Origin of the sequence: Cyanobium sp. Cruz CV13-4-11 (assembly GCF_024346055.1) — a bacterium.
Lineage (GTDB): Bacteria > Cyanobacteriota > Cyanobacteriia > PCC-6307 > Cyanobiaceae > Cyanobium.
In genome coordinates, this window is record NZ_JAGQCH010000021.1 from 1 (window position 1) to 52653 (window position 52653).

The following is a 52653-nucleotide window of genomic DNA, read 5'->3' on the forward strand; positions in this document are numbered from 1 at the left end:
TCCTTGATCCGCAACGACAGAGGGGCGGGCATCGCAGGGCTCCAGACCGGAATCGGAACCCTGTTGTCGCGTCTTGAGACCCGCCTATGTAGTTGCGCGGACCCGCCTACCTAATCGTCGCCGAACAGGCTGGCGTGAAAAGCGTGGGAAACGCTCGAACTGGCGCTGTAATGCCCCGGCTTCCAGGAATCAGCGCGTCTCGTGATTCCGCGCCATGACCCGATCAACGCCATCACCATGGGCGCGATCGCCCGTGATGCAGGTCTGACGCCAGAGCAGTTCCGGCAACTGCTCTGATGGCAGCCCGCGCCCACCTCCGCCTACAGCCGCTGCCCTGGCCCCTGGCGATCTGCACGCGGGCACCGCAGACAGGGCAGGCGCTCCTACATTTGATGCCTGATGCGTGAACATCAGATGCGCACCACCCTGCAGCTCGACGACGACATGCTGGCGGCGGCGCGGGTGCTGGCCCGGCAACAGCGCACCAGCCTGGATGCCGTGATCAGCGAGCTGGCACGCCAGGCCCTTGTGGCGCCAGCGCCAGGCTCCAGTTCGGGAGACCCGGGGGGCGACCACCGCAACGGCCTGCCCCTACTGCCCTGGAAGGAGAAGGGAGCACCGGTGGATCTGGAGCTCGTGAATCACCTGCGCGACGAGCTGGCGGCGCACCGCGGCGGCCGGCTGGTGAGCTTCGATCGCCGCCTCAGCGGCGAGGGCATTGCTGGCGGCCGCGAGGCCCTCTGGTTGATCGAGGCCTGAGACCGCTCAGGACGAACAGCTGTAGTGCGACACCCCTCCGGCGTTGAAGAATTCCCTGGGCTTCAGGCGGTCGTAGGTCGCCGCCAGCTCCGCAGGCAGCGCCTCGTAGGGATGGCGGAACACCTCCTGCAGCTCCCTGACCAGGCTGTAGTCCCCCTGCGCCGCCTGTTCATAGGCCGGGGCGATCAGCCATTCGCGCCAGGTGACCGCGGGATTCACGCGCTTCATCGCAGCGGCTGTCTCGCGGGGGTCGCCACTGCTGGTGATCTGCCCCCGCCAGCGTTGCAGCCAGCTCTTCCATTGGGCATCGAGCTCCTCTGAACAGGTCACATAGAAGCTCTCCTGCAGGGCCGAAACCTGCTCGGGGATATCAGACAGCCTGCGGAAGAAGATCGTGACGTCCACCTTGGAGCTCACCATCAGCTGCAGCAGCTCCTGCACCAGCTCGGCGTCGTAGCGGTTCAGGCCGAGCTTGCTGGCCCACATCGCCTCGAGCTCCTGACCCATCACTTCCGCGAAGCCCTCACGGATCTCATCCAGCCTTGCCAGCGCCTCGGTGTTGCCCTCGAGCAGGGGCCGCAGCGAGGCCCAGAACATCTGGAAGTTGGCTCTAGCGGCCACCGGTTGGTTGAAGAAGGAGAAATGCTGGCCGCCGCCGGTCCAGGGCTGGAAGCGGGGATCGAACAGTTCGCAGAAGCCGAAGGGGCCGTAGTCGAGGGTGTAGCCCCCCGCCGCGCAGTTGTCGCTGTTGAAATTGCCCTGGCAGTAGCCCACCCGCATCCAGTTCGCCACCAGAGACGTGAGCCGGCCGCGGAACAACCCCGCCAACTCCACCACCTGGTCGCTGAACGCCAGGGCCGGATCAATCTCCTGGCGGTAGTTGCGCTCGATCAGGTGCTGAACGATCATCCGCAGTTCGTTGCGCGCCTCTGGATGGGCACCGCTGCGGACGCGGCGGGCGAACAGCTCCAACTGGCCCACCCTCAGAAACGACGGCGCCACCCGGGTGGTGATCGCCGCCGGGTTGTCCACCAGGATGTCGGGATCGAACGAACGGGAGTTCGCCGAATACCAGGGCCGGCGCACAGTTTCCGATCGCGACACATAGAGCGTCAGCGAGCGGGAGGTGGGCACCCCAAGGGCATGCATCAACTCCTGCGCCAGAAACTCGCGCACGCTGGAGCGCAGCACGGCGCGGCCATCGGCGCCGCGGCAGTAGGGCGTGGGGCCACCGCCCTTGAGTTGCATCTCCCAGCGCCGGCCGCTAAAGACGCCTTCGAACACGGAAATGGCCCGGCCATCGCCATAGCCGTTGCCGGTGCCGAACGGGCACTGCTGGATGTATTCGCTGCCGTAGATCGAGAGGGCATAACCGGTGGCCCAGCCGTACGGGCGCATCGGCGCCTGCGACGCCGTGATGTCACCGGAGAACAGCCGGCGGAACGGGTCGTCGTGGGCGAGCCCATCGCCCAGGCCCAGCTCATGGAAGAGGGTGCTGCTGTGCGCCACGAGCTCCGGCTCCAGCAGCGGGGTGGGTGTCACCGGCACGTAATGGCCGGAGAACACCTGACGGGGCCGGTGATCCTGGCCGCCGGCGGTGGCCTGGGGATCCGCCCGCAGGGAATCCAGCAGCGAATAGTCGGCCCGCTGGGCGAACGCCGCGAACGTGGTTGTCGGTACGGCGGTGGGCGCTGCTGTCTGCACTGTGGTGGACGCGGCTGTCGGCACGGGTCTCTCGGGTGTGGCGCGGCCTGGGCAGGGCCCTGACGCTGAGATCACCATCCTGGCGACGTTGCGGCCATCACTGGCGACATTGCGGCCATCACGCCGGTTGTGCGGTTACAGGTGCGTTCAAGCCTGAACGCGGCGTGGGCGGTTTAGCGTTGAACCATGGACTTCCAAGGGCAGATCACCATCAACCCTGCCGTGCGCTTCGGCAAGCCCTGCGTTCGCGGTACCAGGATCACGGTGGGGGATGTGCTCGGCTTTCTTGCCAGCGGCATGGGGGAAGCGGAACTGCTGGAGGACTTCCCGCAGCTCAGCCATGACGACGTGCTGGCTTGCCTGGCCTGTGCAGCAGATCGGGAACGCCTACTCCTCAGCCTGACCACGGCGGCGTGAGCGTCCAGTGCCCCTGCAAGCGATCTTTTCCTAGGCAGGATTGGATTTGAACAGTCTTCAGAAGTTGTTCTGTTGGCGATCGTCTTTCTCCTGTCTGTCCTGGCGAAGCTTGAAGGCCGCTCAATCTGGCTTCTGAGCCATCTCGCCTCGATCAGTTTTGCCATCTGTTTGCGACACCCTTCGGCGCTGCGGGCAGCAGCGGGGTGGGGTCCACCGCCACCAGGCCCTGCGGTTGCCGTTGGCGCAGTTCCAGATGCAGATGGGGGGTGCTGGCGTTACCGCTCTGGCCCACCTGGCCCAGGGGTTGTCCGGCGCGCACGCTCTCGCCCTGCTCCACGGACGCCCTCAGCAGGTGGCCGTAGAGGCTCGACCAGCCCCCACCGTGATCGATCAGCACCGTGAGGCCGTAGCCATCGATCACGGCCACCCGCTGCACCCGGCCCGCCAGCACCGCCAGCACCGCGGTGCCCTCGTCGGCGATCAGATCCAGCCCGGTGTGCATCCGCCAGGCGCCCCGCGCCGTCGAATACCGCCAGCCCCAGGGATCCTGCTCAAAGGCCCCAACGGCCATGGGGTAATGGAGTGGCCCTGGAAGGCTCAGCCCGACATCGCCGGGCCCGGGCGGTGGCGTCTGGAGGGCAAGATCCCCCACGGCCACGACCCCAGGAACCAGCGTGGGCCGCTCGGGCCTGGCGGGCGCCATCAAGGGCGTGGGCGTTCTGGCGGGGGAGGGGATGGCCGGGGCCGGCGGCAGCAGGGCGGCGGGCCCGGGCTCCCGCTCAGCCCCCGCCCCACTGGCCGAATCGGGGATCAGCGGCTCGGGCAGCGGCAGCGCGGCGCTCGGTGCCGCACCCGCCGGCACGCCCAGCAGTGCGAGCAGCAGAACCGGTACCCAGCGGCGGCGTGCAGGGGCCATCGAACAGGCCAGTGGCAGCTGCGTTGTACCGCCTCCCGGGGGCCCATGCCCGCAACCGCCACCCAGGGTGCGATAGCGGGACTGCTCCTGCACCAGCTTTGGCGAGCTCTGGGGCTCCCTGCTGGCGGGGACCGGGCGCCTGAGGCGGCGGGGCAAACTGCGGCGGTTCTAGCCTCGCCCCCATCGCAAGCCGACGTCATGAAGCTGCCGGAAGGCTGGCGGATCTACGCCCTGGTTCTGGGACTGAACGTGCTGGCGCTCTCGCTCTGGTGGGTGGATCGCGACGTGGTGCCCCACCCCTCCGCCGGCGGCATGGGCGCCTGGATCGCCGCCCGCCTGGGATCCTGAGTTGCCCGTGATCACGATGAACCGCCAACACCTAAGGCCACTGGTCGCCCTGCTGGCCCTGCTGCCGGCGGCGCACGCCGTGGCTGCGCTGGCGGCCACACCCTCCCCTACCCCGCTCGAGGGCACCGCCTGGGTGCTGGAGCGGCTGGGGCAGCGCCAGCCCCAGAACGGCACCACCATCACCCTGCGCTTTGAGGCTGGCCGGGTGGCGGGCAGCGACGGTTGCAACCGCTTCGGCGCCCCCGTCACGGTCCGGGGGACGGGCCTGCAGGTGTCGTCCCGGGGCCTGAGCACCAAAATGGCCTGCCCGCCGGCGGTGATGCAGCAGGCCGAAGCCTTCCAGACGGCGCTCGCCAGCAGCCGGGGTTTCCGCCTCGACGGCGAGCGCCTGCGGCTGCTCTCGGCCGACGGCCGGCCCCTGCTGGTGCTGGTGGCCCAGTCGCAGCGGCTGGTGGGCAGCACCTGGCGGGTGGCGGGCTTCAACAACGGCCGCCAGGCGCTGGTGAGTCCGATCCTGGGCACCAGCCTCTCGTTGCGGGTCGTCAAGGACGGCCAGCTGGCCGGTTCGGCGGGCTGCAACCGCTTCACCGCGCCGATGCAACTGGAGGGCACCCGCGTCCGCATCGGCACCCCGGTGACGACCAGAAAGCGCTGCGCCGGCGCCGGGGTGATGGAGCAGGAGCAGCAGTTCCTGGCCGCCCTGCCGACGGCCGCCAGCCTGCGGCTCGAAGGGGAGTCCCTGGAACTGCGCCGGTCCGACGGCGCCATCGCCCTCAGCCTGCGGCGCGTTCCGGGGCCCTGAGAACCGCGTATGGATCTGCCAAGGGTGGTGTTCTTCGGTCGCACCGGGGCTGACGCGCTGGCGTTCTTCAACCTCGATCTGGCGGCCTGGCGGGGACGCAGGGTGCTCGATTGCCCCGGCGGACCCGGTTCCTTCACCGCCCTGGCCCGCGCCGCCGGGGTGGAGAGCGTGGCGGCCGATCCCCTGTACACCCTGTCGTTGCCGGAGCTGGAGCGCCGCTGCCGCGACGACGTCGCCTTCACCATGGAGCGCCTGGCCCAGAGCCCGACGCTGCGGCCGGACTTTGATCAGGCCCGGTTCCGCCAGGGGAAGATGGAGGCCCTCGAAACCTTTCTGGCCGACCGGCGGGAGTATCCGCAGGCCTACCGCGCCGCGGCGCTGCCCTCCCTGCCCTTCGCGGCGGCCAGCTTCGATCTGGTGCTCTGCGGCCATCTGCTGTTCTGTTATGCCCCGATCGCCGACGGCGGCCTCAGCGAACAGCCCGACTTCAACCTCGACTGGCACCGGCGCGCCCTGGCCGAACTGCTGCGGGTCAGCCGGCAGGAGGTGCGGATCTATCCCGCCCACACGATCGAACGCCACCCCCGGGTGCATCCCTGGGTGCAGCCCCTGCTCGCCTCCCTGCCGCCGGGGTGGCAGGGGCACCTGGAGCCCACCACCTACGACGAAGGCTTCGAGGGCGAGACGCCGATGCTGCGGCTGCGGCGCTAGATCGCGCCTTCCCCCTGCGGGCCAGGGGCCCATTGATCACGAATCCCACACTAAATTTCGTAAAATTCGATACAAAAAGCGGGGAATGTAACGGGTCGTGGCTGGTTTTCGCCCCTGGAGACACACTGACAAAAAACTGCACCAGGAGTGAATTCCCATGACGTATCTGACCTGGAGGCGGGAGCTGGTGCGCTCCGCCATCGATCAGATGCTCGCTGCCACCGATCCCGACCGCGGCCCCTTCGGTGATGGGGGTGTGCTGTTCAACGCGATGATGCAGGACCTGAGCGAGAGCCTGCCGGCGCTGGAGATCGTGGCGGCCGCCAACGACATCCTCACCGCCCACCGGGGCTTCTGCGAGGGGCGCAGCTGCGAGGTGGCCCAGGCCCTCAAGGTGTGCCTGTCGATGCCCGCCGAGAAACAGGGCCTGGAACGAAGGCTCGTGCTCGACCGCGAGCGGGTGGAGCAGAACGCCCTCAGCCATGACGCCAGCCTGCTGCTGGTCTGGGATGGCCGGCGCACCAGCGCCATCGAGGAGCTCGGCGTCGCCGCCCTCAGCGAGCGCTTCCCCTGCCAGGGCAGCGAGGCCCGCTGGACCACCGGCGAGTTCGTGGCCCTGCTGGAGTCCCGTGCCCTGCAGTGCCGCCGCACCCGGGTGGCCCAGGAAATCGTGGCGGAGGATCCCGCCACTGCCCCCTCCGGCGGCACCGTGGTGCTGGTGTTCCCCACCGATCCCGGCACGCGTCCCTGGGTCGCCACCGTGGCCGTGGCCCTGCCCACGGAGGAGCTTCCCGAGAGCGAACCCCCCACCCTCGACGGCTACCAGGCCATGCGGGTGCTGGTGGGTCCCACCAGCACGTCGGCATAACGGCCGAAAGCCTCCCCCTCGCTGAGGAACAGCCGGGGGATCACCAGTTCACACTCCAGCAGCAGCAGCTCGCCGCCCTCGTCCCGAATCCCGTCGATGCGGGCGTAGGGCAGCACCCCGAAGCGCCGCCGCAGGCGTTCCTCCACCGCAGTGGCCCAGCCCTGTTCCGCCGCACTCGCCTGCCGCAGCCGGTTGCGGCCTCCGAAGCCTTCGTGGGCGATCCAGCCCCCCGCCGCCACGCTCTTGGCCACGGCGTGGGAGAAATGTCCACCGAGGAACACAGCGCTGAACTCCCCCGCCCGGCAGATCTCCGGCAGAAAGCGCTGCAGGCACACCTCCCCGTCCTGCGCCAGCCGCTCCAGCCAGCCATCGGCGTCCGCGGCCTCCGCAGCCGTACTGCCATCAGCCGCGGTGATCGCCAGGCGCGGACCCTCCCGGCGCACCCGGTAGGTGTGCCAGCTCCTGGCGCCGATCGCCGGCTTGAGCACTGCCTCGCTCCAGCCGCACGCCTCCAGAAGCCCCGCCAGCGAACCGCGCCAGCCGGCTGGAAGCCAGCGGCTGGGAATCAGGGCCACCCCCTCCCGCTCCAGCTGGGGCAGGTAATCACGCTTGGTGTGACCCGCCAGAATCACCGGCAGCGGATTGGCCAGTGGCACCCCGAGGCTGGCGAGCTGTTCCGCCAAGGCGCCGATGCGGGGCAGGAAGTCGGGGTGGCGATGGCTGTCACGGCAGTCACGCACGCTGACCCGATCGAAGCGCCTCCAGTCGGTGGTGTCGCCGTTGGTGAGGGATGGCAGGGGCACCAGCTCACTGGCGATGCCGCGGTCGGCGAGGAAGGCCCGCAGGGCCGGCGTCTCGTCGTGGATCCGCCCCAGGTGCAGCAGCGCGATCAGGCCGGCAGGATGCCCCACTCACGTTTCACCTGCACGCTGGTGATCTCCCAGGCCTCCTCGGCCGCCACGACCGGGCCATGGTGGTCGACCGGCCTCAGTCCCCGCCTGGCGAATTCGTTCTGCAGCAACAGCTGGAAGAGAACGCTCTGGGACACCAGCCCGTTGAGACGCTCCTCGCCCCCCACCCGGTCCATCAACACCGGATGGCCCTGGCAATCGCGCAGGGCCCGCAACTGCTGCTGCAGCCAGACCCGCTCGTACTGGAGCATGGCGTCGTTGCAGCGGGACAGGTTCTCCCGATAGCAGCCGGCATGGCACTTGATGGCCCTTTCCGACAGGCCCGTGGCGGTGCCGGCGTCCTTGAGACGTTGCATCGCTTCGCTCAGAAAACTCACGGTTGTTCACTGATGGCTCAACAACGCTAGAAACAGCAACGGCCATTTCCCACGGACACGAGGCAGCGGCAATGATCCTTAGCGCAGGGGAAGAGAAGCCAAAGCCAGTGGCGGTTGCTACATCCTTTTGGCGATCACCGGCCCCGAGCCTGAGAGCCATTCTCATAGCCACTCTTCATAGCCACTCCTCATAGCCACTGCTTTCGGCGGAAATAGAGGAACAGGCTAAGGCTGATCAGGATCATCACCACCCACACCGAGTAGTACCCACCCCGCCACTCCAGCTCGGGCATCTCCTTGAAGTTCATGCCATAGACACCAGCAATGAAAGTGAGAGGGATGAAGATCGTGGAGATGATCGTCAGCACCTTCATCACCTCATTCATCCGATGGCTGAGGGTCGAAAGATAGGTGTCATGCATGCCCCCAAGAATGTCGCGGTGGGTTTCAACCAGATCGATGATCTGAATGCTGTGGTCATACAGATCGCGCCAGAACACCCGGCTCTCTGCTGTCAGCAGGGGAGATTCACTCTTGACGATCATGGCCACCTCCTCGCGGATCGGCCAGACGGCCTTGCGCAGGCTCAGAATGCCCCGCTTCAGACCATGGATCTCCTTAATGTCGCCGGGCTGGGGATCCTCCAGCAACCTGTCATCCACCTCCTCGATGATATCGCCCATCCGCTCGACGGCGAGAAAGTAGTGGTCGACAACGGCATCCATCAGGCAGTAGGCGAGGTAATCGGCCTTCATCCAGCGGATCCGCCCGCTGGCGGCGCGGATGCGGTCACGCACCCCATCAAACACATCGCCATCATCCTCAAGAAAGGAAATCACGAAGTGATCGCCGAGGATCACGCTCACATGTTCGATATCAATGGTCTGGCTATCTTCATCGAAAGCGATCATCTTCAGCGCCATGAAGACATAGCCCGGAAACTCCTCCACCTTTGGGCGCTGGGTGGTGTTGGCGATGTCCTCCAGGGTCATCGGATGAATCCCGAAGAATTCGCCGAGGCGCTCCACAAGGGCCACGTCATGGACGCCGCTGACGTTCATCCAGGTGATGCTGTCCTCGCGGACGACATCAGCGCAGCTCCGCACCGAGACATCCCTCTCTTCCGAGCAGCCATGGCCGTCGTAGTGGATAACATCGATCTGCACCTTCGCCAGCCGCTGCTCACCCACGAACTCGATCGCACCGGGGATGGCTCCGGGCCTGATCCGCCTGGCGCGGATGCCGCCGGTGCCGGCGGAGCTACGGAGACGTGATGGTTTTCTCGACGGCCTGGTCTTCATCGCCCGGCCCGGATGCAACAGGGTGGCAGGGAGCCTATCGGCATCCCAGGCTCAGAGAAAGTCGGGCCGCAGCCGATGGCTGCGCTCCAACGACTGCTGCAGCTCCGACCATTGCTCTCCAGCCACCATGGCTTCGAGGGTCTCCAGGGATCGCCGGTAGTGCCCCAGGGCCTCCAGCAGCGCCGCCCGGTTGCTGCGCGCCATCAACATCCCCAGCTCCGGATTGCCACCACCGACGCGGGTGGTGTCGGCAAAACCGCTGGAGGCCAGGGCCCGCACCAGACCCGCCCCCTCAGCGGCCTCGCCGCCCCCGGCATCGGCCGCCTGCAGCAGGGCCGCCCCCACCAGCACCGGCAGATGGGAGATGAGGGCCACGGCGTGGTCATGGGCCTCGGCGTCGCAGCACAGCCAACGGGCCCCGAGGGCCTCCGCCAGCTGCCGCACCGCCTCCAGCGCCGCCGGATCGGTGCCCGACTCCGGGGTCGCCACCCAGGGCCTGCCGCGGAACAGACCCGGCTCCCCCGCCTCCACCCCGGCCCGGGCGGTGCCCGCCATCGGATGGGAGGCCACGAAGCGGGATGCACCAGAGCCGTCGCCGGCCGCCGCCAGCAGCTCCCGCCAGCGCCGCAGCACCGGCCCCTTCACCGAGCCCACATCGGTGATCACCGCCCCAACCGGCAGCGCCGCCAGAAGGGCGGGATCCGGATCCAGCAGGCGGTCGAGGGGCAGGGCCAGCACCACCAGGCCGCACCCCTCCAGCACGGCCGGATCGGTGCTCACCTCGGTGGCCAGCCCGCGCTCCCTGGCCCGCGCGGCGGTGGCCGGCCGGTGCACCAGGGCCCTCACCTGCGCTCCCGCCGCCGTCAGATCCAGCCCCAGGGAGCCCCCGATCAGCCCCAGGCCCACCACGCCCACCGGTTCGCGCTGCCAGAGGGGTGTCATCGTCGCTGCGGATCGGCTGGAGCCAGCTTCCTACGATCCAGCCATGTTGGAAGCCCGCGCCCACCAGCACCTCAAGGCTCTCCTGCAGCGAGAGGGGGTGGAACGCTGGCCCCATCACCTCACCTTGAGCCGGCTGGTGGCCCGCAGCCTGCGCCGCGCCGACCACACCCTGGTGCGCCTGGCCCCCGGCACCGCTCCGAGCTGGTGGATCAGCCTGCTGGTGCCCCTGGCCCTGAGCGAGACGCCCTTGGCCCTGGTGGTGACGCCGGCCCTGCGCCAGCGGTTGCTGCTGGTGGAATGGCCGCGCCTGCGCAGCGTGGGGCTGGAACTGGCCTGCTGGGAGGGGCCCGGGGCCCCGGCCGGCACCCGGCTGTGGCTGCTCGACCACCGGGAGCTGGTGGCGGCCTGGCGCCACGGCGAGCTGGGGGATCGGCAGCTGGTGATTCCCGAGGCCGAGTTGCTGGAGGTGGCCCTGCGCCAGGCCCTGGAGGTGGAACTGGAGTCCCGGCACTGGGATCAGCTGCGCCGCGCCCAGCCCAGCGCCGAAGCCTGCCTGCTCCAGCTGCATGAACGGCTCAGCCGCCGGGTGCTGGCCCATCCCCGCTCCCCCCACCGGCTGGTGGCCCTGGCCGATGACGACGAAGCCCCCCTGCGCCACCTGCTGCGCCTGCTGGAACCCCTGCCGGACCCGTGGCCCCGCTGGCTGAGCGCCGGCGCCGGCTGGAGCAGCTGGGCCCGGGTGGAGCCGACGTTGCTGCAGTGGAACCTGCTGCGCCAACCGCTCGAACCCCTGGGCGAACTGGCTGGCCTGCTGGTGGGTCGGGGGGCAGTGCTGATCGGTGAGCTGGCCACCGGCCGGGCAGCGGAGGGCCAACCCGCCGCCGCTGCCGCCCTGGGGCTGGAGCCGGCCGTGGTGGTGGATCTGGCCGACCCTCCCCTGTCCGACCCCCTGCCCCTGTTCGCCCCCTTGCGCCAGCCGCTGCCCAACAGCCCCCATTACGCCCAGCACCTGCTGGAGCAGGGCCGGCGGCTGGTGTTGGGCCAGAGCGGCCTGACCGTGGTGCTGATCGACGATTCGGCCCTGTGCCTGGGTCTGGCCAGCGGCCTGGCCGCCGAGTTCGGCAGCCGGGTGTGCCACCAGAACCTGACCCCAGAAAGCAACGGTGTGGTGTGCTGCAGCTGGGACTGGTGGCTGGAGCAGCAGCCGCGGCTGCCCCTGCCCTGCCAGGTGGTGGTGGGGCTGCTGCCGATCGCCAGCCTGGAGGATCCGCTCACGGCCGCCCGGGTCGGGGTGCTGCGCCAGCAGGGCCGCGACTGGTTCCGGGAACTGCTGCTGCCGGAGGCCCTCAACCGGCTGCAGCGGGGTGTGGCCGGGCTGCGCCGCAGCGGCGGACGGCTGGCGGTGCTGGATGGCCGCCTGCGGGGCCGCAGCTGGGGACGACTGGTGTTCACCGCCCTCGAACCCTGGGTGGAACTGTCCCGGCTGCGGCCCGACCCCTAGCCTGCCTCCAGTTGCCGTCTGAACCCTGATGGGGGAAGCCAAACGCCGGGCCGAACAGGGACTGCCGCCCCGGGACAAGCCACGCGTCAGCAAAGCCAAGGACGTCGACACCTCGCCCCGGATCGTCGCCTGGCTGCCCCTGACCCGCAACCAGGCCTCCCGCTTCGTGGCGATCACCACCAAGGGCGCCTGGATCGGCATCGGCGGCCTGGCCCTGTTCTGGGTGACGGTGCGCTTCATCGGCCCCGCGGCCGGCTGGTGGAGCCTGTCGGACGGCTGAGGGCGGGGTGCCGGTCTCCACAGATGAGCATTTGCGCCTAGCACGAATCGGAAGAAATCCTTATGATCTGCGGATTGTGATGGACACCTTCCATGTTTCTCCGGCTGGCCGAGCAATACCGCTCGGCCGTTGAGGATCTGATCCTGAGCCTGCAGGCCCTGGCCGTATCCCTGAAGAAACAGGGCCATGTGGCCACCTGCTACACCTGCGGCGATGGCCGCGACGGCCATGGCGCCTCCTTCGTGGCCGACCTGGGCGACAACCACATGGTGCGGCTGCTGGTCTCCGATTTCGGCATCAGCTGGGTGGAATCCCGCAACGGCCAGGAGCTGGTCAAGCTGGAGGGGGCCGACGCCATCCAGGAACTGCAGCGGGTGGTGCTGGTGCTGCAGCCCTCCACGGAAACGGTCTCGGGCCCTTCGCGAACCAGCCAAGCCTCCCTGCCGGCCCAGCCCTGAGCTGGGCCCTTCACCCCTGGAGCCCGATGTTCAGCCGGCGGCGGGCAGCTCCTCCAGTTCAGCGGCGTCCTCGCCAGCCTGGGGCTTGGCCGCCGCCAGCTTGGCCGCCGCCGCCAGCGGCTTCATGGAGTTGGCGGTGACCTCGGAACCCTCGGTGAGCCTCTTGCGGGTGAGCTGCTCGATCACCTCCTTCGGCCCGGGGTTCTGCTCCAGCCAGGTGATCGTGTTGTCGCGGCCCTGGCCGATGTTGTCGCCCTCGTAGCTGTACCAGGCGCCCTTGCGGGTGACCACACCCGTTTCCTCCGCCAGATCCAGCAGACAGCCCAGGGTGCTGATGCCGCGGCCGAAGAGAATGTCGAACTCGGCGATCCGGAAGGGGGGCGCCACCTTGTTCTTGGCCACCTTCACCTTGGCCCGGATGCCGTACTCCTCGGTGCCGCGCTTGAGGGTCTGGATGCGACGGATGTCGAGCCGCACCGAGGCATAGAACTTGAGGGCGTTACCACCGGTGGTGGTTTCCGGGTTGCCGTAGGTGACGCCGATCTTCTGGCGCAGCTGGTTGAGGAAGATCACCGTGCAGCCGGATTTGCCGATGTTGCCGGTGATCTTGCGCATGGCCTGGCTCATCAGGCGGGCCTGGCTGCCCACCGCCAGATCGCCCATCTCCCCCTCGATCTCCGCCCGGGGCGTCAGGGCCGCCACCGAGTCGACGACGACGATGTCGACGGCGGCCGAGCGCACCAGCTGGTCGACGATCTCCAGGGCCATCTCGCCGGTGTCCGGCTGGGAGACCAGCAGGTTCTCGATGTCGACACCCAGGGCGGCGGCATAGACCGGATCGAGGGCGTGCTCGGCGTCGACGAAGGCCGCCACACCGCCGCGCTTCTGAACCTCGGCGATGGCGTGGAGGGTGAGGGTGGTCTTGCCGGAGCTCTCCGGCCCGTAGACCTCCACCACCCGACCCTTGGGATAGCCGCCCCCCAGGGCCAGATCGAGGGTGAGGGCCCCGGTGGGGACCGTTTCCACCCGCATGCGGGAGGCATCGCCCAGCCGCATGATCGACCCCTTGCCGAAGTTGCGCTCGATCTGGGTCAGCACCAGGCCCAGGGCCTTGTCGCGCTCAGCGGCGGCCTTGGGGTCGCCGCTGGGGGCAGCGGCGGAGACGTACGAGGTGGACGTGGAGGGAGAGCCGGAGGAGGCAGCGGAGGCGGAGGAGGCCCTGGAATCGGCAGGCATGGTGGGGATGGGTGATGGAACGGGCCGCTGCAGGCTGGAGCCGTCGAAGCGGTGGGTGGAGGCGAAGATGGGGGGCCGGAACCGGGCGCCATCCTGCGGCCTCTGGACAACCAGTGCCACCCGGAGACTCCGGCGTATCAATCTGTAGTACGGGCGTACTCTAGCGGCTCATGGCCATTGCGCCAGGGGGGCCTCGAAAGCGGCGGGCTCCAGCCAGCGGATCCCCAGGGGGGCCAGTCCCTCCCCGTCCCCCGGGCCCAGGTACCCCCACGCCACCAGGTAGCAGCGCACCGCCTCCAGCCCCGGCGTCCGCCGCACCAGCTCCAGGGTGGGACGGCGGTCCTCCACGAACCACAGGGGGCGCTCGCCTGGATCCCGCTCCGCCACCAGCCGCCCCAGCACCGACGGCTTGCTGCCCTGTTCGTGGCCGTAGAGGGCCAGGGGCTTCAGACCAGCAGCGGCCAGCAGGCGGGCGGCGAAGGCCCCGCCCTTGGTGGTGAGCACGGCCCAGTCGGCCCCCTCCGCCGCCAGCTGGCCCAGGCGCTCCCGCACACCGGGATAGAAGCGGTGCAGGGCCAGCCAGGCGTCCAGGTCGGTGGCGATCGCCTCCTGGCGCAGGTCCTCGAGCGCCCGCTGCAGCTGCTCGGTGCTCCAGCCCCAGCGCTCCAGGGCCCTGGCCAGGAAGGTGTCGTAGTCGGCCAGGGCGGCGTTGAGATCCATTTCGGGCCGCCCCAGCTCGGCGGCCATCAGCACCATCTCCCAACCCTTGTGGATCAGGGGCCGCAGCTGGGCGAAGCCCGCCGGTGCCTGCTCCGGCAGCTGCCACAGGGCGGTGGCGACGCTGGCGGCGCCCCCGCCAGCCACCAGGGCCAGGGCCGCCCGGCGGGCCGACCACCAGTACTCGGCCATGCCGTCCACCAGCACGCCATCGAAATCGAACACCAGCAGAGGGCGTTCAGGCACCGGCGCGAAAGGGAGAAAAAACTGGGCCGCTAGGATTCGAACCTAGGAATGTCGGGACCAAAACCCGATGCCTTACCGCTTGGCGACGGCCCAATCAACCCATGGGGTGGGGAAAGACGTCGGTCCGTAACCGGCGCCTTGCTAGTTACCCACAGCGGCTGGTCCTTCGTCAACTCGCCCGTGTCCACCCTGGCGGCAGGCCCCTTCAGGCGGGAAAGACACGCAGCCGCTGCTGACGGCCGCGGCCAAAGACCGCACTGCGCAACCGGTAGTGGTGCACCAGCTCGGCCTGGAGGGCCCGCACCGCTTCATTGCGGGGCAGCAGCTCCACCGGCCGCCCCTGGGGCAGCACCACCTGCTCCACCGCCAGCCGGCATTCCTCCAGGGCCGCATGGGCGTCATCCGGGCGGGCCGCGCCGACACCGACCGGATCATCGCCATCCACCGCGCCGCCTGCCCCCTGGCGCCGCTCCAGCAGGCGTTCCATGGCCCGCTGCAGCTGGTGGGGCGTGTCCGACTTGATCACCAGGATCGGCAGGCCCAGGTCGCGGGCCTGGCGCCGCAGCTCGGGATCAAGGCCCAGCTGGCCGCGCACGCTCAGCACCGCATCGGCCTGCTCCGGCTCCTCCACCACCTGCACCGGCAGCTGACGACGCCGCACCGCCTCCTCCAGCTGCTCGGCCGCCAGACCCACGCCGAAGACCCGCAAGGCCGGCACCGCCGGGGCGGCGCTGACCACCGCAGGCCGGGGTTCCACCGGATCGGGCAGGGGCAGCACCGCCAGAGGAGCGGGACCGGGACGCCGGGGGGCCACCGCCGTGGCCCAGGCGGGCGGCGGGGCCGGACGGGCGGGGCCGTCGTCACGCAGCATCAGGCGGCCGTCGCTGCCGAGCTCGCGCGCCTGGGGGTGGGTGGGCTGGCCGCGCAACAGCAGATCCACGGTGCCGGCCACATCGCGGTGCACGAGCCAGCGGTGGCGGCTGTGCATCTCCACCGCCAGGGGGAAAGTGGGCTCGGCGGCCCGTTCCAGCACGGTCTTCTGGGTGCGGCGGCGGCGGGCCTCCTCGTCCCCCAGGGTCACCGACTGGATCCCGCCCACCAGATCGCTGAGGGTGGGGTTGCGGATCAGGTTGGCCAGTTCGTTGCCGTGGGCCGTGGCCACCAGCATCACGCCCCGTTCGGCGATGGTGCGGGCCGCCTGGGCTTCCAGTTCGGTGCCGATCTCATCGATCACGATGACCTCGGGCATGTGGTTCTCCACCGCCTCGATCATCACCTGGTGCTGCAGCTCCGGGCGCGCCACCTGCATGCGCCGGGCCCGCCCGATGGCGGGGTGGGGGATGTCGCCGTCACCGGCGATCTCGTTGCTGGTGTCGATCACCACCACCCGGCGCTGCAGGTCGTCGGCGAGCACCCGGGCGATCTCGCGCAGGGCCGTGGTCTTGCCCACCCCAGGGCGGCCCATCAGCAGCAGCGACTGCCCGGTGTCCAGAAGGTCGCGCACCATCGCCACGGTGCCGAACACCGCCCGACCCACCCGGCAGGTGAGCCCCACCACGTCACCGGTGCGGTTGCGGATGGCGCTGATGCGGTGCAGGGTGCGCTCGATGCCGGCCCGGTTATCGCCGCCGAAAGGGCCGAGGCGGCTGATGACGCCAGCCAGGTCGTCGCGACTGATGGGCCGTGGGTCCAGGTCAATGGTGCGACCGGGGAAGCGGGCCTCCGGCGGCCGGCCCAGATCGAGCACCACCTCCAACAGCTGCTCAGACCCCCCACCGGCGGCGAGCCCGCGCTTCACGGGCTCAGGAAGCAAGGCGATCAGCCGATCAAGGTCGTCGGCGACCCGCTGGGGCAGCATCGTGACCCCGGCCGGAGGCAAGGAAGAGGGTGGGGATGGCAGGGCAGCAAGCTCCTGTCGATGGGCCTGATCAAGCGAGCGCCCAGGGCCGCTCGTGATCATTCGGTGGCGTCAGATTAGGCACGCCTTCAACAGATCCGCACCGCGCCCCATGGAGCATGCCCTTCCCGAGCACGGCACCCTGCTGCACGTCGGCTGCGGATCAAAACACATCGACCGCACCCCCTTCGCCGGCAGTCACTGGCAGGAGGTGCGTTTCGACATCAACCCTGACGTGACTCCCGACCTGGTGGGAAGCCTCACGGATCTGGGTGCCGTAGCGGACGCCTCAATCGACGCCGTCTTCTCCTCCCACAACCTTGAGCACCTGTATGCCCATGAGGTCCCCAGGGCCCTGGCGGAGTTCCGGCGTGTCCTGCGTCCAGGAGGAATCGCAGTGATCACTTGCCCCGATCTGCAGACGGTGGCGGCCCTGGTGGCGGAGGACCGGCTGGTGGATACGGCCTACTTGAGCGGCATGGGACCGATCACCCCCCTCGACATGATTTATGGCCACCGTGCCTCGCTGGAGGCCGGCAATCTGTACATGGCCCACCGCTGCGGGTTCACCCTCAAGGTGCTGCAGGCGACGATGCGGGCAGCCGGCTTCGCCCAATGCGCCAGCATGCGGCGCCCGAAGGCGTTCGACCTGTGGATCCTGGCCACCGTGGCGCCATGGCGCCATGGCCCGAGGAGGCGTTGCGGGCTGCGGCACAGCGGCTGCTGCCAGCGGGCTGAAGCGGCGACAGTCGACGGATCAGGCGTCGGAATCGGCTGCCAGCCATGGCTGGACGAGCCCCTGGGCCTGAGCGAGGGCGCCGGGCCAGAGATCGGGGCAATCCAGCAGCCGCCGGCCACGCCCCTGGGCCTCCGCCAGCCAGGGTTGGAGCAGCACGCGGGCCACGCTGCCAAACCCCACGCCGGCGGCGCCACCGCGGCGGCGGGGAAAGCGCCGCAGCAGGGGAAGAGTGTACGCATTGGTACCGCCGGCCAGCTGCAGGGGACCCGGCGGCGCCAGCGGCGCCAGCCGCTCGAGCAGCCCCACCGCCGCATGGGCCGTGCCGGCCCCCACATCCCCGCTCATCGGCCGCCCATCCAGCTGCCAGAGGGGGCGGAAACCAGCCCCGCGCAGCAGGCGGAACCGCTGCCACAGCTCCGCCGCCAACCCTTCGGCCGTGGCGCCCCCCTCCAGGCCGGCGCTAACCGCCACCCGGCGCAGCGCCACGCCGCTGGCGGCTAGCTGCACCACCCGTTCGGCGAAGGCGTCCAGGCGCCCGGGCCTGGTGTGCAGCTCCACCGCGTCCGGGGCCAGCTGCGCCATCAGGGCCCCCACGGCGGCCGGCTCCAGCACCTGGCTGCGCTCCTCGATCAGCCCCAGGGGGCAGGCGGGCAGGCAGCGGCCGCAGCCGTAGCAGCGCTCCGCCACCACCCCCCGCCCATCGATGGCCAGCGCAGGGCAGACCCGCTCACAGGGCCTCGGGCAGGACGGCGGACAGCGCTGCGGATCGAACCAGGCTTTGCGGAAGTGGGGGTCGTGGCCATCACTGAGGCTGACCATCAGCCAGGGGCGCGCTGCGCCGTGGGCCTCCGCCCAGGCCAGGCCGCGCCGGGTGGCGGCCACCACGGCCGGATCAGCGGCCACGTCAATGCAATGCACCCCGGCCAGGGCATGGATGCCGGCCAGATCCTCGATGGCGGCCAGATCCTGGTTGCTGGCCCCGCCGATCAGCTTCACCCAGCAGCCGCGGGCCAGGGCCTGCTCCGGGTCCCGGGCCATGGCCGCCATGGGGTGCGCAAAGGGGTGGGCCGATCCTGCCACCAGCCGTGGGCTCAGCCGGGCTGGGGCAGCTCCGGCGGCGCCTCGGGCTGGGCGAGCCCCAGGCGGTTCACCAGCCAGGGGGCCGTGAAGCCCTGCAGGCCCACGGTCATCAGGATCGTCAGGAACACCAGCCCCTTGAGGGCCCCGCCGCCGGGCACCTCGGCCCGGTCAAGTTCGAGGGCGAAGAGGCTCACCACCGCCGCGGTGACGATGCCGCGCGGAGCGATCCAGCTGAGCAGCGCCTTCTCCTTCCAGTCGAGGCTGGGCAGCCCCAGGCCCGTCAGCTGGATCAGGGGCCAGCGCACCAGCATCAGGGCCACGACGCAACCCAGGCCACCCAGGCCCAGGGGGCTCAGTTCCGCCCAGGAGACATCGGCCGCCAGCAGGGGGAACAGCACGGTGATGGCCAGCATGGCCAGCTGGCGGATCAGCGCATCGAGCTGGGTGGCGGCCGCATCGAGGCGCAACCCCACCACCACCCCGGCGCTCACGGCCGCCGGCAGACCCGATTCCGGCAGCAGGGCCTCACAGCCACTGAACAGCAGAAACAGCACCCCCAGGGTGAGCTGCAGCTCCAGACCACTGGGCTCAGCCGTCCCCTCTCCGCCCCTGGCCGCCGCCAGGGCGCCCAGGCGCCGGAGGGCCTCCGAGAGCAGCAGACCAGCCAGTCCGCCGAGGGCCACCCCGCCCCCCAGGCGCAGCAACAGCCGGGAGGCCACCTCCTGCCAGCCACCCAGGTCGCCCAGGGTCACCTGGAGCAGCACCAGGCCCAGCACCGCACTGACCGGTTCGAGGATCAGACCTTCGGCCTCCAGCAGCTGGCCCAGCTTCGGGGCCAGCCGCAGCTGGCGCACCATCGGGCTCACCACCGTGGGACCGGTGGCCAGGGCAATCGCCCCGTAGACCAGCGCCAGCGACCAGGGCAGGCCGGCCAGGGCGTGGGCCAGCAGGGCCGCCACGGGCAGACCCAGCACCAGGCGCACCAGCACCAGCTGGAGCACCGAGCGCTGCAGATCGCGGCCGGCCAGGCGCAGGTTGAGACCGCCGTCGAAGAGCACCAGGCTCACCAGGAGGCCCACCAACGGCTCGAGACCGGCGCCGAGGTTCTCGGGATGGACGAGGCCAAAGCCGGCATGGCCCGCCAGCAGCCCCATGCCCAGCAGCAGCACCACCGCGGGCTGGCCGGTGACCCAGGCCGTCGCCTGGGCGAGGGAGCCGGCGAAGAAGGCCGAACCCCAGATCAGTGCCAGCCGCTCACTCAACGCGCTTGGAGTCTGCGTGACGAGCCCAGGCTATGGGCTGGATCAGGCTCAGGCAGGAACGAGCTGCTCCAGGGGCTGCCAGCGCAGGGCCCGGGCACCGCCCATCTCCACCACCAGCTTCAGCCGCGGTTCGCGGCGGCAGAGGTCGCAGAGGGCGGCGAGCTCGGAGCTGCTGAGCACCTGGCCCTCCAGCAGCCACAGCAGCACCTGCCCTTCGCCGGCCAGCTGGGGGCCGAGCAGGGGCATCACCCGCTGCACCTCGCCCACGGCGGCCGCCCGGCCGACGCTGTGGTGGCCCAGGTGGGGCGGACGGATGCCGTGCAGTTGCAGGAGATAGGCCTCCGGATCCCCAAGCCCGCGGGCGGAGGTGAGGTGGGCCCTGTAGCCGGCCGCCCGCAGCCGCCGCAGCAGGCGCGTTTCGGCGCCCCCCTCCAGGGGAACGAACAGAGCGAGGGCACCGCAGCGCTCCAGCTCGGTGCGGAAACCACGGCCGGTCATCAGCAGAGGCATCGGGAGCGGCAGGCGAATCGCCGGATGAGTCTGGCAGCCGGTGCGGGCCCCGGGGGTGGTGGTGCACACCATGGGGTAAGGTTGTCTCTTGTGCTGATGATCTGTGCCCGTCCGCTAGCCGGGCCTCCAGAGAACAGCACGGGGTCCGTCAGTGGTGACGAACCCTTCCTGGCCCGTACGACTCCTGCAACGCTTCGTCGTTGCCGTGACCGTCGGGATACTGCCCGAGGCCTCACCGCTTCCGGCAAGTCCCAGCCCGCTGATTCGCCTCGCTAGCCCCTGACCCTCGGGTCAATCTGCGATTCCACGAATTCAGCCCCCCGCCGCCCAGCGGATCCTCCACGGATTTCAGGCCTTGGCCCTTGATCCATGGCGGCACGCCGCGGCTGTCCAGCTGGTGTTGTTCTCCCTCCCATGTCCATCGGCATTCTTGGGAAGAAGCTGGGTATGTCCCAGTTCTTCGACGAAGAAGGCAAATCCATTCCGGTCACCTTGATCGAAGCGGGTCCCTGCCGCATCACCCAAATCAAGAGCGAAGCCACCGACGGTTACACCGCGGTGCAGCTTGGCTTCGGCGAGACGCGCGACAAACTCGTCAACAAGCCCGCCAAGGGCCACCTGGCCAAATCCGGCGAGGCGCCCCTGCGGCACCTCAAGGAGTACCGGCTGGAGGCCATCGACGGTCTCGAGCTGGGGGCGCCCGTCACCGTCGGTGACTTCAGCCCCGGCCAGAAGGTCGACGTCAGCGGCGACACGATCGGTCGTGGTTTCTCGGGCCTCCAGAAGCGCCACGGCTTCAGCCGCGGCCCCATGAGCCACGGCTCCAAGAACCACCGCGAGCCAGGCTCCATCGGCGCCGGCACCACCCCAGGCCGGGTCTACCCCGGCAAACGGATGGCCGGTCGCTACGGCGGCAAGCAGATCACCACCCGCGGCCTCACCATCCTCAAGGTGGATGCGGAACGCAATCTGCTCGTCGTCAAGGGCTCCGTACCCGGCAAGCCCGGCGCCCTGCTCGACATCCGCCCGGCCCGGCGGGTGGGCGTCCCCGCAGCGAACTGAGGAGAACACCCATGACTGACTGTGTGATTCGCGACTGGCAAGGCAAGGAGAGCGGCAAGGCTCCCCTCGACCTCAAGGTCGCCAAGGAAACATCCGCCAAAGGCCTGCTGCACAGGGCCGTCGTGCGCCAGCTGGCCCATACCCGTCAGGGCACCGCCAGCACCCTCACCCGCGCCGAAGTGGCCGGTGGCGGCCGCAAGCCCTACAAGCAGAAAGGCACCGGCCGGGCCCGCCAGGGCTCGATCCGCACCCCCCTGCGGCCCGGCGGTGGCGTGATCTTCGGACCCAAGCCCCGCAGCTATGCCGTGGCGATGAACCGCAAGGAGCGTCGCCTGGCCCTTCGCACCGCCCTGATGAGCCGCGTCGCGGACATCACCGTGGTGAAGGGCTTCGGCGCCGGGCTCGACACCCCCAAAACCAAGGAGATCACCGCCGCCCTGTCCCGCTTCGGCATCGAGGCCGGCGACAAGGTGCTGCTGATCCTCGATGGCGCTCCCGAGGCGGTGACCCGCTCGGTGCGCAATCTCGAGAAGGTGAAGCTGATCGCCGCTGATCAGCTCAACGTGTTCGATCTGCTCCATGCCAACAAGCTGGTGCTCAGCGAAGAGGCACTGGCGAAGATTCAGGAGGTCTACGGCGATGTCTGAGCGTTTTGCAGGCCGGCTGGCGGACGTGATCCGTCGCCCGCTGATCACTGAGAAGGCCACCAGGGCCATCGAGATCAACCAGTACACCTTCGAGGTGGACCATCGGGCCGCCAAGCCCGACATCAAGGCGGCCGTCGAGCATCTGTTCGACGTCAAGGTCGTCGGCGTCAGCACCATGAATCCCCCCCGCCGCTCCCGTCGGGTGGGCCGCTTCGCCGGCAAACGCGCCCAGGTGAAGAAAGCCGTGGTGCGCCTTGCCGAAGGCAACGCCATCCAGCTGTTCCCTGAGTCCTGAGGGGTCTGAAACACCATGGCAATTCGTAAGTACAGGCCCAACACCCCCGGCACCCGCACGCTGGTCGTCACCGACTTCAGCGACATCACGGGCAAGAACCGGGAACGGGGCCTGGTGGTGTCCAAGCACCGCCACAAGGGTCGCAACAACCGCGGCGTGATCACCTGCCGCCACCGCGGCGGTGGCCACAAGCGCCTCTACCGCATCGTCGACTTCCGTCGCGATAAGCACGGGGTGAGCGCCAAGGTGGCCGCGATCCACTACGACCCGCACCGCAACGCCCGTCTGGCGCTGCTCTATTACACCGACGGCGAGAAGCGCTACATCCTCGCTCCCGCCAATGTGGCCGTGGGCCAGAGCGTCATCTCCGGTCCGGACGCCCCGATCGAGAACGGCAACGCCCTTCCCCTCTCGGCCATCCCCCTGGGTTCGAGCGTCCACAACGTCGAGCTTTACGCCGGTCGCGGCGGCCAGATGGTCCGCACCGCCGGGGCCAGCGCCCAGGTGGTGGCCAAGGAAGGCGACTACGTCGCCCTCAAGCTGCCCTCCACCGAGGTGCGGCTGGTGCGCCGGGAGTGCTACGCCACCCTCGGTGAGGTGGGCAACTCCGAACAGCGCAACACCAGCCTGGGCAAGGCCGGCCGCAAGCGCTGGCTGGGCCGCCGTCCGGAAGTGCGCGGCAGCGTGATGAACCCCTGCGACCACCCCCACGGGGGCGGCGAAGGCCGGGCACCGATCGGCCGCTCCGGTCCTGTCACGCCCTGGGGCAAACCCGCCCTGGGCCTCAAGACCCGCAAACGCAACAAGCCGAGCAACCGGTTCGTGCTGCGGAAACGACGCCGCACCTCCAAACGGAGCCGTGGCGGACGCGACTCCTGATGACCCACACCGCTCTGCTGTTCGCCTGATCCGCCATGGGACGCTCACTCAAAAAAGGCCCGTTCGTCGCCGACCACCTGCTTCGCAAGGTCGAGAAGCAGAACGCTGCCGACGACAAGACCGTGATCAAGACCTGGTCACGGGCCTCCACCATCCTGCCGATGATGATCGGCCACACCATTGCCGTTCACAACGGCAAGGCCCACGTGCCCGTCTACGTGACGGAGCAGATGGTGGGCCACAAGCTGGGCGAATTCGCCCCCACCCGCACATTCCGCGGTCACATCAAAGACAAGAAGGGAGGCCGCTGATCCGATGGCAACCACCACACCCGACACCCAGGCCCTGGCACACGGCCGCTTCATCCGCGGTTCCGTGTCGAAGGTGCGCCGGGTTCTCGATCAGATCCGGGGTCGCACCTACCGCGACGCCCTGATCATGCTCGAGTTCATGCCCTACCGCTCCACCGGCCCGATCACCAAGGTGCTCCGCTCTGCGGTCGCCAATGCCGAGCACAACCTCGGCCTCGATCCGGCCACCCTGGTCATCAGCCAGGCCAGCGCCGACATGGGCCCCTCCCTGAAGCGCTTCCGGCCCCGGGCCCAGGGCCGCGCCTTCGCCATCAAAAAGCAAACCTGCCACATCAGCATTGCTGTGGCAGCGCCCACCGCCTGACCCCCGAGGACACCGCCCGATGGGACACAAGATCCATCCAACCGGCCTGCGCCTGGGGATCACCCAGGATCACCGCTCCCGCTGGTACGCCCCAAGCAAGACCTATCCCGTCCTCCTTCAGGAGGACGACCGGATCCGTTCGTTCATCAACAAGAAGTACGCCGCCGCCGGCATCAGCGACGTGCTGATCGCCCGTAAGGCCGACCAGCTCGAAGTGGAACTCAAGACCGCCCGTCCGGGCGTTCTCGTGGGCCGCCAGGGCAGCGGCATCGAGGAGCTGCGCACCGGCATCCAGAAGACCCTCGGCGATGCCCACCGTCAGGTGCGCATCAACGTGGTCGAGGTGGAGCGGGTCGACGCCGACGCCTTCCTGCTGGCCGAGTACATCGCCCAGCAGCTGGAGAAGCGGGTGGCCTTCCGGCGCGTCATGCGCATGGCGGTGCAACGCGCCCAGCGGGCCGGCGTGCTGGGTCTGAAGCTCCAGGTGAGTGGCCGCCTCAACGGCGCCGAAATCGCCCGGACGGAGTGGACCCGCGAGGGTCGCGTGCCCCTGCACACGCTCCGCGCCGACATCGACTACGCCACCAAGGTGGCCACCACCACCTATGGGGTCCTGGGCATCAAGGTCTGGGTGTTCAAAGGGGAGGTGCTTCCCGGTCAGCAAGACCAGCTGCCCGTGGGTGGAGCACCGAAACGCCGCGCCAACCGCCGGCCGCAACAGTTCGAAGACCGCTCCAACGAGGAGTGATCAGGAGGCCTGAACCATGCTGAGTCCAAAACGCGTCAAGTTCCGAAAACAGCAGCGAGGCCGCATGCGCGGCATCGCCACGCGCGGCAACACGATCGCCTTCGGCGATTTCGCCCTGCAGGCCCAGGAGTGCGGGTGGATCACCTCCCGTCAGATCGAGGCCAGCCGCCGTGCCATGACCCGCTACGTCAAGCGGGGGGGCAAGATCTGGATCCGGATCTTCCCCGACAAACCCGTCACCATGCGGCCTGCCGAAACCCGCATGGGTTCCGGTAAGGGCAACCCGGAATTCTGGGTGGCCGTGATCAAGCCGGGCCGCATTCTCTTCGAGATGGGTGGCCCCGAGATCACGCCCGAAATCGCCAAGGAAGCCATGCGTCTGGCCCAGTTCAAACTGCCGCTCAAGACGAAGTTCCTCGCCCTGGCCGACCAGGTGGCAGCCGCCCCCGAACCCGCCCTCGCAGTGGAGTCCTGACCATGGCCCGTCCCACCATCACCGATGTGCGTTCGCTCAGCGACGCCCAGATCGCCGAACAGATCGATGGCGTCCGCCGCGAACTGTTCGACCTCCGCTTCCAGCAGGCCACCCGCCGTCTGGAGCACCCGCACCGCTTCAAGGAGTCCCGCATCAAGCTGGCCCACCTGCTGACGGTGCAGGAGGAGCGTCAGCGCTCCACCGTCGCCTCCTGATTCCCCCCTCGATCCCCATGGCACTCAAGGAAAGGGTCGGCACCGTCGTCAGCGACAAGATGGACAAAACGGTGGTGGTGGCGGTGGAAAACCGCTTCCCCCACCCCATCTATCAAAAGACCGTCCGCCGCACCACCCGCTACAAAGCCCACGACGAAGCCAACAGCTGCCGCGTGGGCGACCGGGTCCGCATCACCGAGACCCGTCCCCTCAGCCGCACCAAACGGTGGGCCGTGGCTGAAGTTCTCTCCACCACCAGCGCCGGCTGAGGAACCCCCCATGATTCAGCAGGAAACCTTCCTCAACGTCGCTGACAACAGCGGCGCCAAGCGCATCCAGTGCATCCGGGTGCTCGGCACCAACCGTCGCTACGCCCACGTGGGCGATGTGATCGTGGCCGCCGTCAAGGACGCGATGCCCAACATGGGCGTCAAGAAGTCGGATGTGGTCAAGGCCGTGGTGGTGCGCACCCGCGCCACGCTGCGCCGTGACACCGGCAACGCCATCCGCTTCGACGACAACGCCGCAGTGATCCTGGGCAACGACAACAACCCCAAGGGCACCCGGGTCTTCGGTCCGGTCGCCCGGGAGCTGCGCGAGCGCAACTTCACCAAGATCGTGTCCCTGGCTCCGGAGGTGATCTGAGATGGCCACCGCAACCCCCAAGGCCAGGCCCGTTGAGCGCATCAAGATGCGCATCCGCAAAGGTGACACCGTCCAGGTGATCGCCGGAAAGGATCGGGGCAAGACCGGCGAGGTGCTGCGCACCCTGCCCAACGAAAACCGTGTCGTGGTGCAGGGCATCAACCTGCGCACCCGCCACGTCAAACCCACCCAGGAAGGTGAGACGGGCCGCATCGTCACCGAGGAAGCGTCCCTGCACGCCTCCAACGTGATGCTGTACTCCACCGCCAACAAGGTCGCCAGCCGGGTGGAGATCGTCGTCCAGGACGACGGCAGCAAGAAGCGCCGCCTCAAGAAGACCGGGGAGGTGCTCGACTGACCGCCCCCCACCGCGTCACCCCCGACGACGCCCCCGCTCCGCATCCCTGCTCCCCTCCCCCGTCCGCCTTCTGACCACGTCCAGAAGCGCCCCCCCATCCCCCCGTCATGTCACTCAAACAGCGCTACCGGGAGACGATCCAGCCCAAGCTGCTGAAGGATCTCAACCTCTCCAACGTCCACGAGGTTCCCAAGGTGGTCAAGGTCACCGTCAACCGGGGCCTCGGTGAAGCCGCCCAGAACGCCAAGGCCCTCGAGGCCTCGATCACCGAACTGGCGACCATCACCGGTCAGAAGGTGGTGGTGACCCGCGCCAAGAAGGCCATCGCCGGCTTCAAGATCCGTCAGGGCATGCCGATCGGTGTGGCCGTCACCCTGCGGGGCGAGCGGATGTATGCCTTCCTGGAGCGTCTCATCCACCTGGCGCTGCCACGCATCCGCGACTTCCGCGGCGTGAGCCCCAAGAGCTTCGACGGCCGGGGCAACTACACCCTGGGGATCCGGGAGCAGATCATCTTCCCCGAGATCTCCTTCGACAAGATCGATGCCATCCGGGGGATGGACGTCACGATCGTGACCAACGCCCGTAACGACGAAGAGGGCCGGGCCCTCCTCCGCGAAATGGGAATGCCGTTCCGCAATACCTGAGCCCCCTCCCGGACACGACCATGGCCAACCACGACCCGATCTCAGACATGCTCACTCGCCTTCGCAACGCGAGTGAAAAGCGCCACGAGCGCACCAGGATTCCCGCCTCGCGGCTTTCCCGCAGCATCGCCAATGTGCTGCAGCAGGAAGGCTTCATCGCCGCCATCGCCGAAGAAGGCGAAGGCGTGCAGCGTCAGCTGGTGCTTGAGCTGAAATACAGCGGCAAGCACCGCCAGCCCACCATCCGCTCCGTGCAGCGGGTGAGCAAGCCCGGCCTGCGCATCTACAAGAACACCCGCCAGCTGCCCAAGGTGCTGGGCGGCCTCGGCGTGGCGATCATCTCCACCTCCCGGGGTGTGATGAGCGACCGTGATGCCCGCAAGCAGGGCGTCGGCGGCGAAGTGCTCTGCTACGTCTACTGATCCCAGGAGTTGTTCCATGTCTCGTATCGGTAAAGCCCCGATCCCCATTCCCGACAAGGTCACCGTCAGCCTCGATGGCCTGGCGGTCACCGTGAAGGGTCCCAAAGGGGAACTCAGCCGCGTTCTCCCGGAGGGCGTCAGCGTCAGCCAGGAAGGCGGCACCGTGGTGGTGAGCCCCACCAGCACCCACCGTCGCTCCCGTGAGCGGCACGGCCTCAGCCGCACCCTCGTCGCCAACATGGTGGAAGGGGTCAGCCAGGGCTTCACCCGCAAGCTCGAGATCGTCGGCGTCGGCTACCGCGCCCAGGTCCAGGGGCGCAAGCTCGTGGTCAGCGCCGGCTACAGCCACCCGGTGGAGATGGTTCCCCCCGAGGGGGTCACCTTCTCGGTCGAGAACAACACCTCGGTCTTCGTCTCCGGCCCCGACAAGGAGCTGGTGGGCAACGAGGCGGCCAAGATCCGCGGCATTCGTCCCCCCGAGCCCTACAAGGGCAAGGGCATCAAGTACGAAGGTGAGCGGATTCTGCGCAAGGCCGGCAAGACCGGCAAGAAATGAGGTCTGCTCGAGCGTCATCCGTCTGATCCCCCATGTCTACCCTCTCCCGCAAACAGCAGACCCAGAAGCGTCACCGCCGCCTGCGTCGTCTGCTCTCCGGCACCGCCGCCCGTCCCAGGCTGGCCGTGTTCCGCTCCAACAATCACATCTACGCCCAGGTCATCGACGACGACGCCCAGAGCACCCTCTGCGCCGCGTCCACCCTCGACAAGGACCTGCGCACCAGCGTCACGGCGGGTGCCACCTGTGACGCTTCCGTCGCGGTCGGCCAGCTCGTGGCCCAGCGCGCCCTCGCCAAGGGCATCCAGCAGGTGGTCTTCGATCGCGGCGGCAACCTGTACCACGGCAGGGTCAAGGCCCTTGCTGACGCCGCCCGGGAAGCGGGCCTTCAGTTCTGATCCCTGCTCTCACCATGACCGAAACCAACGACCAGATCCAGACCGGCGCCGTGCCTGCGGCCTCCGATGTCCCCGCCGCTGCTGAAGGCCAGCAGGAGCAGCGCCGGGGTGGCGGCGGTGGCCGTGGCGATGCCAAGGGCGACCGCCGGGGCGGCGGCGGCGGCCGCGGCCGTGACAACCGTCGCGGCCAGGAACGTGACTCCGAATGGCAGGAGCGGGTGGTGCAGATCCGCCGCGTCTCCAAGACCGTCAAGGGCGGCAAGAAGATGAGCTTCCGGGCCATCGTCGTCGTCGGCAACGAGCGCGGCCAGGTGGGCGTGGGTGTCGGCAAGGCCGGCGATGTCATCGGCGCTGTCCGCAAGGGCGTGGCCGACGGCAAGAAGCATCTGGTCAAGGTGCCCCTCACCCGCACCAGCTCGATCCCCACCCTCAGCAACGGCCGCGACGGCGCCGCCAGCGTGCTGATCCGGCCGGCTGCCCCCGGTACCGGGGTGATCGCGGGCGGTTCGATCCGCACCGTGCTCGAACTGGCCGGCATCAAGAACGTGCTGGCGAAGCGGCTGGGCTCCAAGACCCCGCTCAACAACGCCCGCGCCGCCATGCAGGCCCTCGAAGGCCTGCGCACCCACAAGGAGACCGCCAAGGAGCGGGGCATCTCCCTCGAGCAGATTTACTCCTGAGGCCCGCCATGACGTCCTTCTCTCTCAACAATCTCCAGCCCCAGAAGGGGTCCCGCAAGCGCAAGCTGCGCAAGGGTCGCGGCATCGCCGCCGGCCAGGGCGCCAGCTGCGGCTTCGGCATGCGCGGTCAGAAGTCCCGCTCCGGCAGCCCCACCCGCCCCGGCTTCGAGGGTGGCCAGATGCCCCTCTACCGCCGGATCCCGAAGCTCAAGCACTTCCCGGTCATCAACCCCACCCACTACACCGTGATCAACGTGTCACGGCTGGGTGAGCTGAAGGCCGGCAGCACCGTCAGCCTCGAGTCCCTCGAGCAGGCGGGCCTGGTCACCAGCCCCCGCTACCCGCTCAAGGTGCTCGGCAACGGCGAACTCAAGGTGAAACTGACGGTCCAGGCCGCCGCCTTCACCGCGTCCGCCCGCGCCAAGATCGAGGCCGCCGGCGGCACCTGCGAGATCATCGACTGAGGCCGGGCCGTTGCCCTGCCTCCAGCCCGGAGCCGTCTGCCCGTAACCTTGTGTTGCGGCAGGCGGCTCCGGTCGTATCGACCCGTTCCCCCTACCCCCGTCATCACCATGCTCCTCAGCAGGGGGCGCAACCCGAGCGCCGCTGAAATCCTCGTCCAGCTGGTCCAGTCGAAGGGCCTGCGGGATCGGGTTCTCACCACCCTGGGCCTGCTGCTGCTGGTGCGACTCGGCATCTACATCCCGGTGCCCGGCATCGATCGGGTCGCCTTCCAGGACTTCATCCGTCAGGGCGGCCAGCTGATCGGCTTCCTGGACATCTTCACCGGCGGCGGCCTGTCCACCCTGGGCGTGTTCGCCCTGGGCATCCTGCCCTTCATCAATGCCTCGATCATCATCCAGCTGATGACGGCGGCCCTGCCCCAGCTCGAGGAGCTGCAGAAGAACGAAGGCGAGGCCGGCCGCCGCAAGCTGGCCCAGATCACCCGCTACGTGGCACTGGGCTGGGGCATCCTCCAGAGCATCGTTTTTGCCCTGATCCTGCGGCAGTACGCCCTGCCGGGTCTGCCGGAATGGCTGTTCGTCGTCCAGACGAGCCTGGCCCTGGTCACCGGTTCGATGGTGGTGATGTGGGTCAGCGAGGTGATCACCGAGCGGGGCATCGGCCAGGGGGCCTCCCTGGTGATCTTCATCAACATCGTCGCCACCCTGCCGAAAGCCCTCGGCTCCACCATCCAGCTGGCCCAGAGCGGCGACCGGACCACGGTGGGCGGCATCGTCGTGCTGGTGCTCGTCTTCCTGGTGACGATCGTGGGGATCATCTTCCTGCAGGAGGGCAGCCGCCGCATCCCGATCGTGAGCGCCAAGCGCCAGGTGGGCGGCGCCAGCACCCTGGCCTCCCGCCAGAGCTACCTGCCCCTGAAGCTCAATGCCGGCGGCGTGATGCCGATCATCTTTGCCTCGGCGGTGGTGTTCCTGCCGCTCACCATCGCCAACCTCACCAAGAGCCCCTGGCTGATCCGGGTGGCGGGCTACCTGAACCCCACCAGCAGCACCCCCTGGGTCTATGCCGTGGTGTACTTCGCCCTGATCTGCGGCTTCGCCTTCTTCTACGCCTCCCTCACCGTCAACCCGGTGGACATCGCCACCAACCTGAAGCGCTCCGGCGTGGCCATCCCCGGGGTGCGCCCCGGCTCCGCCACCGCCGACTACCTCTCCGGTGTGTCCAACCGGCTCACCCTGCTGGGGGGCCTGTTCCTCGGCGCCATCGCGATCATCCCCTCGGCCGTGGAGGGCGCCACCCAGGTGCGCACCTTCCAGGGCCTGGGGGCCACCTCCCTGCTGATCCTGGTGGGCGTGGCCATCGACACCGCCAAGCAGGTGCAGACCTACGTGATCTCCCAGCGTTACGAAGGACTGGTCAGGCAGTAGGCCCCTTTCCCCGTCTCCCATCCCCATGAAACAGCGACTCCTCTTCCTCGGCCCCCCCGGCGCCGGCAAGGGCACCCAGGCCGAGCTCCTGGCGGAACGTCACCAGCTGCTGCATCTTTCCACCGGTGAACTGTTGCGGGCGGAAGTCAAGGCCGGCAGCGCCCTGGGCCAGGAGGCGGAGGCCGTGATGGCCCGCGGCGAACTGGTCAGCGATGCGCTGGTGCTGGCGATCGTGCGCAGCCGCCTGGAGGGCCACCAGGGGGGCTGGCTGCTGGATGGTTTCCCCCGCAATCTGGCCCAAGCCGAGGCCCTCGATGGCCTGCTGGCCGAGCTCGACCAGCGCATCGAACGGGTGCTGCTGCTGGAGCTGGAGGACGGGGTGCTGATCCAGCGCCTGCTCTCCCGCGGCCGCGCCGACGACAACGAAGCGGTGATCCGCAACCGCCTGGTGGTGTACCAGGAGCAGACCGCGCCCCTGATCGACCACTACCGCCATCTGGGCCTGCTCCAGAGCGTGGAGGCCTCCGGCACGGTGGCGGAGATCGGAGAAAGGATCGTAGCCAGCCTTGTTGACTGATGTGATACGGTAGCTGTTTGCAAATTCGGAGAGCACAACGCCCATGAAGGTGCGTGCCTCAGTCAAGAAGATGTGCGACAAATGCCGGGTGATCCGTCGCCACGGCCGGGTCATGGTGATCTGCACCAACCCGAAGCACAAGCAGCGTCAGGGTTGACCCCCCACGCTTCCACGGCGGCCGCCTTCGGCCGCCACCCCCATTGCCCTCTGATCGTTTCCTGACGTGGCTCGGATCGCCGGTGTCGATATCCCTCGTGACAAGAGGGTTGAGATCTCACTCACATACGTGTACGGGATCGGGCTCACCAGGGCCCGCAAGATTCTCGCCAAATCGGGGGTCAACCCCGACATCCGGGTGAAGGACCTCAGCGATGGCGACGTGCAGAAGCTGCGCGGCGCCGCCGATTCCTTCGTGCTCGAGGGCGACCTGCGCCGCGAAGAGGGCATGGCCCTCAAGCGCCTGCAGGACATCGGCTGCCTGCGGGGTCGCCGCCATCGCATGGGCCTGCCCGTGCGCGGCCAGCGCACCCGCACCAACGCCCGCACCCGCCGCGGCGCGCGCAAGACCGTGGCCGGCAAGAAGAAGTGAGGTCCGGGGCTCCGGGCCCGTTCCCCCTCCCCTGCCTGCACCATCCCCCGGCCCGTGGCCCCTCGCGGCAGCCACCGGGCCCCGGTCCCGCCGCCCTCCTCTCCCGGAGGTCGTCACCGGGACTTCCCCCCAGTCCTTTGATCACCTCCCTGCTCTCGCAGGGTCACCGCCATGGCCAAACCAGCCAAGAAGACAGGCCCCAAGAAGGCCAAGCGCAATGTCCCCAATGGGGTCGCGCACATCCAGAGCACCTTCAACAACACGATCGTCTCCATCACTGACACCGCCGGTGAAGTGGTGAGCTGGTCGTCGGCCGGCGCCAGCGGCTTCAAGGGAGCCCGTAAGGGCACCCCCTTCGCCGCCCAGACCGCCGCCGAGGCTGCCGCCCGCCGCGCCCTCGAGCAGGGCATGCGTCAGATCGAAGTGCTGGTGCGCGGCCCTGGATCCGGGCGTGAAACCGCCATCCGGGCCCTGCAGGTGGCCGGTCTCGAGATCACCCTGATCCGCGACGTCACCCCCCTGCCCCACAACGGTTGCCGCCGGGCCAAGCGCCGCCGGGTCTGAGCCGTCCGGACTCCTCCGGCCTCCCACCCGACTCCCCCGGGCCGCTGCCGCGGCCACCTTTCCTTTCTCACCTCCTCAGACCGTGTTGCACTACCAGATCGATCGGGTCGAGCACCAGGTCGCCGACGACCGTTCCCAGACGGGCGTCTTCCTGATCGGCCCCCTGGATCGGGGCCAGGCGACCACCCTCGGCAACGCCCTGCGGCGTGTGCTGATCGGGGGTCTCGAAGGAAGCGCCATCACGGCGGTGCGTCTCTCCGGGGTCAACCACGAGTACGCCACGGTGCCAGGTGTGCGCGAGGACGTCCTCGACATCCTGCTCAACTGCAAGTCGGTTCCCGTCAACAGCCGCAGCCGTGACCTCGAGATCGGCCGCCTGATGGTCAACGGCCCGGCCCGGGTCACCGCTTCGGATCTGCAATTCTCCCCCCAGGTGCAGGTGATCGACGGCGACCGGGAGATCGCCACCGTGGCCGAGGGCCACAGCCTGGAGATGGAGGTCCACGTGGAGCGCGGCATCGGCTACCGGCCGGTGGATCGCCACAACGAGGACACCGCCGCCATCGACCTGCTCCAGATCGATGCCGTCTTCATGCCCGTCCGCCGGGTCAACTACACCGTCGATGAAACCGCGGTCGGCGAAGGCGGCTCGGCCCACGAGCGCCTGCGCATCGAGATCGAGACCAACGGCAGCGTCACCCCCGACGATGCCATGGCCCAGGCGGCCAACCAGCTGATGGAGCTGTTCCAGCCCCTGGCCACCCTCACCATGACCGAGGAGCCCGGCCTGGAACCCGAGCCTTCGGCTGAGGCCCAGATTCCCCTTGAGGAACTGAACCTTTCCGTCCGCGCCTACAACTGCCTGAAGCGGGCCCAGGTCAACTCCGTCTCCGACCTCATGGGCTTCAGCTACGAAGACCTCCTGGAGATCAAGAACTTCGGATCCAAGTCCGCCGACGAGGTGATCGAGGCCCTCGAGAGGATCGGCATCTCCCTGCCCCAGAGCCGCACCAGCGGCTGAAAGGCGGTTTCCCCTTCCCCGTTTCGCCACCCGCCCCGTCCCCACCATGCGACACCAGTGCCGAGTCCCCCTGCTGGGACGCCCCGCCGACCAACGCAAGGCCATGCTGCGTGGGCTGACCACCCAGCTCATCCGTGAAGGCCGCGTCACCACCACCAAGGCCAGGGCCAAGGCCCTGCGTGATGAAGCCGAGCGCATGATCACCCTGGCCAAGGACGGCACCCTCGCCGCCCGTCGCCGCGCCATTGGCTACATCTACGACAAGCAGCTCGTCCACGCCCTGTTCGACAAGGCCCAGGACCGCTACGGCGATCGCCAAGGGGGCTACACCCGCATCATCCGTACGGTCCGCCGCCGTGGCGACAACGCCGAGATGGCGATCATCGAGCTGGTCTGAAAAGGATCGCCCTTTCGCTGCAGTACGAGGGCTCCTCGTTCCACGGCTGGCAGCGTCAGGCCCGCCACAGCAGCGTTCAGGAAACCCTGGAAGGGGCCATCGCTGCGCTTGACCCGCACCGGCCCGCCCAGGCGGTGGCCGCGGGCCGCACCGACAGCGGCGTCCATGCCGCGGCCCAGGTGGTGCATTTCGACGCCTGTGGCCCCATCCCCGTGGCCCGCTGGGCGAAGGCCCTCAACGGCCGCCTGCCGCCCACGATCCGGGTGAGGGCGGCCGCCGAGGTACCTCCCGACTGGCACGCCTGCTTCAGCGCCACCTACCGGCGCTACCGCTACACGATCTTCAACGGCCGCACCCCCAACCTGTTCCTGACGCCCTGGAGCTGGCACCGCTACCAGTGGCGCCTCGACGAGGCCCGCATGGCCGCCTGTCTGGAGGCTCTGCTGGGGGAACACGACTTCTCCGCCTTCCAGCGGGCCGGCAGCCGACGCGCCCATGCCCGCACCACCGTTCAGGACGTGCGCATCGATCGCCAGGGGGATCTGCTGGTCACCGAAGTGCAGGCCAGCGGCTTTCTCTACGGCATGGTGCGCCTGCTGATGGGCCAGCTGGTGGCCGTGGGGGAGGGCCGCCTTGAGGTCGAAGCGTTTCTGCACCGCTGGCGCAGCGGCGCCCGCGAAGCGGTGAAGGAGGCCGCGCCGCCCCAGGGCCTTTGCCTGCTGCGGGTGGGCTACCCCACAGAGATCTTCCCTGGGGCCGCCTGGTATGATTGTCAACCGCGATTTCTGTTGGAATCGTGCGATCCTCCCGCCGATCCGTTCATCGGCGTTCCGATCGGTTGAGCGTCTCTGCAGGGTGCCCCGTCCGGTGGCCCCATGCCGAAATCGTCTCGCCGAATTCGCCGGATCCGGCGACACGGTAGGGTCGAATCTTCCTGTCCCGACCCATCCGGCTGCGATGGGCTCACCCCAAACCGGCCCGCCGGCGCGATGAACAAGACAACCCCACCCTCCATCGATTCGCTTGAGCGCCAGTGGTATCTGGTCGACGCAGCGGATCAGACCCTCGGCCGTCTGGCCAGCGAAGTGGCCCAGGTGCTGCGCGGCAAGAACAAGCCCACCTTCACGCCTCACCTCGACACCGGTGACTTCGTGGTGGTGATCAACGCCGACAAGGTGCGCGTCAGCGGCAACAAGGCCACCCAGAAGATCTACCGGCGCCATTCCGGCCGTCCCGGCGGCATGAAGACCGAAACCTTCGAGCACCTCCAGGCCCGCCTGCCGGAGCGGATCATCGAGAAGGCGATCAAGGGCATGCTTCCCCACAACGCCCTGGGCCGCCAGCTGTTCCGCAAGCTCAAGGTCTACAAGGGCGCCGAGCATCCCCACGCCGCCCAGCAGCCCCAGCCCCTCGCCCTCGATCCCGCCGCCGCCGCCCAATGACCAGCACCTCCAACCGCGTCGTCTACTGGGGCACCGGCCGTCGCAAGACCGCCGTCGCCCGTGTGCGGGTGGTCCCCGGCAGCGGCAGCGTCACCATCAATGGCCGCCCCGGCGACAACTACCTCAACTACAACCCCGTCTACCTGGCGGCGGTGAAGGCACCCCTGCAGACCCTCGGCCTGGAAGCCCAGTACGACCTCCTGGTCAACGTGCGCGGCGGTGGCCTCACCGGCCAGGCCGATGCCATCAAGCAGGGTGCGGCCCGCGCCCTCTGCGATCTCTCTCCCGACAACCGCAAGCCCCTCAAGATCGAAGGCCACCTGAGCCGCGATCCCCGGGCCAAGGAGCGTCGCAAGTACGGCCTCAAGAAAGCCCGCAAGGCTCCCCAGTTCTCCAAGCGCTGATTTCCGTCATGCCGAAAGCCGACATCCATCCCACCTGGTATCCGGACGCCAAGGTGATCTGCAATGGGGAGGTGGTGATGACCACCGGCTCCACCCATCCCGAGCTCACGGTCGACGTGTGGAGTGGCAACCACCCCTTCTACACGGGCACCCAGAAGATCCTCGACACCGAAGGACGTGTGGATCGCTTCATGCGCAAGTACGGCATGGGCAGCACCGATTCCGCCTCCGGTGCCAAGAAGGCCGCCAAGCCGGCCGAGGCACCTGCCGCCGTCGAAGCCGAGACAGCGGCGGCCACCGAAGCCTGAATCCGTCAGCCTGAGATCCTCAGACTGACGCCGGCCGCCCGAATCGGACAGCTGATTCGGCCCGGTCTTTCTCCGGCCGGGTGCTTCCAGCAAGCACCCGGCTTTTTCCGTTTCGGGTGCCGCCCATGGATTCCGAGCTGCTGCAATCCCGGCTGGACACCGCCTGCCGCACCTTCCAGACCCTGGAACGCCAGCTGGCGGATCCGGCGGTGGCCTCCGATCCGGCCCGCCTTCAGGCGATCGCCCGTGAGCGGGCACGGCTGGAGCCCCTGGTCACCGATTACCAGCGGCTGCGCAAACTGGAGCAGGAACGGGAGGAGGCCCGCTCCCTGCTGAAGGCCCACCGCGATGATCCCGCCGCCGAGGAACTGGTGGCTCTGGCCAGCGAGGAGTTGGTCAGCCTCGAGGGCCAGATCACCGCCCTGAACGGGCGGCTCACCCTCAGCCTGCTGCCCTCGGATCCCCGCGATGAGCGCAGCGTCATGCTGGAGATCCGCGCCGGGGCCGGCGGTGATGAGGCCAGCCTCTGGGCGGGCGACCTGGCCCGCATGTACGAGCGCTATGCCCAGAACCAGGGCTGGCAGGTCCAGCCCGTCAGCGCTTCGGAGGCCGACCTGGGCGGCTACAAGGAACTGATCCTCGCCATCCGCGGCGATGGGGTCTACAGCCAGCTGAAGTTCGAGGCGGGCGTGCACCGCGTGCAGCGGGTGCCGGCCACCGAATCCCAGGGCCGGGTGCACACCTCCACCGCCACCGTGGCGGTGATGCCGGAGGCCGATCCGGTGGAGGTGCAGATCGATCCGGGGGATCTGGACATCAGCACGGCCCGCTCGGGCGGCGCCGGCGGCCAGAACGTCAACAAGGTGGAAACGGCCGTCGACCTGCTGCACAAACCCACCGGCATCCGGGTGTTCTGCACCCAGGAGCGCTCCCAGATGCAGAACCGGGAGCGGGCGATGGAGATCCTGCGGGCCAAGCTCTACGAGCGCCAGCTGGCGGAAGCGAATGCCGAGGAGCGCTCCGTGCGGCGTGCCCAGGTGGGCAGTGGCGACCGCAGCGAGAAGATCCGCACCTACAACGCCAAAGACAACCGGGTGACCGACCATCGGCTGGGACGCAACTTCTCCCTCGAGCCCGTGCTGGCCGGCCAGATCGAGGACCTGATCGGCGCCTGCATCGCCGAGGAGCAGCGCCAGGGCCTTGAGGCGCTCGCCCTCGAGGCCACCGGCACCGGTGGATGAGCGGGAGGGCGGTTCAGGCGCCGATGACGTATTTGGCCCACTCCTGGTGCTGGCCGGAGCGGATGCGCCGGTTGGCCTCAAAACTCAGGCTGCCCAGGGGCCGGCGGGGCTCCCGGGCCAGGGGCATGCCCGCCTCCCGTGGAGTGCGATTGCCCTTGCGCACGTTGCAGGGCAGACAGGCGGTGGTGACGTTCTCCCAGACGTCGGTGCCGCCCCGGCTGCGGGGCACCACGTGGTCGATCGAGAGCTGCTCGCCACTGAACCCGCAATACTGGCAGGCGTGGCCGTCGCGGTGGAAGACGTTGCGGCGCGTGAGGGGAAGCGGCTTGTAGGGCACCCGCACGAACTGGCGCAGCCGGATCACCGTGGGCAGAAAATGGTCGGGGCGAATCGTCTTTTCAGGGTCGTGCTCCAACCCTTCGGCCTTCCCCTTGAGCAGCATCACCATGGCCCGGCGCCAGGTGGTGATGTTCAGCGGTTCGTAGGACGCATTCAGAACGAGTACGTGGCCCATTCCAGTCCGCTGGATAGGCGGCATGCTAACGGGATTCCCATGAATTTCATGGTCCACCCCCTGCACCGGCGTCCATGACCAGCGCCTCGCTCGCCCCCACCAGCGCGACGGAGGACACCCAGCCCTCGCGGCAGCGGGCCTGGGTGGAGGTGAACACTGCAGCCATCCAGGCCAATGTGCGCGCCCTGCAGCGCCACATCGGACCGGCCACCCAGTTGATGGCGGTGGTCAAGGCCGACGCCTACGGCCACGGCGCCCTGCCGGTGGCCCGGGCCGCCCTGGAGGCGGGGGCGGCCTGTTTCGGCGTCGCCACCCTGGCCGAAGGGGTGCAGCTGCGTCGTGCCGGCATCTCAGCCCCGGTGCTGGTGCTGGGCAACCTCACCCAGCCCGAGGAACTGCGCAGCTGTCTGCGCTGGCAGCTGATGCCGACGCTCAGCAGCATGCGGGAGGCCCTGCTCTGCCAGAACCTGGCCAGCGGCAGCGGCCGCACCATGGCCGTCCAGCTCAAGCTGGACACCGGCATGGCCCGCCTTGGCGCCGACTGGCAGGAGGGCCCCAGGCTGGTGGCGGCCCTGCGGGGCATGGAAGCCATCGAGCTGGCGGGGATCTATTCCCACCTGGCCTGCGCCGATGCCGCACCGGAGGAGGACGACGGCCTCAGCGACCTCCAGCAGCAGCGCTTCGACACCGTCGTCTGCAGCCTGGCCGAACAGGGGCTGCCGGCCGGCTGCCGGCACCTCGCCAACTCCGCCGGCACGCTGCGGGGCCACCGGCAGCACTACGACCTGGTCCGGGTCGGCCTGGCCCTCTATGGCCAGCCGCCCGCGCCCCACCTGGCCGGCGTGGTGTCCCTGCAGCCGGCCCTGCAGATCCACGCCCGCGTCACCCTGCTGCGCGAGGTGGGGGCGGGGGTCGGCGTCAGCTACGGCCACCGCTTCCGCACCAGCCGGCCGAGCCGCCTGGCGGTGGTCTCGATCGGCTACGCCGACGGGGTGCCCCGCCAGCTCTCCAACCACATGGACGTGCTCTTCGACGGCCAGCGCCTGCCCCAGGTGGGCGCCATCACCATGGACCAGCTGGTGATCGACGCCACCGAGGCTCCCCGGATCGAGGTGGGCAGCATGGTCACCCTGCTGGGCGAACAGGGGGGGGAACACATCAGCCCCCTCGACTGGAGCGAGCGCTGCGGCACGATCCCCTGGGAGATCCTCTGCGGCTTCAAGCACCGCCTGCCGCGCCTGGCCGTGCCTCCGGAGCCCGAGGCGGCGTCCGAGCCCTGATAAGCTCTCTGAGCCACTGGAGAGGTGGCTGAGTGGTTGAAAGCGGCTCCCTGCTAAGGAGTTACAGAGGGCAACTTCTGTCGAGGGTTCGAATCCCTCCCTCTCCGTTTCCGGCCCTTCCAGGGGCCATCCCGCCAGGTCCACTCAGAGCCTGGCGACGCCGCTCCGGCCGAGATAGGCCGCGAACACGACGCACAGGTCGGCGCAGGCTCAAGCGTCCTGCAGGGCGTCGGCGATGGCCGGCAGCAGGGTGGCATCGGCGGCCCGGGCCCGTCCCTCGCTGAACACCACCAGAAGCATCGGCGCCTTGCCATCCACCTCCACATAGGCGGCGTCATGGCGCGCCTGGCTCATCCAGCCGGCCTTGCTCCACAGCCGAGCCCCCTGCGGCAGAGCGGCCCCGAGGAAGCCGTCCACCTGATTCTCGGGATCGGCGGCCCGTGCCTGGGGATCCAGCGAGCGTCCCAGCAGGGCCATCATGCGGCGGCAGGCCGGCGGGGACACCGCAGCGCCGGCCATCACCCCATGCAGCAGACGGGCCGTGAAATCCGTGCTGAGGCGGTTGCGGTTCTCCAGCTGGGGACCATAGAAGTCCCGCTCCCGGCCATAGGGACCCTCCGCCCAGGTCTTCTGGCAGGCGTTCACCCCCGCCACCTCGCTCCAGCCGAGGCGTGCCAGCCAGTCGTTGACCACCTGGCGCTGGCGGCACCAGGCCGCCGCCCGCCCGGCGGGCAGGGACGGGCCGCTAGTGGTGCCGGTGAGCAGATCCACCACCAAGCTGGTGGCGTCGTTGCCGGAATCGCGCACCATGTCGGCCAGGGCTCGGCGCAGTTCTGGCCCCTCCTCGATCAGCTGGCGTTGCAGCCAGGCTTCGGCGGCTACCAGATACACCAGCTTCACCACGCTGGCGGGATAGCGCGGCCTCTCCCCATCCCAGCTGGCACCGGTCACGGTCTGGCCCCAGAAGGCCTCCTGGCCCAGGCCCTCGGCGGCGCCCACCAGGGAAGCCCCATAGCGAAGCCAGGTGATCGAGAGCTGCTCGCCCAGCCCCGGGCGCCCCTCCTGCTCCAGTTGGCCGATGAGCTGGCTCAGGGTCTGGCCCATGGCCTGATCAGGGCTGTAGAACGCCATCAGCGGCGGCACCTTGTGATGGCGACCTTAGGCACCCTGCCGGCGCCGGGCCGTACCTGGACCCTGACCCGGCCGTTGCCGGCCTACAGCCGGCCGCAGGGCCCGGGCCTGGCCACCGAGATCCACGCGGGCCGGCACCTCAGGGTGCTCGAGCGCGCCGGGACCCGCCTACGGGTGCGGCTGCACGGGGACGGCTACCCCTGCTGGGTGGAGGCGCTCGCCCTCGAGAGCCACGGCCACCCCGCCCCACCACCGCCGCTGCCGCGCCTCGATCGCGACAGGATCGCCGCCCGCCTGGGGGCGGTGCTCTCCTTCGCCGAGGCCGCCCGTCACAGCCCCAACCGCTACCTCTGGGGGGGCACCCTGGGCCCCGATTTCGACTGCTCGGGGCTGGTGCAGACCGCCTATGCCCAGGCCGGCATCTGGCTGCCCCGCGATGCCTACCTGCAGGAGCGCTTCTGCCGCCCGGTGGCCGTGGCCAGCGGCGTCACCAGCCTGCTGCTGCCGGGGGATCTGCTCTTCTTCGGCACCCCGCAGCGCTGCACCCACGTGGCCCTGCACCTGGACGGCGGCCGCTACCTCCACAGCTCCGGGCGCCAGCACGGCCGTGACGGCATCGGCATTGACGACCTGAATCCCCGCAACCAGGATCCGGTGGCGTGCCACTACCGGGCTGAGCTGCGCGGCGCGGGGCGGGTGATGCACAGCCACGACGGGAGCCCGCTGCCACCTTGAGCTAGATTCCACGTTTGAAATTCGATCGGGACTTGGTGGCGTCATCCCTGGCCCACAGTCCCGAACTTTCGATTGTTGTCCCCTTGTACAACGAGGAAGCAAGCCTTCCCCTCCTCGTTGAGAAGTTGCTGGCGGCGCTGCGGCCACTGGGTCGATCGTTTGAACTCGTTCTGGTCGACGACGGCTCGAAGGACGGCACCCCGGCGGTCCTTCGCGATCTGGCCAACCGGGTTCCGGAACTGGTGGCGGTGCTGTTACGGCGCAACTACGGGCAGACGGCCGCCATGGCGGCGGGGTTCGATGCCAGCGGCGGTGGGGTGATCGTCACCCTCGACGGGGATCTGCAGAACGATCCCGCCGACATCCCCCTGCTGCTGGCCCGGCTGGAGCAGGACGAGCTCGACCTGGTGAGCGGCTGGCGGCACCAGCGCCAGGACGGGGCCATCAACCGTCTGTTGCCGTCCCTCGTGGCCAACCGCCTGATCGCCAAGGTCACCGGGGTGCGTCTGCACGACTACGGCTGCTCCCTCAAGGCCTACCGCCGGGAGGTGGTCAGCGACATGAACCTCTACGGGGAACTGCACCGGTTCCTGCCGGCGCTGGCCTTCATCGAGGGGGCCCGCATCGGCGAGGTGAGGGTGTCCCACCAGGCCCGCCGCTACGGCCGCAGCAACTACGGCATCGATCGCACCTTCCGGGTGTTGATGGACCTGCTGACGGTGTGGTTCATGAAGCGGTTCCTGACCCGGCCGATGCACGTGTTCGGCTTCGCCGGCCTGCTGGCCCTGGGGGCGGGGTTGGCCATCGCCCTCTGGCTGGTGGGCGAGAAGCTGCTGCTGGGGGCCGACATCGGCAACCGCCCCCTGCTGCTGATGGCGGTGCTGGCGATCCTCAGCGGGGTGCAGCTGTTCAGTTTCGGGCTGCTGTCTGAGCTGCAGATGCGCACGTATCACGAGAGCCAGGGCCGGCCGATCTACCGGGTGCGGGCCACGCTGCGCGGCGGCCCCGGCTGAACTTTTATGTCACCCCCGCTTCCCTGAGAAGCCAGGCAGGAAGGGGTCCTTACAGTACCGGCGGTTCCTATTGGCCCAAGCCATGACTGGTGAATTTGCCGTTGCCTGGATGCCGTCCGTGCTGGTTCCCCTGGTGGGAATCCTCGGCGCAGCGGTGGCCATGGCCCTGCTGTTCAACGTGATCGAGGCGACCGACTGACGACCGGCCCAGGCCCCAGCGTCACTCGCCTCCCCCTCTCGAAGCCCCCCCGATCCGCCTCCCCATGACCGTGACCCCCGTCGCCGACCCGACCGTCGGCAATCTGGCCACTCCCGTCAACAGCAGCTATTTCACCAAGGCCTTCCTGAACGCCCTGCCGGCCTACCGGCCCTCCCTCTCGCCCAACCGTCGCGGCCTTGAGGTGGGCATGGCCCACGGCTACTTCCTCTACGGCCCCTTCGCCTACACCGGCCCCCTGCGCGCCACCGAGTTCGCCAGCACCGCCGGCCTGCTCGCCGCCATCGGCTTGGTGTCGATCCTGACCGTCTGCCTGTCGATCTACGGCACCGCCGGCAGTGGCCCCAACGTCCAACCCGCGGACGCCACCATCGACAACCCGCCGGCCGACCTGTTCACCAAAGCCGGCTGGGCGGAATTCGCCAGCGGCTTCTGGCTCGGTGGCTGCGGTGGCGCCGCCTTCGCCTGGTTCCTCTGCAGCACCGCCATCCAATCACCGCTGGCCAACATCGCTGGTGGCGTCTGGAGCGTCGGCTGAGCCAGCCCTACTCACGGGATGTCCTTCAAAACCCTGCCAAGGCAGGGTTTTTTTATGGGCCGTGCGTCCGCGCTGCCAGTACCCCGGGGCCGCCTATCCGGTCTTAGACGCTCTGGCCGAGGAGATTGGTGCCCGGGGTGCGTCAGTGGCTGATGCCAGCGCTGTTCGCCCCGGCAAGGTCGAAGAACGTTCTGCCCTTCACCTGGGCGAAGGGCGCCAGGACGGTGGATTCTGCAATCGTGACCGTCGTGACGCTGAATTGGTTCACGACACGCAGGCCTTGCCGCTCCGTGACGAGGTTGTCGGCGGCATCGCGCCCATGCCCTGAGCATCGAGGGCGCGGTAGAAGCCGGTGATGGCATGGAATCGGCGTCCCGGCTGAGCACCAGGGTGCCCTGGAGTGCCTGGGCGGCGAAGAAGGCGATGAAATCCAGGACCGGGGCCAGCGCCAGGCTGAGGTCCGCCGAGCCTGTCACCATCTCAATCGCCCAGGCCGGCGAGTTAGTGAGCGGGTTGGTGCCGCGCCGGGGAGAAGCTTCTCCTGTCCAGGCGAGGTGACCCCGAGGCTGGCGAACTCCAGACCGGCCAGGCTGATCAGCCACTGGCCCAGTGCCAGGGCGCTCTGCAGGATCGTCTCCCGTTCACCCCATAACCATCCATCCGAGCCGTCAGCGGAGATCAAACCCCGACAAATCCACGTTCAGGGAATGGGGGCTGGGCTGGCTGGTCGCCTTGGCAGGTGTCAGGGACGATGAAAGCACCCGAAACCGCCGACGCATCCGCGGCAGGACAAGAAAAAACCCCCGGTGGTGACCGGGGGTATGGGGGTCCCTCGAAGATTCGAGAAGGGGCGTCGACGGTGGTCGGGAGCCGGAGGCTCAGCCGAACTTGCCTGACGTGGACGCGATCAGGAAGGCCGCGTACGTGAGGATGTAGCCGATCGTGAAGTGGGCGAGACCCACCACACGGGCCTGAACGATCGAGAGAGCGACGGGCTTGTCGCGCCAGCCCACCAGGTTGGCGAGGGGCGTGCGCTGATGCGCCCAGACGATGGTTTCGATCAGCTCCTGCCAGTAACCCCGCCAGGAGATCAGGAACATGAAGCCGGTGGCCCACACCAGGTGACCGAAGAGGAACATCCAGGCCCAGACGGCCAGGTTGTTGGACCCTCCTGGGTTGTACCCGTTGATCAGCTGGGAGCTGTTAAGCCACAGATAGTCGCGGAACCAGCCCATGAGATAGGTGCTGGATTCGTTGAACTGGGCCACGTTGCCCTGCCAGATGGCGAGGTGCTTCCAGTGCCAGTAGAAGGTGACCCAACCGACGGTGTTCAGGGCCCAGAAGACCGCCAGGTAGAAGGCGTCCCAGGCTGAGATGTCACAGGTGCCGCCACGGCCGGGGCCGTCGCAGGGGAAGGAGTAGCCGAAGTCCTTCTTGTCGGGCATCAGCTTGGAACCCCGGGCATCCAGGGCACCCTTCACCAGGATCAGGGTCGTGGTGTGCAGACCCAGGGCGATGGCGTGGTGGACCAGGAAGTCACCAGGGCCGATCTGCAGGAACAGGGAGTTGTTGCCTGCATTGATGGAATCAAGCCAACCGGGAAGCCAGGGAGCACCGGTATTGGCGACGCTGCTGGAGTTGGCCAGCAGCACATCCATGCCGTAGAGGGCCTTGCCACTGGCGGCCTGAACGAACTGGGCGAAGACGGGCTCCACCAGGATCTGCTTCTCGGGGGTACCGAAGGCGACCACCACGTCGTTGTGGACGTAAAGACCCAGGGTGTGGAAGCCGAGGAACAGGGAGACCCAGCTCAGGTGGCTGATGATGGCTTCCTTGTGCTCGAGCATCCGGGCAAGAACGTTGTTCTTGTTGGCTTCCGGGTCGTAGTCGCGGATGAAGAAGATCGCACCGTGGGCGAAGGCACCGCACATCAGGAAGATGGCGATGTACTGGTGGTGCGTGTAGAGCGCCGCCTGGGTGGTGTAGTCCTTGGCGATGAACGCATAGGACGGCAGCGCGTACATGTGCTGCGCCACCAGGCTCGTCGCCACACCTAGGGAAGCCAGGGCGAGGCCCAGCTGGAAGTGGAGGGAGTTGTTGACGGTGTCATACAGCCCCCTGTGACCGGCCCCGAGAGCGCCACCGAAGGGAGTTCCTTTGGGTGGGTTATGGGCTTCGAGGATCTCCCGGATCGAGTGGCCGATCCCGAAGTTGGTCCGGTACATGTGGCCGGCGATCACGAAGATGCAACCGATGGCCAGATGGTGGTGGGCGATGTCCGTGAGCCACAGCGCTTCGGTCTGGGGGTGGAAACCACCCAGGAAGGTGAGGATCGCGGTGCCTGAACCCTCAGAGGTACCGAACAGCTGATTGGCGGTGTCGGGATTCTGGGCATAGACCCCCCAGTTGCCGGTGAAGAACGGAGCCAGACCGGCGGGGTGGGGCGAGACCGAAAGGAAGTTGTCCCACCCGACGTGCTGTCCCCTGGATTCGGGGATGGCGACGTGGACCAGGTGACCGGTCCAGGCGATGGAACTGAAACCGAACAGCACAGCCAGGTGATGGTTGAGCCGGGATTCAGCGTTCTTGAACCAGGCCAGGGAAGGCTGGAACTTGGGCTGGAGATGGAGCCAGCCGGCGAACAGGGCCCATGCCGAGAGGATCAGCATGAAGATGGAACCCTGGTAGAGCTCCATGTTGGTCGTCATGCCGATCGTGTACCACCAGTGGTACAGACCGGAATAGGCGATGTTCACCGGGGAGGAAGCGCCCGCCTGGGTGAAGGCGTCGATGGCGCCCTGGCCGAAGTGGGGATCCCAGATCGCGTGAGCGATGGGACGTACATGCAGCGGATCGGCGACCCACTGCTCGAAGTTGCCCTGCCAGGCGATATGGAACAGGTTGCCCGAAACCCAGAGGCCGATGATCGCCAGGTGACCGAAGTGGGTGGAGAACAGCTTTTGGTAAAGCCGCTCCTCCGTCATTCCGTCATGGCTCTCGAAGTCGTGAGCCGTGGCGATGCCGTACCAGATACGGCGGGTTGTCGGGTCCTGTGCCAGACCCTGGCTGAACGAAGGAAATTTCGTTGCCATTGGGAAAGGTCAGGTGGAGGTCAGCCGACCGCGATGAGTCGGGACAGGAAGAAGGCCCAGGTTGTCGCGATACCGCCCAGCAGATAGTGGGCGACACCGACGGCACGGCCTTGGGTGATGGAAAGCGCCCGCGGTTGGATGGCGGGAGCCACCTTCAGCTTGTTGTGAGCCCAGACGATGGACTCGATCAGCTCCTGCCAGTAGCCGCGGCCACTGAAGAGGAACATGAGGCTGAAGGCCCAGATGAAGTGGGCACCCAGGAACATCAGGCCATAGGCACTGGAGCTCGAGCCGTAGCTGTTGATCACTTGTGCGGCCTGGGCCCACAGGAAGTCACGCAACCAACCGTTAATGGTGATAGCGCTTTGGGCAAAGTTGCCATTGGTGATGTGCTGAACACTGCCGTCGGCATTGACGGTGCCCCACACGTCGCTCTGCATCTTCCAGCTGAAGTGGAAAATGACGATCGACAGGGAGTTGTACATCCAGAACAGGCCGAGGAACACGTGGTCCCAGGCCGACACCTGACAGGTACCGCCACGGCCGGGGCCGTCGCAGGGGAAGCGGAAGCCCAGATTCGCCTTGTCGGGGACGAGGCGGGAGCTGCGCGCATAGAGCACACCCTTCAGCAGGATCAGCACAGTGACGTGGATCGTGAAGGCGTGGATGTGGTGGACCATGAAGTCGGCCGTTCCCAGGGGGATCGGCGCGGCGGCCACCTTGCCGCCAACGGCGACGATGGTGCCGTTGAACACTTCGCTCACACCGGCCAGCGCATTGGGAGCGGTGGTGCCGGCGGCAGCGGCGTGCAGACCCTGGATCCATTGCGCGAAGACGGGCTTCAGCTGGATCGCGGTGTCACTGAACATGTCCTGGGGACGTCCCAGGGCACTCATGGTGTCGTTGTGGATGTAGAGGCCGAAGCTGTGGAAGCCCAGGAAAATGCACACCCAGTTGAGGTGGCTGATCAGGGCATCACGGGCTTTCAGCACGCGATCCAGAACGTTGTCGATGTTCTTGGCCGGGTCGTAATCGCGGATGAGTGCGATGGCCGAGTGGGCACCGGCTCCGACGATCAGGAAGCCGCCGATCCACATGTGGTGGGTGAACAGCGACAGCTGGGTCGGGTAGTCGATACCGATGTAGGGATACGGCGGCATCGCATACATGTGGTGCGCCACGATGATCGTGAGCGAACCCAAGAGTGCGAGGTTCAGACCCAGCTGGGCATGCCAGGAGGTGGTCAGGAATTCGTAGAGCCCATCGTGACCTTTGGGCGCGGGGAACAGCAGGGGATCGCCCTTCTGGCCCTCGAGAATCTCCTTGATGCTGTGGCCGATGCCCCAGTTGGTGCGGTACATGTGGCCAGCCACGATGAACAGCACCGCGATCGCCAGATGGTGATGGGCGATGTCGGTCATCCAGAGGCTGCCGGTCACAGGATTCAGACCACCCTTGAAGGTGAGGAAATCGCTGTAGGCGGCCCAGTTGCCGGTGAAGAAGGCGGAGATCCCCGCGCCGAAGCCGGGGAACAACTGGGTCAGCAGATCCTGGTTGAGAAACTCGTGGGGGAGCGGGATGTCGGCCACCGAAGCGATGGTCTTGCCGTTCAACACCAGCGGGCTGCCGGCGTCGATGGCGTCCATCAACTGGGTGGTGGGCAGCGACACGTGCAGCAGGTGACCTGTCCAGGACAGGGACCCGAGCCCGAGCAGACCGGCCAGGTGGTGGTTGAGCATGGACTCAACGTTCTGGAACCACTCCAGCTTCGGCGCTGCCTTGTGGTAGTGGAAGACACCGGCGTTGAGCATCAGGCCGGCCATCACCAGGGCACCGATGGCGGTGCAGAGGAGTTGGAACTCGTTGGTGAAACCCCAGGCTCTCCACACGTGGAAGAGGCCGGAGGTGATCTGGATGCCGTGGAAGCCGGCACCCACATCGCCATTGAGAATTTCCTGGCCGAAGATCGGCCAGACCACCTGAGCACTGGGCTTGACGTGCAGGGGGTCGGCCAGCCAGCCGGTGTAGTTGGAGAAGCGGGCTCCGTGATAGAAGGCGCCGCTCAGCCAGATGAAAATGACGGCCAGATGGCCGAAGTGAGCGCTGAAGATCTTCCGGGAGACCTCTTCAAGATCGCTCGTGTGGCTGTCGAAATCGTGAGCGTTGGCGTGGAGGTTCCAAATCCAGGTGGTGGTTTTGGGACCTTTGGCGAGGGTGCGATCGAAGTGCCCGGGCTTGCCGAGAACATCGAAGTCGACAGGAACGGGGTTCCGGTCAACCATGTCCTTCGCCTTGTTCCCACGCTCTGGTGGGCTGATGGTCATCGAGACGTTCCTCGAGGGACGGGGTCGAGGTGGAGGTCCACCCCTTCGACGGACGCCGGGGACAGGTCATGCGACCGTCCCGGCCCCATCGGTGGGCCCCATGGCCGGGAAGACCCGACCATGGGCACCAGTCGCGAGGTAGGGGAAATCCCTTGCCACGACTGGGGCTTTGGGCCCCGAAAGGGGACCACTGGCGGAAGTATAGGGGTCGAAAACAAGGCGAATCGGCCGCCAGTTACAAAGGTTTAATCCCAGCGCTTCCAAGGCTGCGACAGCGGTCTGGCCGCATGTTGTCAACAACGTAACAATCAGAAAATCATTGGGTTTCTATAACCGCTTGCTGCATTGTTCAGCACTTTTGACAGCTGATCTGCCCCGTTCGGGCCCCGAAGCAGAATGGCGCCACGGTTGAGGCAGCCCGCGTGAGCGACAGGGGTCAGAGGCAAAGAGCCGCAGGGCGAGGGGCCGGTAGGGCCTGCCTCTGGGCCGGCCTGCTGACGCTGGTGCTGCTGCTGGTGCTCAGCGTGGCGCCGCCGGCCGCCCTGGCCTTCCATCTGCCGGGCCGCCGCACAGCCGCTGCGGACGCCACCCCCCTGGCGGTGGGGCCTTCCAGCCAGCAGGAGGTGGCGCCCCCCCTGCCGGTGCAGCAGCTGCAGGGGGCCCTGGACGGGCGGCGGCCCCGGCTGGAGATCCTCTCCCCCGCCGACGGTGCCCTGATGCCGGCCGGTCCCTGGACTCTGCGGCTGCAGGTGGAGGACTGGCCCCTGGTGGACGCTGGCCCCCTCGGCCTCGGCCCCCACCTCGTGGTGCAGCTGGATGGGGATCCCGCCCTGCCGCTCACCGGCACAAGCACCACCATGCGGCCTCTGGAGCCGGGCAGCCATCGGCTCACCGTCTATGCCGCCAAACCCTGGGGGGAGGCGGTGAAGGGCCCCGGGGCCCAGCGCCAGATCCGACTGCACAGGGTCGCGGCCAACCCCTTGAGCCAACCTGCTCCGGGCAGCCCCCAGCTGATCACCGTCAGCCCCTGGGGGACGGCGGCCGGCAGGCCCCTGCTGCTCGACTGGCTATTGCTGGACGCTCCCCTGCAGAACCTGCGCAGCGGTGACGCCAGCTGGCGGTTGAGGGTCAGCCTCAACGGCGACAGCTTCCTGATCGATCAACAGACGCCCCTTTGGCTGGAGGGCTGGCGCAGCGGCAGCAATGCGATCCAGCTCGACCTGCTCGATGGCCTCGGCGAGCCTCTCAACCCACCGTTCAACAGCCTGGTGACGGAAGTGACCCTGGAGCCCGGCACCGCCCCACCCCGCTGGCAGGGGGGCCGGCTGCAGCCCGCCGAGCTGGCCATCCTGCTGGGCGAGGCCCCGCCACCTGCCGCGCTGGAGCCGGAGCCGCAGACCGAGCCCATGCCCGAACCAGAGCCAGAGCCAGAGCCGGAGACGGCGCAGGATTCTGACCCCGAAGTGAAGACCGAGGCCCTCATGGGAGCTCAGCCAGGCCCAGTCACCGAGCTGGGAACCGAGGTCCTGGCGGAGGTCGGGAATCCGGCCGAGGCCGACCCTTCGGCCGTGGTCCTTGCCCTTCCACCAGAGCCCCCACCCGTTGCTGAGGTGGCCGAGTCCCCCGTGGATGGGAGCGTGGCGCCGTGAGCCACAGCCAACGCGCCATCATCGGCCTCGGCTTCGGGCCGACGGCCACACCGATGCTTGAGCGGCTCGCCCAGGCCGGCCTGCTGCGGACCGTCCGCGGGCCGGAGGATGGGGCGGCGGCCGTCTGGCTGGCGGCGCACTGGGGGACCGCCGAAGCGGTGGTGGCCGTCGGGGCCTGCGGTCTGGTGACCCGGCTGATCGCTCCCCTGATCACCGATAAGGACAGTGATCCGGCCGTGCTGGTGGTGGATCCCCAGGGCCGTTTCGTGGTGCCGCTGCTGGGGGGCCATGCCGCCGGTGGCGATCGGCTCAGCCAGGAGCTCGCCGCCCTGATCGGTGGCGAAGCCGTGCTCACCGGTGCCAGCGCCGCCTGCGGCCGGCTGCCCCTGGATGCCTTCGGCCAGGCCTGGGGCTGGCGCCGGGGTGGGGGCGACTGGCGGGGCCTGATGGTGGAGGCGGACCGCGGCAACCGGATCAGCCTGCGGCAGGAGAGCGGCAACAGCCTCTGGCAGACGCTGGAGGCCGCCGACACCCCGCAAACGGCCGACCCGGCGGCCCTGGTGATTAGCCCCCACGGCGGCGACGGCTGCCACTGGCATCCACCCACCCTGTGGCTGGGCCTCGGCTGCGAACGGAACACGAGCCTGTCGGTGCTGGAGCGCCTAGTGGCGGAGGGACTGGCGCAGCAGGGGCTGGCCCCCGAGGCTGTGGCCGGATTGGCCAGCATCGATCGCAAGGGGGATGAGCCCGCCCTGCTGGCCCTGGCGGAGCAAAGGGGCTGGCCCCTGCGGCTCTACGACGCCCCCACCCTGACGGCGGTGACCGTCCCCCATCCCTCAGAGGCGGTGGCCAGGGAGATGGGCACGCCAAGCGTGGCCGAGGCCGCCGCTCTCCAGGCGGCGTCCCAGGCGGGGGGGCCGGCCCGCCTGCTGGTGGAGAAGCGGATCGAGCGCGCCGGGGCCGGGGAGCGGGGTGCCGCCACCCTGGCGGTGGCCCTGGCCGCACGCCAGTGGGCACCGCAGCGGGGCAGTCTGCAGTTGGTGGGCAGCGGTCCGGGTGCGATCGCCCTGCTCAGTGGCGAGGCCCGCCAGGCGTTGGCCGCCACGACGGTCTGGGTGGGCTACGGGCTCTACCTCGACCTGCTCGAACCGCTCAGGCGACCCGACCAGCTGCGCCGCGAGGGCCGCCTGACGGAAGAGACGGCCCGTTGCGCCGAGGCCCTCGACCTGGCCCGCCAGGGCCTCGATGTGGCCCTGATCTCCTCAGGAGACAGCGGCATCTACGGCATGGCAGGACTGGCCCTGGAGCTCTGGCTGCAGCTGCCGGTCCTTGACCGTCCCGCCTTCACGGTGCACCCGGGCCTTTCGGCCCTGCAGCTGGCCGCCGCCCGGGCCGGCGCGCCGCTGATGCACGATTTCTGCACCATCAGCCTCAGCGACCGCCTCACCCCCTGGGAGGTGATCGAACGGCGGCTGAGGGGCGCCGCCAGCGGCGATTTCGTCGTGGCCCTCTACAACCCCCGCTCCCTCGGCAGGCCCTGGCAGCTGGGTCGGGCCATCGAACTGCTGGGGGAGGGCCGGCCGGCCAGCACGCCGGTGCTGCTGGCCCGTCAGCTGGGGCGGGCAGAAGAGACGCTCAGCCTGCACACCCTGGGCTCCCTGCCCGAGGACCAGGTGGACATGCTCACCCTTGTCCTGATCGGCAACAGCTCAACACGCGTACAGGACGGCCGCATGGTCACCCCGAGGGGCTATCCGGGAGCCGCCCTGGCCTGAGAGCCAGAAGAAAGAAAATCGGATGACAGGATTCAGGATTGAGGCTATGACAGGGTTTTCCAGAGATTTTAGGGGATCCGTTTATGGGATCCAACTCCTGGCAAATGACTGTGGATTCATTTGCCTCCCTCTAACCAGTGCTTTGCGGTCCCCCCCCTTCAGAAAGGGTTTCCGGGCACTCCTGGCCATGAGCAGCGGATTGAGGTCGGAGGCCTGGTCAGGGCAGATATCCAAATCTGGCCCTTTCACGCATCACCTCGACCTGGTCGTCGTCGTCATCACGGGTGTAGACCGCCGCTGAACGTTGCTGGACCGGCTTGGCTGGCACGCCGACCAACCGTTGGACGAAAGCTGAATGCTCGTCGGCTTTTTCGTATTGACGCTGCTGAGCTGGTTATCGATGTCCTTGAGGCTGCTACCAGCAGGGCCTTCACGATAGATCGTTTCAGGTGGCGTAGAGAGACGGAGGTAGAGCGAAGCCTCTCTTGGCCCGATCTGGTGGGCAGCAAGAAAGGCCTGGTAGGTCAGCTTCTGAGGAAGAGCCTTGAGAGTGCGCAGTGCATCACCCACGATGAGCGCGCAAGCAAGTTCTAACTTGGAAGGGCGTGTCTGCTTGCCTTTGATGGCAAGAAGTGCCGTGAGGGCTGTGATGACCAGCGAATGCTTGATCCCTCAGTCGCTGGCGGCAACGTAAAGTGACCAGAGATGCCCAGGGTTGTCCTGGAACTTAATGGACTGGGGCTGAGCCGATGGCTTCATGTTTTTGCCCTATAGATGATTATGAACAAATTCGCGACTTGCTATCTTGGCTATAGCATAAAATACCTTCTCTGTCGATGCTAAGTAAGTTGGACTTGTTCCAAGTTGGCATTAGCCTGAATCCCGTAACTTGCGGCCCCCGATGTAGGGCACACGAGGAGTTCTGGATGCCCAGCTCCTCCCTCGAGCGGGTTGAACGACAGCGGTGGCGGAGCTGTGGCAGTGTGGTCTGGAGCGGTTCAAGCCGCCTTGGGTAAACTGGCTCTGCCGCCTTGATGGGTTAGCGAGGCGTGCGGATCCAGCACGCTGTGGATAGCCGTTGTTTCCTTGGTCAGATAGATGATTCCACCGATCGTTTGGAACAGACGCGGGAGCTCCTTGACGGCAACGCCCGAGTGGGCTGCTGACAGGTTTGGCACCCTGGGCTGAACCTTGTCGATCCAGCCTTTGGTAATGGCAGCTGCGGTGTTGAACGGATCGGGGGGCAAGGAGATCAGTCCATGGGTG

At 68.2% G+C, this 52653-nt stretch carries 66 protein-coding genes, 2 tRNA genes and 1 pseudogene (1 of these 69 only partly in view); 51 read left to right on the forward strand and 18 right to left on the reverse strand.

All coding sequences use genetic code 11. The features are described from left to right. Positions 1-399 precede the first annotated feature (399 nt). A complete protein-coding gene (locus KBZ12_RS14165; RefSeq protein WP_254958645.1) occupies positions 400-759 on the forward strand; it encodes a hypothetical protein in 360 nt (119 codons plus the stop codon). A 6-nt stretch (positions 760-765) separates the two neighbouring features. On the opposite strand, the gene KBZ12_RS14170 is transcribed toward KBZ12_RS14165, so the two are convergent. After that, positions 766-2541, reverse strand: a complete 1776-nt coding sequence (locus KBZ12_RS14170; RefSeq protein WP_254958646.1) for a YdiU family protein — start codon at positions 2539-2541, stop codon at positions 766-768. Between the two features lie 108 nt (positions 2542-2649). Here KBZ12_RS14170 and KBZ12_RS14175 point away from each other — a divergent pair, with 108 nt between their 5' ends. Further along, the gene (locus KBZ12_RS14175) at positions 2650-2880 is read left to right on the forward strand and encodes a DUF433 domain-containing protein (RefSeq protein ID WP_254958647.1); all 231 of its coding nucleotides are present in this window, start codon (positions 2650-2652) and stop codon (positions 2878-2880) included. A 151-nt stretch (positions 2881-3031) separates the two neighbouring features. Here KBZ12_RS14175 and KBZ12_RS14180 read toward each other — a convergent pair whose 3' ends face one another. Then, a complete protein-coding gene (locus KBZ12_RS14180; protein WP_254958648.1) occupies positions 3032-3796 on the reverse strand; it encodes a M23 family metallopeptidase in 765 nt (254 codons plus the stop codon). 198 nt (positions 3797-3994) lie between these two features. Between KBZ12_RS14180 and KBZ12_RS14185 the strand changes: the two genes are divergently transcribed. From KBZ12_RS14185 to KBZ12_RS14200, 4 genes are all read left to right on the forward strand, one after another. Beyond that, positions 3995-4144 carry a hypothetical protein gene (locus KBZ12_RS14185; protein WP_254958649.1) on the forward strand — a complete coding sequence of 50 codons (150 nt, stop codon included), beginning with the start codon at positions 3995-3997 and terminating at the stop codon, positions 4142-4144. 16 nt (positions 4145-4160) lie between these two features. Then, positions 4161-4946, forward strand: coding sequence for an META domain-containing protein (locus KBZ12_RS14190; protein ID WP_254958650.1), 786 nt, complete (start codon positions 4161-4163; stop codon positions 4944-4946). Positions 4947-4955: 9 nt separating this feature from the next. Further along, positions 4956-5657 carry a class I SAM-dependent methyltransferase gene (locus tag KBZ12_RS14195; RefSeq protein WP_254958651.1) on the forward strand — a complete coding sequence of 234 codons (702 nt, stop codon included), beginning with the start codon at positions 4956-4958 and terminating at the stop codon, positions 5655-5657. A gap of 157 nt (positions 5658-5814) precedes the next feature. Next, positions 5815-6525: a hypothetical protein gene (locus tag KBZ12_RS14200; RefSeq protein ID WP_254958652.1), complete on the forward strand. Its 711-nt coding sequence runs from the start codon at positions 5815-5817 to the stop codon at positions 6523-6525. On the opposite strand, the gene KBZ12_RS14205 is transcribed toward KBZ12_RS14200, so the two are convergent. The 3 genes from KBZ12_RS14205 to corA form a co-directional block, all read right to left on the reverse strand. After that, positions 6477-7436 (reverse strand): RimK family alpha-L-glutamate ligase, encoded by a 960-nt coding sequence (locus tag KBZ12_RS14205; RefSeq protein ID WP_254958653.1) that lies wholly within the window; start codon positions 7434-7436, stop codon positions 6477-6479. The two genes, KBZ12_RS14200 and KBZ12_RS14205, sit on opposite strands and share 49 nt — an antisense overlap. Beyond that, positions 7415-7813, reverse strand: a complete 399-nt coding sequence (locus KBZ12_RS14210) for a hypothetical protein (protein ID WP_254958654.1) — start codon at positions 7811-7813, stop codon at positions 7415-7417. The genes KBZ12_RS14205 and KBZ12_RS14210 overlap by 22 nt, the downstream gene beginning before the upstream one ends. 188 nt (positions 7814-8001) lie before the next feature. After that, the gene (gene corA / locus KBZ12_RS14215) at positions 8002-9003 is read right to left on the reverse strand and encodes a magnesium/cobalt transporter CorA (protein ID WP_254958687.1); all 1002 of its coding nucleotides are present in this window, start codon (positions 9001-9003) and stop codon (positions 8002-8004) included. Here corA and KBZ12_RS14220 point away from each other — a divergent pair. Further along, positions 8947-9087, forward strand: coding sequence for a hypothetical protein (locus KBZ12_RS14220; RefSeq protein ID WP_254958692.1), 141 nt, complete (start codon positions 8947-8949; stop codon positions 9085-9087). The two genes, corA and KBZ12_RS14220, sit on opposite strands and share 57 nt — an antisense overlap. 78 nt (positions 9088-9165) lie before the next feature. On the opposite strand, the gene KBZ12_RS14225 is transcribed toward KBZ12_RS14220, so the two are convergent. Then, positions 9166-10056: a prephenate/arogenate dehydrogenase gene (locus KBZ12_RS14225; protein ID WP_254958655.1), complete on the reverse strand. Its 891-nt coding sequence runs from the start codon at positions 10054-10056 to the stop codon at positions 9166-9168. Between the two features lie 43 nt (positions 10057-10099). Here KBZ12_RS14225 and KBZ12_RS14230 point away from each other — a divergent pair, with 43 nt between their 5' ends. The 3 genes from KBZ12_RS14230 (at position 10100) to KBZ12_RS14240 (ending at position 12295) form a co-directional block, all read left to right on the forward strand. Next, positions 10100-11557, forward strand: coding sequence for a helicase (locus tag KBZ12_RS14230; protein ID WP_254958656.1), 1458 nt, complete (start codon positions 10100-10102; stop codon positions 11555-11557). A gap of 28 nt (positions 11558-11585) precedes the next feature. Beyond that, positions 11586-11837, forward strand: coding sequence for a DUF2839 domain-containing protein (locus tag KBZ12_RS14235; RefSeq protein WP_254958657.1), 252 nt, complete (start codon positions 11586-11588; stop codon positions 11835-11837). Positions 11838-11929: 92 nt separating this feature from the next. Next, complete coding sequence (locus KBZ12_RS14240; RefSeq protein WP_254958658.1) at positions 11930-12295, forward strand: DUF1815 family protein; 366 nt, start codon at positions 11930-11932, stop codon at positions 12293-12295. Positions 12296-12325: 30 nt separating this feature from the next. Here KBZ12_RS14240 and recA read toward each other — a convergent pair whose 3' ends face one another. The 4 genes from recA to KBZ12_RS14260 all read right to left on the reverse strand — a co-directional run bounded on the left by recA (position 12326) and on the right by KBZ12_RS14260 (position 16352). Further along, the gene (gene recA / locus KBZ12_RS14245) at positions 12326-13531 is read right to left on the reverse strand and encodes a recombinase RecA (protein ID WP_254958688.1); all 1206 of its coding nucleotides are present in this window, start codon (positions 13529-13531) and stop codon (positions 12326-12328) included. 168 nt (positions 13532-13699) lie between these two features. Further along, positions 13700-14494, reverse strand: a complete 795-nt coding sequence (locus KBZ12_RS14250; protein ID WP_254958660.1) for an HAD family hydrolase — start codon at positions 14492-14494, stop codon at positions 13700-13702. Between the two features lie 21 nt (positions 14495-14515). Continuing rightward, positions 14516-14587, reverse strand: a tRNA-Gln gene (locus KBZ12_RS14255). 112 nt (positions 14588-14699) lie between these two features. Next, positions 14700-16352 (reverse strand): AAA family ATPase, encoded by a 1653-nt coding sequence (locus KBZ12_RS14260; protein WP_254958689.1) that lies wholly within the window; start codon positions 16350-16352, stop codon positions 14700-14702. 151 nt (positions 16353-16503) lie between these two features. Between KBZ12_RS14260 and KBZ12_RS14265 the strand changes: the two are divergent. Then, positions 16504-16782, forward strand: a pseudogene (locus tag KBZ12_RS14265) (class I SAM-dependent methyltransferase); the annotation flags it as partial. 366 nt (positions 16783-17148) lie between these two features. Here KBZ12_RS14265 and KBZ12_RS14270 read toward each other — a convergent pair. The 3 genes from KBZ12_RS14270 to KBZ12_RS14280 are packed head-to-tail and all read right to left on the reverse strand — an operon-like array spanning position 17149 to position 19982. Continuing rightward, positions 17149-18177, reverse strand: coding sequence for an LdpA C-terminal domain-containing domain (locus KBZ12_RS14270; protein ID WP_254958661.1), 1029 nt, complete (start codon positions 18175-18177; stop codon positions 17149-17151). Between the two features lie 44 nt (positions 18178-18221). Further along, the gene (locus KBZ12_RS14275; protein WP_254958663.1) at positions 18222-19472 is read right to left on the reverse strand and encodes a sodium:proton antiporter; all 1251 of its coding nucleotides are present in this window, start codon (positions 19470-19472) and stop codon (positions 18222-18224) included. Between the two features lie 48 nt (positions 19473-19520). After that, complete coding sequence (locus KBZ12_RS14280) at positions 19521-19982, reverse strand: NAD(P)H-quinone oxidoreductase subunit N (protein WP_254958664.1); 462 nt, start codon at positions 19980-19982, stop codon at positions 19521-19523. A 414-nt stretch (positions 19983-20396) separates the two neighbouring features. Here KBZ12_RS14280 and rplC point away from each other — a divergent pair, with 414 nt between their 5' ends. From rplC to prfA, 30 genes are all read left to right on the forward strand, one after another. Then, positions 20397-21044, forward strand: coding sequence for a 50S ribosomal protein L3 (gene rplC / locus KBZ12_RS14285; RefSeq protein WP_254958665.1), 648 nt, complete (start codon positions 20397-20399; stop codon positions 21042-21044). Between the two features lie 11 nt (positions 21045-21055). Further along, entirely contained in the window at positions 21056-21691 is a 636-nt protein-coding gene (gene rplD / locus KBZ12_RS14290; RefSeq protein ID WP_254958666.1) for a 50S ribosomal protein L4, read from the forward strand. Next, on the forward strand, positions 21684-21986 hold the full coding sequence (locus KBZ12_RS14295) for a 50S ribosomal protein L23 (RefSeq protein WP_094586023.1): 303 nt from the start codon (positions 21684-21686) through the stop codon (positions 21984-21986). Before rplD ends, KBZ12_RS14295 begins: the two co-directional genes overlap by 8 nt. 15 nt (positions 21987-22001) lie before the next feature. Next, complete coding sequence (rplB, locus tag KBZ12_RS14300; protein ID WP_254958667.1) at positions 22002-22865, forward strand: 50S ribosomal protein L2; 864 nt, start codon at positions 22002-22004, stop codon at positions 22863-22865. A 35-nt stretch (positions 22866-22900) separates the two neighbouring features. Further along, on the forward strand, positions 22901-23176 hold the full coding sequence (gene rpsS, locus KBZ12_RS14305) for a 30S ribosomal protein S19 (RefSeq protein WP_015109404.1): 276 nt from the start codon (positions 22901-22903) through the stop codon (positions 23174-23176). Between the two features lie 4 nt (positions 23177-23180). Next, positions 23181-23540 carry a 50S ribosomal protein L22 gene (gene rplV, locus KBZ12_RS14310; RefSeq protein WP_216910433.1) on the forward strand — a complete coding sequence of 120 codons (360 nt, stop codon included), beginning with the start codon at positions 23181-23183 and terminating at the stop codon, positions 23538-23540. 19 nt (positions 23541-23559) lie between these two features. Beyond that, entirely contained in the window at positions 23560-24288 is a 729-nt protein-coding gene (gene rpsC / locus KBZ12_RS14315; protein ID WP_015109406.1) for a 30S ribosomal protein S3, read from the forward strand. A gap of 16 nt (positions 24289-24304) precedes the next feature. After that, complete coding sequence (gene rplP, locus KBZ12_RS14320; protein ID WP_094586020.1) at positions 24305-24763, forward strand: 50S ribosomal protein L16; 459 nt, start codon at positions 24305-24307, stop codon at positions 24761-24763. A gap of 2 nt (positions 24764-24765) precedes the next feature. Beyond that, the gene (gene rpmC / locus KBZ12_RS14325; RefSeq protein ID WP_094586019.1) at positions 24766-24978 is read left to right on the forward strand and encodes a 50S ribosomal protein L29; all 213 of its coding nucleotides are present in this window, start codon (positions 24766-24768) and stop codon (positions 24976-24978) included. Between the two features lie 17 nt (positions 24979-24995). Next, entirely contained in the window at positions 24996-25247 is a 252-nt protein-coding gene (rpsQ, locus tag KBZ12_RS14330) for a 30S ribosomal protein S17 (protein WP_015109409.1), read from the forward strand. A gap of 10 nt (positions 25248-25257) precedes the next feature. Then, positions 25258-25623 (forward strand): 50S ribosomal protein L14, encoded by a 366-nt coding sequence (gene rplN, locus KBZ12_RS14335; protein ID WP_015109410.1) that lies wholly within the window; start codon positions 25258-25260, stop codon positions 25621-25623. A gap of 1 nt (position 25624) precedes the next feature. Next, positions 25625-25981, forward strand: a complete 357-nt coding sequence (rplX, locus tag KBZ12_RS14340) for a 50S ribosomal protein L24 (RefSeq protein WP_216910429.1) — start codon at positions 25625-25627, stop codon at positions 25979-25981. 107 nt (positions 25982-26088) lie between these two features. Further along, positions 26089-26628, forward strand: a complete 540-nt coding sequence (gene rplE, locus KBZ12_RS14345; protein WP_015109412.1) for a 50S ribosomal protein L5 — start codon at positions 26089-26091, stop codon at positions 26626-26628. 20 nt (positions 26629-26648) lie between these two features. Beyond that, positions 26649-27050, forward strand: a complete 402-nt coding sequence (rpsH, locus tag KBZ12_RS14350; RefSeq protein WP_216910427.1) for a 30S ribosomal protein S8 — start codon at positions 26649-26651, stop codon at positions 27048-27050. Positions 27051-27066: 16 nt separating this feature from the next. Then, a complete protein-coding gene (rplF, locus tag KBZ12_RS14355) occupies positions 27067-27606 on the forward strand; it encodes a 50S ribosomal protein L6 (RefSeq protein WP_216910425.1) in 540 nt (179 codons plus the stop codon). A 32-nt stretch (positions 27607-27638) separates the two neighbouring features. Beyond that, entirely contained in the window at positions 27639-28004 is a 366-nt protein-coding gene (rplR, locus tag KBZ12_RS14360; protein ID WP_254958669.1) for a 50S ribosomal protein L18, read from the forward strand. Between the two features lie 14 nt (positions 28005-28018). Continuing rightward, on the forward strand, positions 28019-28684 hold the full coding sequence (gene rpsE / locus KBZ12_RS14365; RefSeq protein ID WP_254958670.1) for a 30S ribosomal protein S5: 666 nt from the start codon (positions 28019-28021) through the stop codon (positions 28682-28684). A gap of 8 nt (positions 28685-28692) precedes the next feature. Then, positions 28693-29148, forward strand: a complete 456-nt coding sequence (rplO, locus tag KBZ12_RS14370) for a 50S ribosomal protein L15 (RefSeq protein ID WP_254958671.1) — start codon at positions 28693-28695, stop codon at positions 29146-29148. A 108-nt stretch (positions 29149-29256) separates the two neighbouring features. Beyond that, the gene (gene secY / locus KBZ12_RS14375; RefSeq protein WP_254958672.1) at positions 29257-30576 is read left to right on the forward strand and encodes a preprotein translocase subunit SecY; all 1320 of its coding nucleotides are present in this window, start codon (positions 29257-29259) and stop codon (positions 30574-30576) included. 25 nt (positions 30577-30601) lie between these two features. Beyond that, on the forward strand, positions 30602-31153 hold the full coding sequence (locus KBZ12_RS14380) for an adenylate kinase (protein WP_254958673.1): 552 nt from the start codon (positions 30602-30604) through the stop codon (positions 31151-31153). A 43-nt stretch (positions 31154-31196) separates the two neighbouring features. Next, the gene (gene rpmJ, locus KBZ12_RS14385; protein WP_006173336.1) at positions 31197-31310 is read left to right on the forward strand and encodes a 50S ribosomal protein L36; all 114 of its coding nucleotides are present in this window, start codon (positions 31197-31199) and stop codon (positions 31308-31310) included. A 66-nt stretch (positions 31311-31376) separates the two neighbouring features. Then, a complete protein-coding gene (rpsM, locus tag KBZ12_RS14390; protein ID WP_015109420.1) occupies positions 31377-31742 on the forward strand; it encodes a 30S ribosomal protein S13 in 366 nt (121 codons plus the stop codon). 171 nt (positions 31743-31913) lie between these two features. Next, entirely contained in the window at positions 31914-32306 is a 393-nt protein-coding gene (rpsK, locus tag KBZ12_RS14395) for a 30S ribosomal protein S11 (protein WP_094586009.1), read from the forward strand. Between the two features lie 82 nt (positions 32307-32388). Further along, on the forward strand, positions 32389-33327 hold the full coding sequence (locus KBZ12_RS14400; protein WP_216910418.1) for a DNA-directed RNA polymerase subunit alpha: 939 nt from the start codon (positions 32389-32391) through the stop codon (positions 33325-33327). Positions 33328-33373: 46 nt separating this feature from the next. After that, positions 33374-33724 carry a 50S ribosomal protein L17 gene (gene rplQ / locus KBZ12_RS14405; RefSeq protein ID WP_015109423.1) on the forward strand — a complete coding sequence of 117 codons (351 nt, stop codon included), beginning with the start codon at positions 33374-33376 and terminating at the stop codon, positions 33722-33724. Next, positions 33721-34566, forward strand: coding sequence for a tRNA pseudouridine(38-40) synthase TruA (gene truA, locus KBZ12_RS14410; RefSeq protein WP_254958690.1), 846 nt, complete (start codon positions 33721-33723; stop codon positions 34564-34566). The genes rplQ and truA overlap by 4 nt, the downstream gene beginning before the upstream one ends. Positions 34567-34713: 147 nt before the next feature. After that, positions 34714-35166, forward strand: coding sequence for a 50S ribosomal protein L13 (rplM, locus tag KBZ12_RS14415; RefSeq protein ID WP_015109425.1), 453 nt, complete (start codon positions 34714-34716; stop codon positions 35164-35166). Beyond that, positions 35163-35570, forward strand: a complete 408-nt coding sequence (gene rpsI, locus KBZ12_RS14420; protein ID WP_015109426.1) for a 30S ribosomal protein S9 — start codon at positions 35163-35165, stop codon at positions 35568-35570. The genes rplM and rpsI overlap by 4 nt, the downstream gene beginning before the upstream one ends. A gap of 8 nt (positions 35571-35578) precedes the next feature. Next, positions 35579-35878, forward strand: coding sequence for a 50S ribosomal protein L31 (gene rpmE / locus KBZ12_RS14425; RefSeq protein WP_254958674.1), 300 nt, complete (start codon positions 35579-35581; stop codon positions 35876-35878). Between the two features lie 125 nt (positions 35879-36003). After that, positions 36004-37119: a peptide chain release factor 1 gene (gene prfA / locus KBZ12_RS14430; RefSeq protein ID WP_254958675.1), complete on the forward strand. Its 1116-nt coding sequence runs from the start codon at positions 36004-36006 to the stop codon at positions 37117-37119. A 13-nt stretch (positions 37120-37132) separates the two neighbouring features. On the opposite strand, the gene KBZ12_RS14435 is transcribed toward prfA, so the two are convergent. Then, positions 37133-37633: an HNH endonuclease gene (locus KBZ12_RS14435; RefSeq protein ID WP_216910408.1), complete on the reverse strand. Its 501-nt coding sequence runs from the start codon at positions 37631-37633 to the stop codon at positions 37133-37135. Positions 37634-37707: 74 nt separating this feature from the next. On the opposite strand from KBZ12_RS14435, the gene alr reads away from it, so the two are divergent. Both alr and KBZ12_RS14445 read left to right on the forward strand, forming a co-directional pair. After that, positions 37708-38913 (forward strand): alanine racemase, encoded by a 1206-nt coding sequence (gene alr / locus KBZ12_RS14440; protein ID WP_254958676.1) that lies wholly within the window; start codon positions 37708-37710, stop codon positions 38911-38913. 18 nt (positions 38914-38931) lie between these two features. Next, positions 38932-39020 (forward strand) — tRNA-Ser (locus tag KBZ12_RS14445). 103 nt (positions 39021-39123) lie between these two features. Here KBZ12_RS14445 and KBZ12_RS14450 read toward each other — a convergent pair. Then, positions 39124-40044 carry a serine hydrolase gene (locus KBZ12_RS14450; RefSeq protein ID WP_254958677.1) on the reverse strand — a complete coding sequence of 307 codons (921 nt, stop codon included), beginning with the start codon at positions 40042-40044 and terminating at the stop codon, positions 39124-39126. 18 nt (positions 40045-40062) lie between these two features. Between KBZ12_RS14450 and KBZ12_RS14455 the strand changes: the two genes are divergently transcribed. The 5 genes from KBZ12_RS14455 to KBZ12_RS14475 all read left to right on the forward strand — a co-directional run bounded on the left by KBZ12_RS14455 (position 40063) and on the right by KBZ12_RS14475 (position 42875). Continuing rightward, positions 40063-40779 carry a C40 family peptidase gene (locus tag KBZ12_RS14455; RefSeq protein ID WP_254958678.1) on the forward strand — a complete coding sequence of 239 codons (717 nt, stop codon included), beginning with the start codon at positions 40063-40065 and terminating at the stop codon, positions 40777-40779. Between the two features lie 35 nt (positions 40780-40814). Beyond that, on the forward strand, positions 40815-41792 hold the full coding sequence (locus KBZ12_RS14460; protein ID WP_254958679.1) for a glycosyltransferase family 2 protein: 978 nt from the start codon (positions 40815-40817) through the stop codon (positions 41790-41792). A gap of 82 nt (positions 41793-41874) precedes the next feature. Further along, positions 41875-41991 carry a photosystem I reaction center subunit VIII gene (locus KBZ12_RS14465; RefSeq protein WP_254951695.1) on the forward strand — a complete coding sequence of 39 codons (117 nt, stop codon included), beginning with the start codon at positions 41875-41877 and terminating at the stop codon, positions 41989-41991. A 64-nt stretch (positions 41992-42055) separates the two neighbouring features. After that, positions 42056-42547, forward strand: coding sequence for a photosystem I reaction center subunit XI (locus KBZ12_RS14470; protein ID WP_254958680.1), 492 nt, complete (start codon positions 42056-42058; stop codon positions 42545-42547). A gap of 145 nt (positions 42548-42692) precedes the next feature. Beyond that, a complete protein-coding gene (locus KBZ12_RS14475; RefSeq protein ID WP_254958681.1) occupies positions 42693-42875 on the forward strand; it encodes a hypothetical protein in 183 nt (60 codons plus the stop codon). A 550-nt stretch (positions 42876-43425) separates the two neighbouring features. On the opposite strand, the gene psaB is transcribed toward KBZ12_RS14475, so the two are convergent. Together psaB and psaA are read right to left on the reverse strand one after the other, a co-directional pair. Then, a complete protein-coding gene (gene psaB, locus KBZ12_RS14480; protein ID WP_254958682.1) occupies positions 43426-45639 on the reverse strand; it encodes a photosystem I core protein PsaB in 2214 nt (737 codons plus the stop codon). Positions 45640-45659: 20 nt separating this feature from the next. Continuing rightward, entirely contained in the window at positions 45660-47963 is a 2304-nt protein-coding gene (gene psaA / locus KBZ12_RS14485) for a photosystem I core protein PsaA (RefSeq protein WP_254958683.1), read from the reverse strand. 503 nt (positions 47964-48466) lie between these two features. Between psaA and KBZ12_RS14490 the strand changes: the two genes are divergently transcribed. Then, the gene (locus KBZ12_RS14490; protein ID WP_254958684.1) at positions 48467-49612 is read left to right on the forward strand and encodes a hypothetical protein; all 1146 of its coding nucleotides are present in this window, start codon (positions 48467-48469) and stop codon (positions 49610-49612) included. 53 nt (positions 49613-49665) lie between these two features. Further along, positions 49666-51387, forward strand: a complete 1722-nt coding sequence (gene cobJ / locus KBZ12_RS14495) for a precorrin-3B C(17)-methyltransferase (protein WP_254958691.1) — start codon at positions 49666-49668, stop codon at positions 51385-51387. A 998-nt stretch (positions 51388-52385) separates the two neighbouring features. Here the strand turns inward: cobJ and KBZ12_RS14500 are convergent. Continuing rightward, positions 52386-52634: a hypothetical protein gene (locus KBZ12_RS14500; protein WP_254958685.1), complete on the reverse strand. Its 249-nt coding sequence runs from the start codon at positions 52632-52634 to the stop codon at positions 52386-52388. A gap of 12 nt (positions 52635-52646) precedes the next feature. Between KBZ12_RS14500 and KBZ12_RS14505 the strand changes: the two genes are divergently transcribed. Further along, a protein-coding gene (locus tag KBZ12_RS14505) for a hypothetical protein (protein ID WP_254958686.1) crosses the window boundary here: on the forward strand, positions 52647-52653 show its 5' portion. 170 nt of this gene lie beyond the right edge of the window; only the first 7 of its 177 coding nucleotides appear in the window; it begins with the start codon at positions 52647-52649; the stop codon falls past the right edge of the window.

Excerpts from the sequence above, each read along its gene's own strand:
- rplO (WP_254958671.1), top strand. The coding sequence starts at position 28,693 with ATGACGTCCTTCTCTCTCAACAATCTCCAGCCCCAGAAGGGGTCCCGC.
- rplX (WP_216910429.1), top strand. The coding sequence starts at position 25,625 with ATGGCCACCGCAACCCCCAAGGCCAGGCCCGTTGAGCGCATCAAGATG.
- psaB (WP_254958682.1), bottom strand. The coding sequence starts at position 45,639 with ATGGCAACGAAATTTCCTTCGTTCAGCCAGGGTCTGGCACAGGACCCG.
- KBZ12_RS14260 (WP_254958689.1), bottom strand. The coding sequence starts at position 16,352 with ATGCTGCCCCAGCGGGTCGCCGACGACCTTGATCGGCTGATCGCCTTG.
- rpsK (WP_094586009.1), top strand. The coding sequence starts at position 31,914 with ATGGCCAAACCAGCCAAGAAGACAGGCCCCAAGAAGGCCAAGCGCAAT.
- recA (WP_254958688.1), bottom strand. The coding sequence starts at position 13,531 with ATGCCTGCCGATTCCAGGGCCTCCTCCGCCTCCGCTGCCTCCTCCGGC.
- KBZ12_RS14280 (WP_254958664.1), bottom strand. The coding sequence starts at position 19,982 with ATGCCTCTGCTGATGACCGGCCGTGGTTTCCGCACCGAGCTGGAGCGC.
- KBZ12_RS14470 (WP_254958680.1), top strand. The coding sequence starts at position 42,056 with ATGACCGTGACCCCCGTCGCCGACCCGACCGTCGGCAATCTGGCCACT.
- rplQ (WP_015109423.1), top strand. The coding sequence starts at position 33,374 with ATGCGACACCAGTGCCGAGTCCCCCTGCTGGGACGCCCCGCCGACCAA.
- prfA (WP_254958675.1), top strand. The coding sequence starts at position 36,004 with ATGGATTCCGAGCTGCTGCAATCCCGGCTGGACACCGCCTGCCGCACC.
- KBZ12_RS14180 (WP_254958648.1), bottom strand. The coding sequence starts at position 3,796 with ATGGCCCCTGCACGCCGCCGCTGGGTACCGGTTCTGCTGCTCGCACTG.
- KBZ12_RS14190 (WP_254958650.1), top strand. The coding sequence starts at position 4,161 with ATGAACCGCCAACACCTAAGGCCACTGGTCGCCCTGCTGGCCCTGCTG.
- KBZ12_RS14220 (WP_254958692.1), top strand. The coding sequence starts at position 8,947 with ATGGCCGTCGTAGTGGATAACATCGATCTGCACCTTCGCCAGCCGCTG.
- KBZ12_RS14270 (WP_254958661.1), bottom strand. The coding sequence starts at position 18,177 with ATGGCGGCCATGGCCCGGGACCCGGAGCAGGCCCTGGCCCGCGGCTGC.
- rpsC (WP_015109406.1), top strand. The coding sequence starts at position 23,560 with ATGGGACACAAGATCCATCCAACCGGCCTGCGCCTGGGGATCACCCAG.
- KBZ12_RS14240 (WP_254958658.1), top strand. The coding sequence starts at position 11,930 with ATGTTTCTCCGGCTGGCCGAGCAATACCGCTCGGCCGTTGAGGATCTG.
- rplN (WP_015109410.1), top strand. The coding sequence starts at position 25,258 with ATGATTCAGCAGGAAACCTTCCTCAACGTCGCTGACAACAGCGGCGCC.
- KBZ12_RS14380 (WP_254958673.1), top strand. The coding sequence starts at position 30,602 with ATGAAACAGCGACTCCTCTTCCTCGGCCCCCCCGGCGCCGGCAAGGGC.
- rplV (WP_216910433.1), top strand. The coding sequence starts at position 23,181 with ATGGCAACCACCACACCCGACACCCAGGCCCTGGCACACGGCCGCTTC.
- KBZ12_RS14225 (WP_254958655.1), bottom strand. The coding sequence starts at position 10,056 with ATGACACCCCTCTGGCAGCGCGAACCGGTGGGCGTGGTGGGCCTGGGG.
- rpsE (WP_254958670.1), top strand. The coding sequence starts at position 28,019 with ATGACCGAAACCAACGACCAGATCCAGACCGGCGCCGTGCCTGCGGCC.
- KBZ12_RS14175 (WP_254958647.1), top strand. The coding sequence starts at position 2,650 with ATGGACTTCCAAGGGCAGATCACCATCAACCCTGCCGTGCGCTTCGGC.
- rpsH (WP_216910427.1), top strand. The coding sequence starts at position 26,649 with ATGGCCAACCACGACCCGATCTCAGACATGCTCACTCGCCTTCGCAAC.
- KBZ12_RS14295 (WP_094586023.1), top strand. The coding sequence starts at position 21,684 with ATGTCTGAGCGTTTTGCAGGCCGGCTGGCGGACGTGATCCGTCGCCCG.
- rplE (WP_015109412.1), top strand. The coding sequence starts at position 26,089 with ATGTCACTCAAACAGCGCTACCGGGAGACGATCCAGCCCAAGCTGCTG.
- rpsI (WP_015109426.1), top strand. The coding sequence starts at position 35,163 with ATGACCAGCACCTCCAACCGCGTCGTCTACTGGGGCACCGGCCGTCGC.
- rplF (WP_216910425.1), top strand. The coding sequence starts at position 27,067 with ATGTCTCGTATCGGTAAAGCCCCGATCCCCATTCCCGACAAGGTCACC.
- KBZ12_RS14455 (WP_254958678.1), top strand. The coding sequence starts at position 40,063 with ATGGCGACCTTAGGCACCCTGCCGGCGCCGGGCCGTACCTGGACCCTG.
- rplM (WP_015109425.1), top strand. The coding sequence starts at position 34,714 with ATGAACAAGACAACCCCACCCTCCATCGATTCGCTTGAGCGCCAGTGG.
- KBZ12_RS14200 (WP_254958652.1), top strand. The coding sequence starts at position 5,815 with ATGACGTATCTGACCTGGAGGCGGGAGCTGGTGCGCTCCGCCATCGAT.
- rpmE (WP_254958674.1), top strand. The coding sequence starts at position 35,579 with ATGCCGAAAGCCGACATCCATCCCACCTGGTATCCGGACGCCAAGGTG.
- rplC (WP_254958665.1), top strand. The coding sequence starts at position 20,397 with ATGTCCATCGGCATTCTTGGGAAGAAGCTGGGTATGTCCCAGTTCTTC.
- psaA (WP_254958683.1), bottom strand. The coding sequence starts at position 47,963 with ATGACCATCAGCCCACCAGAGCGTGGGAACAAGGCGAAGGACATGGTT.
- KBZ12_RS14450 (WP_254958677.1), bottom strand. The coding sequence starts at position 40,044 with ATGGCGTTCTACAGCCCTGATCAGGCCATGGGCCAGACCCTGAGCCAG.
- rpsS (WP_015109404.1), top strand. The coding sequence starts at position 22,901 with ATGGGACGCTCACTCAAAAAAGGCCCGTTCGTCGCCGACCACCTGCTT.
- cobJ (WP_254958691.1), top strand. The coding sequence starts at position 49,666 with ATGCTTGAGCGGCTCGCCCAGGCCGGCCTGCTGCGGACCGTCCGCGGG.
- rplB (WP_254958667.1), top strand. The coding sequence starts at position 22,002 with ATGGCAATTCGTAAGTACAGGCCCAACACCCCCGGCACCCGCACGCTG.
- rplD (WP_254958666.1), top strand. The coding sequence starts at position 21,056 with ATGACTGACTGTGTGATTCGCGACTGGCAAGGCAAGGAGAGCGGCAAG.
- rplR (WP_254958669.1), top strand. The coding sequence starts at position 27,639 with ATGTCTACCCTCTCCCGCAAACAGCAGACCCAGAAGCGTCACCGCCGC.
- KBZ12_RS14165 (WP_254958645.1), top strand. The coding sequence starts at position 400 with ATGCGTGAACATCAGATGCGCACCACCCTGCAGCTCGACGACGACATG.
- KBZ12_RS14465 (WP_254951695.1), top strand. The coding sequence starts at position 41,875 with ATGACTGGTGAATTTGCCGTTGCCTGGATGCCGTCCGTGCTGGTTCCC.
- alr (WP_254958676.1), top strand. The coding sequence starts at position 37,708 with ATGACCAGCGCCTCGCTCGCCCCCACCAGCGCGACGGAGGACACCCAG.
- KBZ12_RS14185 (WP_254958649.1), top strand. The coding sequence starts at position 3,995 with ATGAAGCTGCCGGAAGGCTGGCGGATCTACGCCCTGGTTCTGGGACTG.
- rpmJ (WP_006173336.1), top strand. The coding sequence starts at position 31,197 with ATGAAGGTGCGTGCCTCAGTCAAGAAGATGTGCGACAAATGCCGGGTG.
- KBZ12_RS14230 (WP_254958656.1), top strand. The coding sequence starts at position 10,100 with ATGTTGGAAGCCCGCGCCCACCAGCACCTCAAGGCTCTCCTGCAGCGA.
- KBZ12_RS14435 (WP_216910408.1), bottom strand. The coding sequence starts at position 37,633 with ATGGGCCACGTACTCGTTCTGAATGCGTCCTACGAACCGCTGAACATC.
- secY (WP_254958672.1), top strand. The coding sequence starts at position 29,257 with ATGCTCCTCAGCAGGGGGCGCAACCCGAGCGCCGCTGAAATCCTCGTC.
- rpsQ (WP_015109409.1), top strand. The coding sequence starts at position 24,996 with ATGGCACTCAAGGAAAGGGTCGGCACCGTCGTCAGCGACAAGATGGAC.
- KBZ12_RS14170 (WP_254958646.1), bottom strand. The coding sequence starts at position 2,541 with ATGGTGATCTCAGCGTCAGGGCCCTGCCCAGGCCGCGCCACACCCGAG.
- rplP (WP_094586020.1), top strand. The coding sequence starts at position 24,305 with ATGCTGAGTCCAAAACGCGTCAAGTTCCGAAAACAGCAGCGAGGCCGC.
- KBZ12_RS14235 (WP_254958657.1), top strand. The coding sequence starts at position 11,586 with ATGGGGGAAGCCAAACGCCGGGCCGAACAGGGACTGCCGCCCCGGGAC.
- KBZ12_RS14195 (WP_254958651.1), top strand. The coding sequence starts at position 4,956 with ATGGATCTGCCAAGGGTGGTGTTCTTCGGTCGCACCGGGGCTGACGCG.
- rpmC (WP_094586019.1), top strand. The coding sequence starts at position 24,766 with ATGGCCCGTCCCACCATCACCGATGTGCGTTCGCTCAGCGACGCCCAG.